The sequence below is a fragment of the Paraburkholderia sp. JHI2823 genome (genome assembly GCF_038900695.1).
Lineage (GTDB): Bacteria > Pseudomonadota > Gammaproteobacteria > Burkholderiales > Burkholderiaceae > Paraburkholderia > Paraburkholderia mimosarum.
The window spans coordinates 1-55112 of the sequence record NZ_JAYMRY010000023.1 but is presented as its reverse complement, the minus strand read 5'-3'; the positions used below and the strand labels follow the sequence as shown (position 1 = coordinate 55112).

The following is a 55112-nucleotide window of genomic DNA, read 5'->3' as shown; positions in this document are numbered from 1 at the left end:
TGCGCTTGGCGTGGATGTGCGCCGCGGCCTCGCCGCCGCCATCGAGCACGCCGAGGCGAACGACGCCGTGCAGGCGGTGCTGATCGTCGGCGCGGGGCGCAATTTCATCGCCGGCGCGGACATTCGCGAGTTCGGCAAGCCGCCTCAGCCGCCCGCGCTGCCCGACGTGTGCAACCGCATCGAGGCGTGCCACAAGCCGGTGATCGCCGCCATTCACGGCGCGGCGCTCGGCGGCGGCCTCGAAGTGGCCCTCGCGGCGCACTACCGGCTTGCCGTGGCGGGCGCGAAGCTCGGCCTGCCCGAAGTGCAGCTGGGCCTGCTGCCCGGCGCAGGCGGCACGCAGCGCACGCCGCGCCTGATCGGCGCCGAAGCCGCGCTCTCGCTCATGCTCAGCGGTCGCCACGCAAGCGCACAGGAAGCGCTCAAGCTCGGACTCGTCGATCGTGTGGGCGCGAGCGACGACATTCTCGCCGAAGGCCTCGCGTATGCGCAGGAACTGCTCGCGGGCCAGGCACCGGTGCGCCGCACGCGCGACGCGCAGGCACTCGCGGACCGCGCCGCCGCGCAAGCCGCCATCGACGCCGCGCGCGCCGACACCGCGAAGAAGTCGCGCGGCCTCTTCTCGCCGCTGAAGATCGTCGATTGCGTGCAGGCCGCGCTCGATCTTTCGTTCGACGAAGGTCTGCGCTTCGAGCGCAAGCAGTTCGTCGAATGTCTCGAAAGCCCGCAGCGCGCGGGCCTCGTGCACGCGTTCTTCGCCGAGCGCGAAGTCCAGAAGGCCCCCGAAACGAAGCGCGCGAAGCCGCGCGCGATCGAATCGGTGGGCGTGGTCGGTGGCGGCACGATGGGCGCGGGCATTGCCGTGGCCGTGCTCGACGCAGGCCTGCCCGTGACGATGATCGAGCGCGACGACGCCGCGCTCGCTCGCGGCCGCGCGCACGTGGAGAAGGTCTACGACGGCCTGATCGCCAAGGGCCGCATGAAGCCGGAAGCGAAAGACCAGATTCTCGCGCGCTTCAATGGCAGCACCTCGTATGGCGCCCTCGCGAACGTCGATCTCGTGATCGAAGCCGTGTTCGAGGACATGGCCGTGAAGCAGGCCGTATTCGCCGAACTCGATCGCGTCTGCAAGCCGGGCGCCGTGCTCGCGACCAACACCTCGTATCTCGACATCGACGCCATCGCGGGCAGCATCGAGCGTGCGCAGGACGTGGTGGGCCTGCACTTCTTCTCGCCCGCCAACATCATGAAGCTGCTCGAAATCGTGGTGCCGAAACAGGTGAGCGCCGACGTCGTGGCCACCGCGTTCGAGTTGGCGAAGAAGCTGCGCAAGGTGCCCGTGCGCGCGGGCGTGTGCGATGGCTTCATCGGCAACCGCATTCTCGCGGTGTTTCGCACGGCCGCCGATCATCTGATGGAAGACGGCGCCTCGCCGTACCAGATCGACAAGGCCGTGCGCGAATTCGGCTTTCCGATGGGCCCGTACCAGGTGGTCGATCTCGCGGGCGGCGACATCGGCTGGGCCGCGCGCAAGCGCCGCGCCGCCACGCGCGACCCGAAGGCGCGCTATGTGCAGATTGCCGACCGCATTTGCGAGCGCGGCTGGTTCGGCCAGAAGACGGGCCGCGGCTTCTATCTCTACCCCGAAGGCGCGCGCACCGGCACGCCCGATCCCGAAGTCGAGGCGATCATCCGCAGCGAGCGCGAGCGCGCCGGTGTCGAGCCGCGCAGCTTCACCGACGAAGAGATCATGCGCCGCTACATGGCCGCGATGATCAACGAAGGCGCGAACGTCGTGCACGAGAAGATCGCGCTGCGCCCGCTCGACGTGGACGTCGCGCTGCTCTACGGCTACGGCTTCCCGCGCTATCGCGGCGGCCCCATGAAATACGCCGACACCGTGGGCCTCGCCAACGTGCTCGCCGATATCCGCGAGTACGCTAAGGAAGACCCGATCTTCTGGCGCCCCTCGCCGCTGCTCGTCGAGCTCGTCGAGCACGGCGAGAATTTCGCGAGCCTCAATCAATCGGCCTGATACGCACGGAGCACCGGCACATGGACCTGAAATTCACCGCCGAGGAAGAAGCGTTCCGCAGCGAGGTGCTCGCGTTCCTCGCGACGCGTCTGCCGCAGCGCATCGCCGACAAGGTGCGTAACGGCAAACGCCTCACGCGCGACGACATGGCCCAATGGCATGCCATCCTCAACGAAAAGGGCTGGCTCGCGAATCATTGGCCGAGGGAGTACGGCGGCCCCGGCTGGAGCGCCGTGCAGAAGTTCATCTTCGAAAACGAATGCGCGATTGCGGGCGCGCCGCGCATCGTGCCGTTCGGCGTGAACATGCTCGGCCCGGTGCTCATCAAGTACGGCAGCGAGGCGCAAAAACGCTACTGGCTGCCGCGCATTCTCGACGGCGCCGACTGGTGGTGCCAGGGCTATTCGGAGCCGGGCGCGGGTTCCGACCTCGCTTCGGTGCGCACGACGGCGGTGCTGAAAAAAGATAGCGACGGCGACCACTACGTGGTGAACGGCCAGAAGACGTGGACCACGCTCGGCCATTACGCGAACATGATCTTCTGCCTCGTGCGCACCGCGACCAATGTGCGCAAGCAGGAGGGCATCAGCTTCCTGCTGATCGACATGAACTCGCCGGGCGTCGAAGTGCGGCCGATCATCACGCTCGATGGCGAACACGAAGTCAACGAGGTGTTCTTCACCGACGTGCGCGTGCCGGCGGCGAACCTGGTTGGCGAAGAGAACAAGGGCTGGACGTACGCGAAGTATCTGCTCACCTACGAGCGCACCAATATCGCGGGCGTGGGCTTCTCCGTGGCCGCGCTCGACCGTCTTAAGCGCGCGGCGCAACGCGTCACGCGCAACGGCAAGCCGCTCGCGGAAGATCCGCAATTCGCGGCGCGCGTCGCGAAGGTCGAGATCGATCTGGAGAACATGAAGACGACGAACCTGCGCGTGATCGCCGCCGTGGCGGGCGGCGGCGTGCCGGGCGCGGAGAGCTCCATGCTCAAGATTCGCGGCACCGAGATCCGCCAGGAGATTTCGTCGCTGCTGCGCCGCGCGATGGGCCCCTATGCGGCGCCGTTCGTCGAGGAAGCGCTCGAAGAAGGTTATGCGGGCGAGCCGATCGGCCCCGACGAAGCCGCCAGCGCCGCCGCGCAGTACTTCAACAACCGCAAGCTGTCGATCTTCGGCGGCTCCAACGAAATCCAGAAAAACATCATCTCGAAGATGATTCTCGGTCTTTGAGAGGCTCGCCATGGACTTCCAGCACACTGAAGACCGCCGCATGCTTGCGGATACGCTCAACCGCTTCCTCGCCGAACAGTACGGTTTCGATACACGCGATACAATCGCGCGCTCCACGGCAGGATTCAGTGCCGACATGTGGCGGCGGTTCGCCGAACTGGGCGTGATCGGCGCACTGTTCGACGAGGCCGACGGCGGCTTTGGCGGCGCGGGCTTCGATGTCGCCGTCGTGTTCGAAGCGCTCGGGCGCGCGCTCGTGATCGAGCCGTTCCTCGATACGCTGATCGTCGGCCGTGCGCTCGCGCATGCGGGCAGCGAGGCGCAGCGTGCGCGCATCGCGTCGTTCATCGACGGTACGCAGATCGCCGCGCTCGCGCACGACGAGCCGGGCTCGCATTACGAGGACGCACGCGTCACGACGCGCGCGGAGAAGGACGGCGCAGGATGGGTGCTGCGAGGCGCGAAAGGCGTCGTGCAGCACGCGGAGCACGCAGACGTCCTGCTCGTTTCGGCGCGCACCGCATTCGACAACCCCGGTGGCGAATTCGACGAAGCCGGCATCTCGCTCTTCCTCGTGCCGCGCGAGGCCGCGGGCGTGAGCGTGCGCGGCTATCGCAGGATCGACGGCGGACGCGCGGGCGAAGTGACGCTCGACAACGTCAAGCTCGGCGCCGATGCACTCGTCGGCGCGCAAGGCAGCGGCTTCGCGACGCTCGAGCACGCGCGCGGTTACGGCCTCCTCGCGCTGGCGGCGGAAGCCTTGGGCGCGATGGACGTCGCGCGCGACTTCACGCTCGAGTACCTGCGCACGCGCAAGCAGTTCGGCGTGGCCATCGGCAGCTTCCAGGCGTTGCAGCATCGCATGGCAGACCTGCTGCTCGAAATCGAGCAGGCGCGCTCGGCGGTCATCAACGCGGCAGCGGCCATCGGCGCGCCACGCGCGCAACGCGAGCGCGCGGTTTCGGCGGCGAAGTACACGATCGGGCGCATTGGCGCGCGCGTGGCCGAAGAGGCGATCCAGCTGCACGGCGGCATCGGCATGACGTGGGAGTTGCCGCTCTCGCACTATGCGAAGCGACTCGTGATGATCGATCATCAGCTCGGCGATGAGGATCATCATCTCGCACGCTATATCGCGTTCGCGCGCGTGGCGGCCTGAGCCAGTATGAGGAGGACGAGGCGAAGGCACACCCTTCCCTCCTCGACGAACCCGGAGACTTGCTCATGCAAGGCGACACCCAAGGCCTGCCGCTGTCAGGCGTGCGCGTTCTCGATCTGTCGCGCGTACTGGCGGGACCCTGGAGCGCGATGGTGCTCGGCGACCTCGGCGCGGAAGTCATCAAGATCGAGCACCCCGAGCGCGGCGACGACACGCGCGACTGGGGCGTGCGCGTCGGCCAGACCGAAACCGCGTACTTCAACAGCGTGAACCGCAACAAGCGTTCGATCACAGTCGATCTGCAAACGCCCGAAGGCCAGCAGATCGTGCGCGAGCTTGCGAAGACCATCGATATCCTCGTGCAGAATTTCAGGTTCGGCGGCGCGGAAAAACTCGGCATCGGCTATGAGCAGCTGAGCGCCGAAAATCCGCGGCTCATCTATTGCTCGATTTCCGGCTACGACCGCACCGGCCCCGAAGCCGAGCGCCCCGGCTACGACCTCGTCGTGCAGGGCGAAGCGGGCCAGGCGCCCTTGAAGTTCGGCGTCGCCGCCGTCGATCTGTTCACCGGCATGTATGCGGCGCAGGCAATCCTCGCGGCGCTCTACGAACGCCAGCGCACCGGCCGCGGGCGCCATATCGAAATGGCGCTGTTCGATTGCGGCCTCATGATCACGGCTTACTACGGGCTCGAAGCGCTGCTGATCGGCGAGGATCCGCCGCGCTACGGCAACGCGCATCCGTCGATCGTGCCATATGGCGTGTTCGATGCGGCAGATGGTCCGCTAGTCATCACGGTTGGCAACAACGCGCAGTTCGAGCGCTTTTGCCGCGAGGTGATCGAGCGCCCCGACCTCGCCGGCGATGGGCGCTACACGACCAACATCCTGCGCGGGCGGAACCGCGAAACGCTCTTGCCGGAGCTCACGCGCGAACTGGGCAGCCGGCCTCGCAGGCTGCTGCTCGAACGGCTCGCGCGCGCAGGCATTCCGTGCGGCGAAGTGGCGGGGCTGCGCGAGGCGCTGCTTTCGCCGCGCGCGACACAAGGCGGGCTCGTCACGCAGCAGCCGCATCCGCATACGGAAAGCGGCACGACGCCCGTGCTCGCGCCGCCCTGGCGCTTCGACGGCGAGCGCATGCCCGTGCGGTACGCGCCGCCGCAACTGGGCGAAGCCACGCAAGCGGTGTTGCAATCGGCACTCGGTTATTCGGCGGAGAAGCTGGCCGAGCTGAAGGACAAAGGCGTGATCTGATTCATCCCGGGCGCGGCGCGGCACTCTCATCGCCAAATGGCGGCCGGGCGCGCCGCCTGCGCTCTTTGCGCGCCGCCCCCGGCGCTGGGCCTCCTGCCGCACGGAGTTGCGCGCGCCCGGTAATATGGCGCCTGAAGGCGCGCGCGCCGCTTGCTGCCGTTGGCTACGAGCGGCGCGCCGGCATCCCTCCAACCTCGCGGCTCCTTGCGCGAGCGCCAAAAACGAACCCGCCCCGCCGATGGAGCACGCCTACGATCATTTGCTGCACCTGCTGGCCGCGCATGCCACGTGGACGCTCGCCTTTGTCTTCGTCGCCGCTTTCCTCGAATCGCTCGCGTTCATCGGCACCTTCATCCCCGGCAGCACGGCGATGTTCATCGCGGGCGCGTTCGCGGCCACCGGTACGATCAATCTCGGCTGGCTCTTCGCGTACGCGATCGCGGGCGCCGTGGCCGGCGACGGCGTGAGCTTCTGGATCGGCCATCGCTACCGCGGCTCGCTCACGCAGATGTGGCCGTTCAGCCGCCATCCCGCCATTCTCGAGCGCGCGCAGGCCTATTTCGTGAGCCACGGCGCGCGCAGCGTGATCCTCGCGCGCTTCATCGCGCCGCTGCGCGCCGTGGTCCCGATCGTCGCGGGCATGGCCGGCATGACGCCCATGCGCTTCTTCGTCATGAACGTGGTCTCCGCGCTCATCTGGGCGCCCGCGCACATCGTGCCGGGTGTCGTGTTCGGCGCGTCGCTCCAGCTCGCGGGCGCGGTGTCGTTCCGGCTCGTCGTCGTCATCGGCATCGTCGCGCTGGCGGTTTGGCTCATCTGGCGCGTCGTGCGCATGCTGCTCCTGCACATCGACAACTGGGCCAGCGAGTCGCGGCGCAGCGCGGCGCAGTGGGCAGCGCAACATCCCGGGCCCGCCGCGCGGCGGATCTCCCGCCTGCTCGACCCGGAGCAGCCCGCGCTCCTCCACGTCATCGTGATGACGGGCCTCGTCCCCGTCTTCGCGGCCGTGTTCTCGTATGTGCTCGGCAACGTGCTGCGCGGCGCGCCGCTCGTGCAGGTCGACCAGTCGGTGCGCCAGTTCCTCCAGTCGGTCCGCACCACCTGGGCCGATGCGGCGCTCGCGCGCGTCGAAACGCTCGGCAGCACGTGGACGCTCGCGGCGCTCATCGCGACCGCGGCTATCTGGATGCTGCTCGAGCGGCGCTGGCGCACGATCGCTTACTGGACGATCGCGGCCGCCGTTTCGCAACTGCTCATCGTCATCCTGCGGTTCGCGATCCACCACGCGGCGCCGGGCGGCGGCGTCAGTGTCGAAGCCTATGTGTTCCCGAGCGACCGCGTGGCGTCGATGGTGATCGTCTACGGCTTCGTGATGTTCCTGCTCGTGCGCCGCGCGAGCATGCTCGAAGCCGCGCTAGTCGCCGCGCTGGGCAATGCGATCATCGTGTCCGTGGCGTTTGCGGGGCTCTACTTCGACCGCTTTCTGTTCTCGGACGCCATTGGCGGCGCCGCCTTCGCCTCGATCTGGGTGGCGGTCGTGGTGCTCACCTCGCTGTGGCGCTATCCCAAGCGGCCGCCGCAGCGCGTGTTCGTGCCGCCCATCGTGCTCCTCGTCCTGGTCGCCGCGTTCTTGCTGCAGACGGTGGGGCCCGGGCGCCCAAGCGTGCCCCCCACGACGGCCTCCAGCGCGCCACCCGTCGTCGTCACGCAGCTCCAGTGGAGCGATTCGCTGTGGCGAACGCTGGCGTGCTATCGCTTCGATATGAAAGGCGTGCGCCGCGAGCCGATGACGATCCAGTGGGCAGCGAGCGCCGACGATCTGCGCGCGGCGCTGCGCGACGCGGGTTGGACCGAGGGCCCGCAGATCACGGTGAGAAGCGTGCTATCGCTCGTCGCACCGAACGTCGACGTGATGACGCTGCCCCTCCTGCCGAAGCTGAACAACGGCGTGCCCTCGCCGCTGGTGTTCGCCCGGGCGCACCTCTCCAGCGATACGGGCGATAAGGGCGATGCCGGCGAGCCGGGCAACAAGCGCGACGTGCTGCGCTTGTGGCCGTCGGGCTATGCGCTCGCGCCGCGTCACGCGGCAAACGGCGAAGGCGGCGAGCCCACGCCGGTCTGGGTCGGCTCGCTCGTGCACGAGCGGCTGCGCCGCGGATCCTGGCCGTTCAACGTGGTCGCGACCTACACCACGGACCTCGCCGCCGCCGCCGACCTCGCTGCGCCCGGCCAGCCTGCGGACTGGCGCACGCTCAGGTTGCCGGGCGCAGTGGGCTGCGACGGGCGGCCCGTCAAGCTGATCGTGCAAGGCGGCCGGTAAACCCGCAGGCTCAAGCCGGGCTCTCGCCCCAGCTTCCCGTGGCATGGAAGCGGTCGATGCGCTTGCGCGCGTCCGCGTAGGCGGCGTCGAGCGCGGCGTCGGGGCCCGTGTAGTTGCGCATCATGTCGTGAAAGCGCACGCTGCGCCCTTCGACGTGCGCGTCCGCGCCGTGGCGGCAAATGTAGCCGCTGTAGTGGAACAGCGGTTCGGGCGAACGCGGCCCGAACGCCGGAATCGGCAGCACCCAGATCTCGAAGCCTTCATGCTCGGTGTGGTCCCACATGGCGTGTCTCCTGTCGATCCCTGACGCCGATTATCGTCGCACGGCTGACCACTCGCCTGCAAACGGCCCGTTTGCGCGAGTTTGGCTAAACTACGCGGGCGCAGCGGAATGCAAACCCCGCTTCACGACCCGGCTTCACAGCCCGACTCTCCAGCGAAACCTACATCATCATGACGCCGGCCTCACTTACGCAGGAACCGCAGTCCGTCTCAAGCGCCGTCACGCGCAACGCGTTTTTCATCGTCGCGACCGTCAACGAAGACGCCGCGAGCCGCGCCACGGTGCGCGCCTGGTGCGCCGACGTCGCCAACCTCGTGCGCGCGGTCGGCAAGCGCGTGCCGGCCGGCAATCTCTCGTGCGTGGTGGGCTTTTCGTCCGACGCCTGGGACAAGCTGTTCGGCGAACCGCGGCCGGCCGAGCTGCATCCGTTCCGAGAATTCGGCTCGGGCGAGCGCAAAGCCATCGCCACGCCGGGCGACCTTTTGCTCCACATTCGCGCCGACGAAACCGACCTGTGCTTCGAGCTCGCCACGCAGCTCATGACGCGCCTGGAAGGCGCGGTCACGACCGTGGACGAAGTGCACGGCTTTCGCAACTTCGACATGCGCGCGATCATCGGCTTCGTCGACGGCACCGAGAATCCCACTGGCAACGAAGCGGCCCATTTCACCGTGATCGGCGAGAACGAGGATCCAGACTTCCGCGGCGGCAGCTACGTGCTCGTGCAGAAGTACCTGCACGACATGAAAGGCTGGAACGCGCTTTCGGTGGAGGCGCAGGAGCACATCATCGGGCGTACCAAGCTCGATGACATCGAACTCGACGAAGCGGTGAAGCCCAGCTGGTCGCACAGCGCGCTCACGACGCTCGAAGACGACGCGGGCAACGAAATCAAGATCCTGCGCGACAACATGCCGTTCGGCCGGCCCGGCTCGGGCGAATTCGGCACCTACTTCATCGGCTACGCGCGCTCGCCGAAGCCGATCGAGCAGATGCTCGAAAACATGTTCGTCGGGCTGCCGCCCGGCAACTACGACCGGCTGCTCGACTTCAGCCGCGCCGTGACCGGCGGCCTCTTCTTCGTGCCGTCGCAGCCGCTGCTCGAAGCGCTCGCCGCGGTCGACCCCGCAGTCGACCCGGCCGCCGCGCCAGGTGTCGAGACGAGCGCCGCCGATTCATCGGAAACACAAACCGAGCCTGCCGCCGCGGCCTGCGCGGACGGCTCGCTCGCCATCGGATCCCTCAAAGGAGCACCCCGGTATGAATAACCTCCATCGCGAGCTGGCGCCGATTTCCGCGGCCGCGTGGTCGCAAATCGAAGAAGAAGTCGCGCGCACCTTCAAGCGCTCGCTCGCGGGACGCCGCGTCGTGGACGTCAAAGGGCCTGGCGGCCCGGCGCTCGCCGCCGTCGGCACCGGCCACCAGAACGGCATCGCGCCGCCGGTCGAAGGCATCCGCGCGCGCCAGCGCGAAGTGAAGGCGCTCGTCGAACTGCGCGTGCCGTTCGAGCTCTCGCGCGACGCCATCGACGACGTGGAGCGCGGCGCCGAGGACTCCGACTGGCAGCCGGCCAAGGACGCCGCCACGCGCCTCGCGTTCGCGGAAGACCGCGCGATCTTCGACGGCTACGCGGCCGCGCAGATCACGGGCATTCGCGAAGGTACGTCGAACCCGGTTCTGCCGATGCCCGCCGACATCGCCAGTTACCCCACGGTCATCGCCAGGGCGCTCGAACAGTTGCGCCTGCAAGGCGTGGACGGCCCGTACGCGGTGCTGCTCGGCTCCGACGCGTACACGTCGGTGAGCGAAGCGAGCGACATGGGCTATCCGATTCTCGAGCACATTCGCCGGCTCGTGAACGGCGAGATCATCTGGGCGCCAGCGATTCAAGGCGGCGCGATCCTGAGCACGCGCGGCGGCGATTTCGCGTTCCACCTCGGGCAGGATGTCTCGATCGGCTATGCGTCGCACGACGCGGACAGCGTCAAGCTCTATCTGCAGGAGAGCTTCACGTTCATGATGCTGACTTCCGAGGCTTCGGTGGCGGTGCGCGCCGCGGAGTGATCTCGCATCGACGTACCGTCGATACGATACAAAAGGGGCGCTTCTTTGCGAGCGCCCCTTTTTCGTGACTCGCCGTTCGCGTGTCACTGATAGAAGTTCAAGGTCACCACCGCCGAACGGCCCGGCGCCCACGTCGCGTAGATCGGGTAGGCGCTCTGGTAGTAGGCCTTGTCGAAGATGTTGTTCACGTTGAGCTGCAGATCGATCTTCTTCGACACGCGCCACGTAGCCGCGGCATCGAAGCGCGCATAACCCGGTATCCACTTACGCGTAGTCGCCGAAACCGACGCATACGTCAAGCTCGAAACCGTTGCGCCCGCACCCACCGTGAGTTTCGGCAGCACGTCGTAGCTCGTCCACAGCGTGAAATTATGCTTTGGCACCATCACCATCGGCAGGCCGGAGAGCGTCGGGCTCGCCGGGCCCGCGTCGGTCGTGATCGCGTCGAGGTACGAGTAGCCGCCGAACACGGACCACTTGTTCGTCACGTTGCCCGCGAAGCCGAATTCGAAGCCGCGCACGCGCTGTGAACCCGCATTGATGGTGCCGCCCAGGCCGTTGCTCACGCGCGCATTGGTCTTTTCCGTCTGGAACAGGGCCGTGGTGAGCGAGAGGCGCTGATCGAGCACGTCCCATTTCGCGCCCACTTCGATATTGCGCGAACGCTCGGGCGCGAGATCCTTGTTGGTCGCCGTGATCTGGTCGGTGCCGCCGCCAAGACCCGAGTTCGAGCCCGGCGGATTCGCCGAGGTCCCATACGACGTATAGAGGCTCAAGTTCGGCACCGGCTTGAACACGAGGCCGAACTGGTAGCTGAAGAGATTCGACGTGTTCGAGAGATCGGCCACGCCCGCCTGCTGGGCGGTCACGTCGTAGCGGTCGAAGCGCAGGCCCGCGTTGAAGATCCAGCGCTCGGAAAGCTGCACGCTGTCGAACATATACGCCGAAGCGGTATTCGTCTGCGTATGCGTGGCGGGGCCCGGGAAGCTCTTGTCGCCGTTGAGGACTATGCTGCCCGTCCACGGATTGTCGGGATTCCAGTTGTTGATCGACGCGCAGTTGTACGCCACCGAGCACGGGCCGCCCGTGCGGATGTTGTTGCCCGCCGAATCTCGCACGAGATAGCCCTCGTACAGGTTCTGCTCGTGGCTGAACTCCGCGCCCGCGGTGAACGTATGGCGCATGCCGTAGAGGTCGAACTTCCCGTTTGCCTCGGTCTGGTTGGCGACGCTGTTGGTCGCGTACTTGCCGCTCTTGGCCTGCAGGCTGAGGATGTTCGAGGTCGCGCTCGTCAACTGCGGATTGGTCGCGACGTAGTCGAGCGTCGAGCGCCCGAACATCGTCGTGTTCCTGATCTTCCACGCGTCGTTGATGCGGTGCTCCACTTTGACTTCGCCCGTGTCGGTCTGGCCGTAGCGGTAGTCGCGCGTGTTCAGGCCGTAGAACTGGCCACGGTTGGACGACACCGGCGTGCCTCCCGTCGAGCGGAACGGCACGCTGAAGTCGGGCATGTCGTAGCTGTTCAGGTGGTAGTAACTCACCGTGACCGTGGTGGGCGTGTTCAGGCCGAATGCGACCGATGGAGCGACGCCCCAGCGCTTGCTGTACACGTCGGTGCGGCCCGGCTGGTCGGCGTCGTGGCCCATTGCGTTCAGGCGGATCGCCGTGGTGTCGTTGAGCTTCTGGTTCCAGTCGACGGTGGCGCGGCGGAAGCTATCGGTGCCGAGGCCCACGCTCCCGTTGATGAAGTTGTCGGCCTGCGGCGTTTTCGTCGTGATGTCCACGCTGCCGCCAACCGCACCGCGCCCGGCATACACGGAGTCCGGGCCCTTCACGACGCTGATGTTCTGCACAGCGAAGGTTTCGCGGTTTTGCACGCCCGTGTCGCGCATGCCATCCACGAAAATCGAATTGCGCGATTCGAAGCCGCGAATCACGGGACGGTCCGCCGACGGATTCGCCGCCGCGTCGCCGCCGAGGAAGGTGATGCCCGGCACCGTGCGCAGCGCGTCCTGAAACGTCGTGACGTTCTTCTCCTTGAGCACTTCCTCTGGAATCACGGTGATCGAGCGAGGCGTGTCGATGAGCGGCGCGGTGAACTTGTACGAATCGAGCGATTTCGTCTGCATGTCGGACGGCGCCGAGATAACCTTCACCGCGGGGAGCGTGCCCTCCGCGGCGGCGGTGGACGGTGCGGCAGCTGGCGTATCGGCGGCGGGCGCCGTCTGCGCGTGAACGATTGACGATGCGAAAAGACCGGAGCAGTAGAGCGCGGCGGCCGCGCGCCTGGGCGTCGGGAAATGGACGGGCATGAGTGTGCGAGCTGGTCGGTGACGGACCTCCTTTCGCTGCAGCGAGCGTCACACACCCCCTGCGCTATGGAAACCCGGCGGATTGTCTTTTTTTGCGAATGCGTATGATTCTCATTCGTGATTGCGATTGTAATGACAGGTTAGATTTGTGTAAACGCTTGGTGAGAAATTTGCCGCAAATGACTCGACGGCCTGCGAAGCGCCTCGCATCGGCTCGCAGCGGCCGCCAACGCCCGAGCGGCGTTGCCCAGACCGCCGCGACTGCCGGTATGATGGCGGCCTTGCCCCGGACGACGCGTCGTTCCGGCGCCCGATTCCATCCACGAAGACAGAGGAAGACCGCCATGACGGCAGCAGCGCAATTCGATCAGGTTTCCGTAATCAAACGTGCGAACGTCTACTTCGACGGCAAGTGCGTTTCGCACACCGTGCTGTTCGCCGACGGCTCGCGCAAGACGCTCGGCGTGATCCTGCCGGGCACGCTGAACTTCGGCACCGACGCCGCCGAGCTGATGGAAGTGCAGGCCGGCCAGTGCCGCATCCGCCTGGCAGGCACCGACGAGTGGAAGACCTACGGCGCCGGCGAGTCGTTCTCGGTGCCGGCCAGGAGCCGCTTCGACATCGACGTGATCGAGACGCTCGACTACGTTTGCAGCTACCTGTAAGCGCTGCGCTATCAACGACGCCCGCCGCGTGACTCGCGGCGGGCGTTTTCGCTCCCGGCGTTTGCGCTCCCGGCTTACGCGCCGAGATCCGCGAGCGGATGCGCCTCGCCGCGCCAGGGCGAAGCAAGAAAATGCCGCACGCGCTCGCTGCGGACTTCGACGAGCGTTGCGGGCGCCCAGCGCGGCTTGCGGTCCTTGTCGACGAGATGCGCGCGCACGCCTTCGCAGAAGTCGCCCTCTTCGATCGCGCGGCCAACGATGCCAAGCTCCATGCGGAAGCACTCGGCGAGCGTCATCTGCCGCCCGCGCAGCAGCGCCTCGCGCGTGACTTCGAGCATCGTGGGGGAATAATGCGTGAGCGCTTCGAGCGTGGCTTCGAGCCAGGCCCGCTCGGACTGCGAATGCACGCGTTCGAGATCGGCTCGCAGCGAGGCGACGATCTGCTCCACGCTCAGGCGGGGGTCGAAATGGCGCACGATGGCCGGCGTGAGTGCAGCGAGCGCGCCTTCGCCCGCCTCATGGCATGGCGCGACGAACACCTCGCGCAACACAGCGCGCACATCGCCTGTCCACTGCGCGGCCGCGAGGCGCGCCTCGTACCCATCGAGCCATTCGCCGGGCACGCAGGCGTCCGCCAGGCGGCAGTGCACGGCATCGGCACCGGCGAGCATCGCGCCGGTCAGGCCCACGTAAAGCTCCAGCTCGACAGGCATTTTCGCGAGGAAATGCGTCGCGCCCACGTCGGGCAAGAGGCCGATGCGTGTTTCCGGCATCGCGATCTTCGTGCGCGACGTTGCTATGCGCAGCACCGCCGCCTGGCCGAGGCCCATGCCGCCGCCCATCGTCACGCCGTCTAGCAGCGCGACGACCGGCTTGGGGAATGTGTGCAACCGATAGTCGAGCCGATACTCGTCGACGAAGAATTGCTGCCAGCCGTCAGCGCCGTCGCGCGCGCTTTCGCGTGCAAGCTGGTAGAGCGCGCGCACGTCGCCGCCCGCGCAGAAGCCCTTCGGGCCCGCGCCTTCCAGCACGAGCGCGACGATGGCGTCATCCGTGCGCACATGCTCCAGCAGTTGGGTCAGTTCGCGCACCATGGCGTGCGAAAGCGCGTTGAGCGCGGCCGGACGATCGAGCGTGACGATCGCCACGCGGTTGACCACGCGAAACAGCACCTCCTTTTTGGCTTCCGTAGTGGCCGGCTGAGGTGCGGCCGGCTGAGGCGTGGCCTCGACGGAAGCGGGTGTTGCATTCATTGCTTAGTTCTCCGTTTCAATATGCCAGCGCGGCTTGCGTTTCGCGAGGAACGCGTTGACGCCTTCGCGCTGGTTGGGCGAATCGAACAAATCGACGAAGCGCTCGCGCTCGACCGCGAGCGCCGCGCCGCGCGGCACGCCATTGCGCGCCTGATGGATCAGCGATTTGCTGGCGCTCACCGCTTCCGGGCTCAGCCCGGCAACGCGAGCCGCCATCGCGAGGGCCGCGTCACGTGCGCCGCCCGTCGCGACGACTTCCTCCACTAGACCGATGCGCAGCGCCGTTTGCGCATCCACGCGCTCGCCCGTGAGGATGATGCGCTTGGCCCAGCCCTCACCAACCAGCCACGGCAGGGTTTGCGTGCCGCAGCCGCAAGGCAGCAGCCCCACGGCGGGCTCGGGCAGCGCGAGCTGCGCGTGCTCCTCGGCGATGCGGATATCGCACGCGAGCGCGCACTCGAGGCCGCCGCCCATCGCATAGCCGTTGATCGCGGCGATCACCACGGGCCGCGCCTTCTGCAGCGCCTCGAACGCCGCGCCGAACGCGCTTGCCGCCGTACGGGCGACGTCGCGGTCGCCATCGGCGAAGGCATTGAGGTCTGCGCCCGCGCTGAAGAACTTCGGCCCGCTGCCGGTGACGACGACGGCCCGCACCTGCGGCTCGCGGTCGAACGCCTCGATCACCTGCTGAAGCTGACGCAAGCCGTCGATCGTGAAGGCGTTCGCCGGCGGGCGAGAAAGCGTGAGCAGCACCACCGCGCCATCATGCGCGTACTCGAATTCGATCATTTCGGACTCCGTTTTGATATCAGCGCAGCTCGGGGAAATCCTCTTCCCAGTACTCGTCCGGCTGGCGCGCAGGTTCGGCGCTGCGCTCCATTTCGCGGCGCCGCAACTCGACGCGGCGGATCTTGCCCGAGATGGTCTTGGGCAGGTCGCTGAACTGCAGCCGGCGAATGCGCTTGTAGGGCGCGAGCTTCTCGCGCGAGAAGCGGAACACTTCGCGCGCGAGATCGGGGCCGGCTTCATAGCCCTGGCGCACGATGACGAAGGCCTTCGGCACCGAGAGACGCAGTTCGTCCGGGCTCGGCACGACGGCCGCCTCGGCAATCGCTTCATGCTCGATGAGCACGCTTTCCAGCTCGAACGGACTCAGGCGATAGTCGGACGACTTGAACACGTCGTCGGCGCGGCCGACGTAGACGTAGTAGCCGTCGTCGCGGCGCATGGCGACATCGGAAGTATGGTAGTAGCCGTTGCGCATGGCGTACTCGCTCGCCTTCGCGTTGTTCGCGTAGCCCGTCATGAGACCGAGCGGCCGATGCAGCAGCGGCAGTGCTATTTCGCCCTCGCTCACGGGCTGATCGTCCGGATCGACAAGCTCCACGCGATAGCCGGGCAGCGGCCGGCCCATCGAGCCGGCCACCACGGGCTGGCCAGGCGGGTTGCCGATCTGGCAGGTCGTTTCCGTCTGACCGTAGCCGTCGCGAATCGCGATGTCCCATGCATGGCGCACGCGCTCGATGATCTCGGGGTTGAGCGGCTCGCCCGCGCCCACGATCTCGCGCAGCTTCACCGCGTAAGAAGCGAGCGGCTCCTGCACGAGCATGCGCCACACCGTGGGCGGCGCGCACAGCGTGGTCACGCCGCATTGAACGAGCGCGGCGAGCGTGTCTTTCGGCACGAAGCGCGCGTAGTTGTAGACGAACACGCAGGCCTGCGCGTTCCAGGGCGCGAAGAAGCAGCTCCATGCATGCTTGGCCCAGCCCGGCGAGCTGATGTTCCAGTGGATGTCGCCCGGCATGAGGCCGATCCAGTACATCGTCGAAAGATGGCCAACGGGATAGCTTTCGTGCGTGTGTTCGACGAGTTTGGGCTTCGAGGTCGTGCCCGAGGTGAAGTAGAGCAGGAGCGGGTCGCTGGCGCGCGTCGGGCCGTCGGGCTCGAAGGCGGGGCTGGCATCGTAGGCGCGCGAAAGGTCGATCCACTCGCTCGCGCCGTTCGTGCCGCCCACGGCGATGCGCTTCACGCTCTTGTCCAGCGCTTCGAACTTGCCGAGCTCGGCAGCGTCCACGACGACGTAGCGTGCGCCGCCCGTTTCCACGCGCTCGCGCACGTCGTCGGGCGAGAGCTGTGTCGTGGCGGGCAGCACGATTGCGCCGAGTTTCATCGCCGCCAGCATCACGTCCCAGAGTTCGACGCGGTTGGGCAGCATGAGCAGCAGACGGTCGCCGCGCGCGACACCCTGCGCGCGCAGGAAGTTCGCCATGCGCGAGGAGCGCTCGGACATCTGCGCGAACGAATAGCGCGTGCCGCCGTTCGCGAGGTCGTCGACGATCCAGAGCGCCGGGTTGTCGTTGCCGCGCGCCATCACGTCGAAGTAATCGAGCGCCCAGTTGAACGTGTCGAGCTTCGGCCACGCGAATTCGGCGTACGCGCGTGCGTAGTCGGTGCGGTGACGCAGCAGCAGATCGCGTGCGTCGATGAAGGCCTGCGCGGAAGGGGTGAACCCGGTCATCGTCGTCTCCATTTGCGCGTGTGCGCGCTCGATTTATTTTCGCTTCGTCATCCTCACTGCTTCTCAAAGCTGCCGCGCGATCACCATCCGCTGGACTTCGCTCGTGCCTTCGTAGATCTGCGTGATGCGCGCATCGCGATAGTGCCGCTCCACCGGATAATCGTTGAGGAAGCCATAGCCGCCGTGGATCTGGATGGCGTGCGAGCACACTTCCTCGGCCATTTCGGAAGCGTAGAGCTTGGCCTGCGAAGCCTCCGAAAGACACGGCTTGCCAAGCGTGCGCAGCCGCGCCGCGTGATGCACGAGAAGGCGCGCCGCGTTGATGCGCGTGTGCATGTCCGCGAGCATGTTCGCCACGCTCTGATGCTTGATGATCGGCTCGCCGAACTGCACGCGCTCGTGCGCATAGGTGCGCGCCGCGTCGAAGGCCGCGCGCGCGATGCCGAGCGCCTGCGCCGCAATGCCGATGCGCCCGCCTTCGAGGTTCGCGAGCGCGATCTTCAGGCCCTCGCCGCGCTGGCCAAGCAGATTCGCCTCGGGAATCGCGCAGTCGACGAGCGAGATCGGGCAGGTGTCCGAAGCGCGGATGCCCATCTTCTTCTCGTGCGGCCCGACGTTGAAGCCCGGCGTGTCCGTCGGCACGATGAACGCCGAGATGCCGCGCTTGCCCGCGTCGGGATCGGTCACGGCGAACACGATGGCGACGCTCGCGCGCGAGCCGTTGGTCACGAACTGCTTGTTGCCGTTCAACACCCACTTGCCGTCGCGCAGCTCCGCGCGCGTGCGCAGGTTGTTCGCCTCCGAGCCCGCCTGCGGCTCGGTCAGGCAAAACGCGCCGATCAGCTCGCCGCTGGCGAGCTTGCCTAGCCAGCGATCCTTTTGCGCGTCGGTGCCGAACTGCAGGATCGGCCCGCAGCCCACTGAGTTGTGCACGCTCACGAGCGTCGCGCACGAGGCGCAGCCCGCTGCGATTTCCTCCATCGCGAGCGCGTACGCCACGTAGTCGGTGTAGGAACCGCCCTGCTCCTGCGGCACGATCATGCCGAGAAAGCCCAGCTCGCCCAGCTGCTTGACCACCTCGTCGGGCAGCTTGCCCTCGCGGTCCCATTGCGCTGCGTTCGGCGCTAGCTGCTCGCTCGAGAAGTCGCGCGCGGCGTCGCGAATCATGCGCTGGTCGTCGGTATAGAACTCGTCCATGTGTGTCCCCTTCCTGTGTCTCTTGCGCTTGCCTTCCACTGTGGCGCGATGGCGCCCCGGCTGCAAGGCTTGCGAAAAGTGTAGGCATGCTCACGCGCGCATTCGATGCCCGCCACGCTCAAAGTCATTGATCGGATTTACCATATAGGCTACGACACCCCCAACGGAGGCGGCTCCCTTGCAACCGGCGAAACCCGATACGCTGAGCGAAAAAGGCACGATCTCGATGCGCCTCGTGAACGAGACGCTCGCGCTGGCGCGGGCGGGCGGCCTCGAAATCGCGCCGCTCGCCGAAGCGGCCGGCATCTCTGCGGCCGTGCTGTGCGCGCCGCAGGCCCGTGTGAGCGCGGCGCAATACGGCCTGCTGTGGTCGGGCATCGCGCGCGCGCTCGATGACGAATTCTTCGGCCAGGACTCGCACGCGATGAAAAGCGGCAGCTTCATCGCCATGACGCACTCGGCGCTCGGCGCCAGCACCGGGCGCCAGGCGCTGCAGCGAGCGGTTCACTTCATGCGGCTCGTGCTCGACGACCTGGCCGGCGAGATCGACATCGACGCCACGCGCGTGCGCGTGACGCTCAAGCATCGCGCGGGCAGGCCCACGCCCACGATGTTCGCGTACGCCACCTGGTTCATCCTCGTCTATGGGCTCGTGTGCTGGCTCGTGGGCCGGCGCATTCCGCTGCTCGCGGCGCGCTTTTGCTGTCCGCAGCCCGATGCCGCGCACGACTATCAACTGATGCTCTGCGACGACATGACGTTCGACCAGGCGGCCACGTGCTTCGACTTCGCGCCAGCCTTTCTCGAGCTGCCCGTGATCCAGACCGCCAGCTCGGCGCGCGCCTTTTTGCGCAACGCGCCTGGCAATTTCGTCGTGAAGTACCGCAACCCCGGCTCGTTCGCGACGCGCGTGCGAAGAACGCTGCGCGCGCTTCCCGCCGCCGCGTGGCCCGATGCCGACGCCATCGCGCGGCGTCTGCACGTGGCGCCCGCCACGCTGCGCCGGCGGCTGAGCCAGGAGGGCCACAGTTGCCAGTCGATCAAGGACGAATTGCGCCGCGACCTCGCGATCGCAGCGCTGCTGGACCCGCGCCGCTCGGTTGCCGACATTGCGGCGGCGGTTGGGTTCGCGGAGCCGAGCGCGTTTCATCGCGCGTTTCGCAAATGGACCGGACAGCGGCCGACCGACTATCGCGCGGCGCAGCTTCGCAAGCGCGCGCAGTGAGCGTTTCGCGGTTCGCCCCCACAGCTACAGCGAGTCTCGATCCACCTTTCAGTTATTGAGATAGCGCCTATAATTTTTAGGGATATCCCTAATACGAAAGGTCTTGCCATGAACTCTCTTCCGCGTGTAGCGCTCGGCGTGCTTGCCGGAGCATGCTGGTTCGCGTCGGCTGCGGCGCTGGCCCAACCGTACGATCAGTCAGGGCCGTTGACGCGAGCCCAGGTGCGCGCAGACCTGATCGAGTGGCGGCAAGCGGGCTACGATCCGATGGACTGGGTCAACTACCCGGAAAACGCGCAACGGGCAGGCGCCATCGTGGCGCAGCGGCGCGCGTCACGCGCGCCGGGTGGTGCCGCTGGGCAGATGTCGCAGTAGCGCCCACTAGCCAGCTACACGCAGCACGGCAGCCATCCGGCATCGGGCGATCCGCGCCCGGAAGTTCGCGCGCGCATCGTTGTATTGCGACTGCCACCCCAGGAGCGCTGCTGTGGCTCGAAGTGACCGGTTGCGACGTTCGGTCTGTGGCATACAGGCGACTTCAAAACGTTCCTGCCAACGCATCGGCAGGCCAACTCGGCAGAATCAAGAGCAGCGTCGATCAGGCGTTTCAGTGCGTCTAAGCGCGGGTCCGGGCGAATTCAAGCATGCGCCGGATTTGTATTGCAGTCCTAATTACATATCGGGTAATCGAATTCCCTCACGGACGTGAAATGCTGAGGGAATTCGGACGAAAAAGTCTCCGGGCCTGGCTCGATGCGCCAGACCCGGAGGGGCCGATCGCCCAGGTCTTACTCTGAGGTCTTACTCTGAGGTCTTACTCTGACGTCTTACTGATAGCTGACCGCGTACTGCACGGTGCCGAACACCGAACCAGCGGTCGCATTACCCGTTGCGCTGTAGTAGCGAACCGCGAAGTCGTGCGTCGACGCCGTCGCGCCGGCTGCGAGGTTCAGACCGGCGGCGGCGTAGCCCATGGCGCCGGAGAGGTCGAACGGCGTGGAGGGCGCAGCCGGGTCCAGCAGTTGCAGCGCGACGTTGGTTGCGGTCCCGGTATTGCCGAGGTTGCCGTTGCTATCCACCTGATTCCCGACGAACACCGTCTTGATCGGCAGCGCACTCGTCGGCGCGGTGCAGCCGGTCACGCCAATCGTGAAGTTCGTCATGCCGGCGTTGCTGCCCGCAGCCTGGAGGACCGAGACCGACACCGGGGGCAACGGGACCGTCGGGTTTGTCGCGTTGCCGTTGACCGTGACCTCGCAGGTCTGGGTCGCCACTTCGCCCTGGAAGTTGAGCGTATTCGCGCTCGCCGCCAATACGCTGGCCGGAACGGCGGCGGCGGCAGCCGCCACACAGACGGCGACAGCGGCGATCTTCTTGCTATGAAGCATAGATGATTCCTTTCTTGGCTGAAAAATCACGAAGTCTAAACGTAAGACTTGTCGAAAGGTATCAGCCATTTCTTAAACAATATGAGCGTCGTCAAACGAACGCGATCGGGCCATCGCACGAAGCGGCGCGCATCAACCGATTCGAATGTCGATTGACGTTTCATGCGGTGGCCCTGGCGTTCTGCCCATCCCACAATTGTTTACAATCGCGCCCGTAGCCATACGCCGCGGCATCCGCGCACATCGAAGCGTGCTCCTGCCGGCGGTGATTGCACACAACAACCAAGCAACGCAACCAAGCAGCGAATAACCCGCTCGACTCTCAAGGGCCCGATCTTCATGGACGCCATCAAACGCTATTTCGGTTTCGAAGAAGCAGGCACCAACCTGCGCACCGAACTGCTCGCCGGTATCACCACATTCCTCACGATGGCCTACATCATCTTCGTGAACCCTGCCATCCTTGGCGACGCCGGCATGCCGAAAGAAAGCGTGTTCGTCGCCACCTGCCTCGTCGCGGCGCTCGCCTCGCTCGTCATGGGCCTCTACGCGAACTACCCCATCGCGCTCGCGCCCGGCATGGGGCTGAACGCGTACTTCGCCTATACGGTCGTGAAGGGCATGGGCTTCACGTGGCAGGCCGCGCTCGGCGCGGTGTTCATCTCCGGGTGCCTGTTCTTCATCGTCACCCTGCTGCGCGTGCGCGAAGCCATCGTCAACGGCATTCCGCATTCGATCCGCGTGTCGATCACAGCGGGTATCGGCCTCTTTCTCGCGATCATCTCGCTCAAGACCTCGGGCGTGGTCGTCGGGAGCCCGGCCACGCTCGTCGAGCTCGGCAACCTGCACGATCCGCATACGATCCTCGCGATCATCGGCTTCTTTGCCATCGTCACGCTCGACGTGCTGAAAGTGCGCGGCGCGATCCTGATCGGCATCGTCGGGGTCACGATTCTCTCGTTCTTCTTCGGCGGCAACCAGTTCCACGGCATCTTCTCGCCGCCGCCGTCGATCGCGCCGACGTTCGCGCAGCTCGACATCAAGGCGGCGCTCTCCACGGGCGTGCTCAATGTCGTACTGGTGTTCTTTCTCGTCGAACTGTTCGACGCGACCGGCACGCTGATGGGCGTCGCGAACCGCGCGGGCCTGCTCGTCCACGGCAAGATGCACCGCCTGAACCGCGCGCTGCTCGCGGACAGCACCGCGATTCTCGCGGGCTCGGTGCTCGGCACCTCGTCCACCACGGCGTATATCGAAAGCGCCTCGGGCGTGCAGGCGGGCGGCCGCACCGGCATGACCGCGCTGACCGTGGCCGTGCTGTTCCTCGCGTGCCTGTTCGTCGCGCCGCTCGCGGGCGTGGTGCCGGGCTATGCCACGGCGCCGGCGCTGCTCTACGTCTCGTGCCTGATGCTGCGCGAACTCGCCGATCTGCCCTGGGAAGACGCCACCGAAGTCGTACCCGCCACCCTCACCGCGCTCGCCATGCCGTTCACCTATTCGATCGCCAATGGCGTGGCGTTCGGCTTCATCTCGTATGCGGGCCTGAAGCTGCTGACGGGCCGCGTGCGCGAGGTGAAGCTGATCGTCTGGATCATCGCGGCCGTGTTCCTGTTCCGTTATTTCTATCTCGGCAACGCGTAAGGGAAGACGGTTGTTCGCAAGGACGTCTACGCGGCCCGGGAGCATTCGGGCCTCCCATCGTCCCTTCATACCCCGCTACGTCAAGCTTCCCGGCTATATCGCTGCACGGCGCGGCACCTGCTCCTTATCATAGGAACGATTGCCAGCACCCCCGCACACAGGAGCCGCCACGTGGCAACTTTCCCCGCCGCATCCGAACGCTACACGAAGCCCGCGATCTTGTTTCACTGGGCCATTTTTCTGCTCGTCGCGCTTGCTTATCTCGCGATCGAAGTGCGCGGCCCCAAAGGCACGGACAGCCGCGTGTTCTGGAGCAATGTGCACTACTGGGCGGGCACGCTCGTGCTCGCGCTCGCCGTGCCGCGGCTGCTATGGCGCCTCTGGCGCGGCGCGCCCGCCGGCATCGACTCCAACCGGCTGCTCTCGTTTCTTTCGCGCGTCGTGCATCTCGCGCTTTATCTGTTTATTTTCGTGCAGCCCCTGCTAGGCATTCTGACGATCAACACGGCAGGCCATCCGGTCAGGCTCGCGGGGCTCGATCTGCAACTCACGCTCGCTGGCCCGGATCCCGCCGCACGCAAATTCATCAAAGACACGCACGAACTCTTCGGCAACCTCTTTTACTGGGTGATCGGTTTGCATGCGCTCGCGGCGATCGCGCACCACGTCGTGTTCCGCGACAACACGCTGCGCCGCATGGTCTGAGGGCGCAAAAAACGAAAGCCGCGCCCCGAAGGGCGCGGCGAGAAGCAAAAAGGCTGTAAAGAACGCCGTTGTCTACGACGCGTTCAGGACGCGCTGCCGTGCGCCTGGACGAAGCGCACGTAGCCGCTGCGCAGCACGAGACACTGCGCACGCGTTTCGGACAGCAAGCGACGCGCACAAGCCTCGATGCGGTCGCGGTGATGGTCGAAGGCATTGAGCATGTCTTCGGCGCGCGGCGAGGCCGCCCCGAAGTGGTCTTCCAGCGCCGCCGCCGTGATCAGACACTCCACCCTCTCTCCATCGACCATCGCCGGAAACGCCAAGGTAAGGTCGGGACCCGAGTATTCGGGCGCCTCGTTCGGAAACATGATCTGCATGGGGGTCGCCTTAGTTGAGGGTGAATGGGCCGCGCTCAGCCGCCTCGGACTGCCCCCGGACAGCGCGGGTGACACTCCGATCCGGAACGCGCGGATCAACGTCAGCCGCCGTGAAAGACACGTTTGCGGCGGTTGATTTGATTCACTTTAGACGACTTCCTGCGGCCCGCAAGCTCCGCGTTGTCACAGGCCGGAAATAGCCCGCAATGCGCGCTGGAAGACCTGACTTGAGCGCTTGCTTTTCGCAGGTGCAGCATCCGTATCGCTAGTTGCCCGCGCAAACACTGCCTCCCCGGCCTCTGTGCCAATGTGCCCGGCCGGTTGTCGCATCGCAACATGCGCGCCGCAAGGGCGCGTCACGATTCGCGATGCCGGTGGGGATCGAGGTGTTGGAGATCCTCGAGGTCTTTCGGGTGCAGCGTGAGCATCACCACGAACGCAGCGATCGCTAGGGCCACGGTCACCATTCCGGAAAGCACGGCGTCGTTCTCGTCGAAGATCAATCCGTCAATTGCGTACCCGAGGCCAAAGAGCGCAACGAACGTGGCGAGCGCCGCCACCACGATCCTCAATTCGCCGTGCACCATGACGTACTCCAGAACGGAGCGGGCGGTGAACCAGCACCGCCGGGGGCGCGACGCGAATGCGCCCTCACCTTCATCCTGGCACCCGCGCGAATAAACTCAAGGGCGATTGACGGCGGAGCGACTTCGGTCCCCGCTTTAATCCGGATTGGCAGGCGGCTCGTATCCTGTACCATGAACCGGCCCAAGAGCCCCCGCTAGCGCCAGGCCGTGTTGCGCTGCAACGGCGGACCCATAACGACTGGAGACAGGAGTGACTCGAAACCCCGTCACGCCGCACCATGCGGCCCGCGCGGACGCCATCGCACAAGCTCACGCGCGCTCGCGCGCACTGGGACTGCGCGCCGGCGAAGCGCCCGAATTCGATGCGCTCACCCCCGTGAACCTGCGTGATCTCATCGACACGAACCGCGCGCTCTACCATCAGGCCCGGCCCGTGATGGACGCGCTGCACGCGCAGATCGTCGACACGCAAAGCATGGTGCTGCTCACCGACCGCAACGGCGTGATCCTCCACAGCCTCGGCGACAGCGATTTCATCGAGAAGGCACAGCGCGTGGCACTGCGCCCGGGCGTTTCATGGGCCGAGCAGCATCGCGGCACGAATGCGATCGGCACGGCGCTCGTGGACGGGCAGCCCACCACCGTGCACGCGCGCGAGCATTTTCTGCGCGCCAATCACATCCTCACGTGCTCGTGCGCGCCGATCGCCGATCCGTACGGCCGCACGCTCGGCGCGCTCGACGTCAGCGGCGAATCGGGCGGCTTTCACAAGCACACGCTCGCGCTCGTGCGCATGTCGGCGCAGATGATCGAGAACCAGCTGTTCAGCACCGATTTCGCCGATGCCATCCGGCTCCAGTTTCATGTCCGCGCGGAATTCATCGGTACGTTGTACGAAGGATTGGCCGCCTTTTCCGCCGACGGCACGCTCCTCTGCGCGAACCGCAGCGCCCTGTTCCAGTTCGGCGCGCCGCTAGCGGACCTGCAGCGGCGCGAGTTCGCGGCGCTTTTCGGGCAGCCGTTCGCGGCCTTCATGCAGCAGCTCATGCGCGCGCCCGGTGAGCCGCTCACGCTTGCGCTCCCAAGTGGCGTGCGCGTGATCGCGCGCGCCACGCCCGGCGCGGCCACCCTGGCGCGCTCCGCACTGCCCGCATCGTCCCGCGCGCCAAACGCCGCACCCGCGTCGTACACACCGCCCGCCGCTGCAAAGACGGCCGCCGCCGACGCGACACCGCAGCCCACGCTAGCCGAACTCGACACCGGCGACGCGCGGCTCGCCGCCGCGCTGCAGCGCGTGGCGCGCGTGCGCGGCCGCGACATTCCCGTCCTCGTGCTCGGCCGCACCGGCACCGGCAAGGAATGGCTCGCGCGGGCGCTGCATCGCGATTCGCCGCGCCGCGACGGGCCGTTCGTCGCGCTCAACTGCGCCGCGCTGCCCGAGACGCTGATCGAAGCCGAACTGTTCGGCTACGAAGACGGCGCATTCACGGGTGCGAAGCGCCGCGGCAGCGCGGGCAAGATCGCGCAGGCGCATGGCGGCACGCTCTTTCTCGACGAGATCGGCGACATGCCGCTCGCGCAACAGGTGCGGCTCATGCGCGTGCTGCAGGAACGCGCCGTCGTGCCGCTCGGCGGCACGCGCGCGGTGCCCGTGGATCTGCGCATCGTCTGCGCGACGCACCGGGATCTGCGCGCGATGATCGCCGAAGGCACGTTCCGCGAGGATCTGTACTACCGCATCAACGGCCTCGTGGTCACGCTGCCCGCGCTGGCCGAGCGCACCGATCTCGACGCGCTCGTCGCCCGCATGCTCGACATCGTGCTGCGCGAGGTGCCGGCTGCGCCCGCTCGCCTCACGCCAGCAGTTGCGGCATGCTTCGCGCGCTGCCGCTGGCCGGGCAATCTGCGTCAGCTCGCGAGCGCGCTGCGCACGGCGGCGATCATGGCCGAAGGAGAAGACGCCATCGACATCGAGCATCTGCCCGAAGACCTCATGCACGATTGCGATCCCGCGGGCGAATGGGAGGCGCCGCTCGCTCCGACGGCGACGGACCGCACCGGGTCCGAGCCCGACTCCGGGTGTGAACCCGCGCGCCTCTCGGTCTGGCAGTCACGGCTCATCGAAGACACGCTCGCCCGCCACGGCGGCAACGTCTCGGCAGCGGCGCGCGAACTCGGGCTCGCACGCAACACCATCTACCGGCACCTGCGCCAGCGGCGCTGAGCACGCCGGACAGGCACATCGACGCGCGGCTTCTGACCCGGGCCGCGCCAGGGTAAGCTTGGCGGATCGTCTTTTTCACCCGCGCCCATGGCCACCGCCCAGGAAATCAAGCGCTTCCGGCGTAATCTCGCCGACGAACTCGATAGCGCCGCCGTCTACGACACGCTCTCCGCCGTCGAAAGAGACGACGAACGCCGCCGGATCTTCGCCGAACTCGCCGCCTCGGAGCGCGAGCATGCGAGCGTCTGGCGCGAGAAGCTGGCGGCCAACGGCGTCGCAGTGCGACCGCACCGGCGCAGCGCCAAAACGCACCTGCTGCAGACGCTCACACGCACGTTCGGCCCCTCGCTCGTGCTGCCCACCGTCGCCGCCGCCGAGTACGCCGACCGCGACCGCTACGCGCGCGAACCCGGCGCGGAACGGCTCTCCGCCCAGGAACAGCAGCACGCGGCCATCGTGCAGGCGATCGTCGCGAAGAAGCGCGAACCCGAGCACGGCCACGGCAACGGCAACGGCGAGGTAACGGGCGCCACCGAGTCGTGGCACAAGGGCGCGACCGCGGGCAACGACCTGCGCGCGGCCGTGCTGGGCGCGAACGACGGGCTCGTCTCGAACTTCTGCCTCATCATGGGCGTGGCGGGCGCGGGCAGCGTCAATCGAACGATTTTGCTCACGGGGCTGGCGGGCCTCGTGGCCGGGGCGTGCTCGATGGCGCTCGGCGAATGGCTCTCGGTCACCAACGCGCGCGAGCTTGCGCGCACGCAGATCGCGAAAGAAGCCGACGAACTCGAACATACTCCCGACGCCGAGCGCCACGAGCTGGCGCTCATTTATCAGGCGAAGGGCATCGACCCCGAGGAAGCCCATCGCGTCGCCGCGCAGATCATGCGCAACAAGGACGAAGCGCTCAATACGCTCGCGCGTGAAGAGCTGGGCATCGACCCAAAGGAGCTGGGCGGCAATCCCTGGACGGCGGCCGCCGTTTCGTTCGGCCTCTTCGCGATCGGCGCGGCGTTTCCGACGGCCCCGTTCCTGTGGGCGCACGGCGTCCCGGCGATCGCGCAGTCGGTCGCGCTGAGCGCGTGCGGGCTCGCGCTCGTCGGCGTGTTCACGTCGCTCTTCAACGGACGCAGCGCCACGTTCTCGGCGTTCAGGCAGATCGTGATCGGGCTCGCCGCGGCGGCATTCACGGCCGGGGCGGGGCGCCTGCTCGGGGTTTCGATTTCATGAGCGATGAGTTTTCGGCGGACCGCGCACCGCTCAATCCCCGCAGGGCCGAAGCGTCCACCGTACCCATCGTGCGCGTGGAGCCGCTCGGCCGCAGCTTCGAAGCGCCGCCCGAGCTGACCCTGCTCGAAGCGGCGGCGTTCGCGGGCATCCGCCTGCCGCGCATGTGCCGCAACGGTACGTGCCGCACCTGCCTGTGCCGTGTGGTGAGCGGCGAAACGCGCTTCACGATCGAGTGGCCCGGGTTGAGCCGCGAGGAAAAAGCCGAGGGCTATGTGCTGAGCTGCGTGGCCGTCGCGCGCACGGACCTCGTGCTCGACGTGCCGGACGCCGAGGCAATGTGAGACGGAAATGCGAAGCGGCCCGCGACGTCGCGTCGCGGGCCGCTTGTGCACTCCGGCACTTCGGGCGGGCTTACTGGCCGCCGAAGTACACCGATTGCGGACCCGTGCGAGCCGCTTCGGAAACGAAACGGCCGCCCGCAGCCGACGACGTGCCGCTCACGCCGCCAAACGAGCCGTCGGTCTGGGCGCCGGGCGCCGCCGCCTGGGCGCCGGCAGCAGCCTGATTGCGGCTCGATTGCTGGAATTCGACGAGTTGCTGGCGCACCTGCTCGCGGGTCAAGCCTTGATCGGCTTGCGCAAAAGCGGCGAGGGGAGCGGCAAGAGCAACGGTTAGGGCAACGGCCTTGACGAGCGACTTCATGGTGACAACCTCCGGAATTATTCGACGTCGATGCGCAACGACGGTGCGCATCCGCGTATTCGCTGGGCCGGCTCGCTGCGACTCGCTGCAACGGCTGGCTGCGACTGGATTCTAGGTAAGTTGCCGTTCCGGATACAGGCTGTTTCGGGCGAATTGGAATTACCGATTTCGCAACAATCACCCGCGCTTCCAAGGGCCGACGCCTGAACCCGGTCTCATGCGGTTATCGCAATACTTCAGACGATTTCGTGCCCGATTGTTGTTGCCAGGAGAACACTGAATTCGTGATCTAAGTATTTACCCTCATCCTCCGTAGGCTTACATTGAAGAAGCTGAGCCACGCAGACGCGATGGCTCCTCACAAAAGATATTGGAGGTTAGTCATGAAGTCGCTTATGAAGGCAGCAGTGCTCGCCGCCATCGTCGCCGTGCCGGCCGTTTCGTTCGCGCAGGTGCAAACCCAGCAACAACCGTTGACCCGCGCGCAGGTTCGCGCCGATCTCGCGCAAGTGCGCGCCGCCGGCTATGACCCCAGCGACTGGATGCACTACCCGGAGAACATCCAGGCGGCCGAAGCGAAGATCGCCGCGCAGCGGGCCGCGACGGCGTATGGACCGTCGACGAACGGCACGTCGCAATCGGGACAGTAAGTTTCGCCGTAACCCCGGCTTCGCAGCCGGGTTCCCGCGCAAAGCATCAGGCCCGCCTCTCTCACGAGGGCGGGCCTGATGTGTTTTGAAATGGTGGATTGGCGGCTCGTGGCGCGGCATGCCCGCGCCGCCGGGCTCATGCGCAATGCGCACGGGGCTCGACACCTGCATTAGCGGCCACCGGGGCCTCCCCCGCCATGACCGCCACCGCCGTGGCTTGCGCTACCACCGCCGACGTGGCCACCGCCGGGGCCGCGTTCTCCAGGCCCATGGTTGCCGCCCGGCGGCCCCCATGGTCCGCCATGACTGCCGTCGTGGCCGCCCGGACCACCAGCGTGCCAGCCACCTCCGCCGCCATGCCAGTCCCCGCCGTGATGGTCACCGCCGTGATGGTCACGTCCGCCGCCACCGCCCCACACGCCTATGTTGACGCTGCCGTAAGCCGGCGCGTAACCTGGCGCGTAGCCGCTGTAATAGCCGGTGGTATAAGGCTGGCCATACCCGCCGTAGCCGTAGTCGTAGCCGGGGCCCATCGCGCACCCGGCAAGGAGCGCCATCGCGCTCACGGTAAAAACGATCTTGAACATAGCAGACTCCCTTTCTATCTGTAAGAAAGGGAAGCCCGCATTAAGTTCTTGTTGAATTGTTAGCCCGGATTGCGCCTGTCATTGCGCAAACCGGCTCTGCGCGGCGCAGACGGCACGAGCGCAGCGCAGGATGCGCGCTTTAGCCGCGCCGGCCGAGCGCGTCTTCGATTTTCCGGTCGGTCTTGTACTGGCTGAGCGAATAGACGGCCCAGATCGCGGCGGGAATCCAGCCGATCAGCGTGATCTGCAGAATCAGGCAGACGATGCCCGCAATGGGCCTTCCGATCGTGAAGAACAGCAGCCAGGGCAGGATGAGCGCAATCAGTAGACGCATGTTCGGCGAAACCTCCAAAGCGTGGAAAAAATATTCGAAGAATCAGTTGACGGGCGCGAAGCGCGGCACGAGCGCACCTTCGTATTCGACCAGTTCGAAGAACACGGTGGAAGGCCGCGTCCAGATCGTGCCATTCGCCGCGCGATACACGACCATCGTGACCGAGGGATCCGCCTCGAGCGTCGCCTCGCACACCAGTTCGTAAATGCCACCCTTGTAGTGCCGATAGCGCACCATCGCGTTCCCCCTCTCCGAGTGCGCAAGCGTTCCCTGCGCGACTGCGCCAGTGTAACAAGGGATAAGCGCAACGGGACCGGCGTGCGCGTTCGTGATCCTTCGCGCTACTTCTCGCGCCGGCGAGGCGCGCGCCCTTCGGCGTGAGCCGGTGCATCGCCGCAGATCAGCGCAATGCCCGCCGCCGCCATGGCGCGCAGCGAAGCCCGCGAATCGCCGGCCCGTGCGCGCAGCGCCATGCTGTGCAATAGCGCGGAAGCAAGGCGCGCCAGCATCGGCGCGCTCGCATGCGGCGGCAACTCCCCTTGCGCAAGCGCCGCCCGCAAGCGCTTCTCGAACGCCTTGTCGAATGCGCGCAGGCCGGCGGCCAGGCGCTCGCGCACCTCGTCGTCATTGATGGCCTCCACGGCCGCCGTGCCGATCAGCAGGCAGCCGCGCGCTGCGTCGTGCGCCGGCAAATACCAGCCGAGCGCGCCGTCGAATACGCGCATCAACGCCTCGCGCAGCGGCAGTTCGCCTTGCAGCGCGTGGTCCATCGCCGCGCGGCCCGCTTGCACGTAGCGATCGATGGTTTGCAGATAGAGCGCATGCTTGTCGCCGAACGCGCCGTAGAGACTCGGCCGGTTCATGCCGGTCGCCGCGCTCAGATCGTCGAGCGACGTGCCTGTGTAGCCATTGCGCCAGAAAGTATCGCGCGCGCTGGCCAGCGCCTCTTCCGGATCGTAGGCGCGCGGGCGCCCGCGCCGGTGGCTATCCTTTTTTGTACTGTATTGCATATAAATATTGGATCGATGATTTTTGTTCACTATAGTACAAAAACCTGAAACGGAGGATGACGATGGATCTCTCGCTCGATCTCTATTTCGCCCCGCTCGCATGCTCGCTCGCCACGCGCATCGCGCTCTACGAGGCCGGCGCGCAGGCGCGCTACATCCAGGTCGACACGCTCACGAAACAGCTCACCGAAGGCGGCGACTTCTTCGCCGTCAACGCGCTCGGCCAGGTGCCGGTGCTGCGCGAGGGCGACGGCTGGACGCTCACCGAAAACCCGGCCGTGCTGCAATGGGTGGCGGACCGTTTTCCGCAGGCGCGGCTCGCGCCGCCAGCGGGCACCCGCGAGCGGGCGCGCCTGCAACAATGGCTGGGTTTCATCGGCACCGAGCTGCACAAGGCCGTGTTCGTGCCGCTGCTCGGCAAAGATGTGGACGAGGCGGTGAAGGCCTATGCACGAAACAAGATCCCGCGCCGCTTCGACCTGCTCGCCCATCACCTCGAATCGCGCAGCTTCCTGCTCGAAGCGTTCAGCGTGGCGGACGCGTATCTCGTGACCGTGCTGAACTGGGCGCCGTACGTGGGCATCGATGTTTCTCAGTGGCCGGCCATTGCGACGTACGCGCAGCGCGTGCGCGAACGGCCCGCGGTCGCAAAGGCTTTTGCGGACGAGTACGAAATCTTCAAGCGCGCGAGGCATTGAGTGCGCGTGGCGGCGATTTTTTCCCGCGTGGCACGGCCAATTTTGTCGTGCGATAACCGTGCGATCACCACTCGCCGGAGCCCCGTAATGGCCACGCTCGAAGCGTTGCGCATCGTCCTCGACGACCCGCATACGCCCGAAATCATCCGCAATCATGTTATCGATTCGTTGCAGTACGCGCTGCGCAATCATGGCCAGGTGTTCGCCGCAAAAGAGATCGAATGGCTCGCCACCTGGGACGATGCGCGCATTCCACTTGCGGCTTCGAAGGAACTGCGCCGGCGCGTCGGGGAGGGCTGACGCGCTGGGCGCGACCCCTGCCTGAACTGCCACCGGACTCATCCCCCAGCGCGGAAGCCAGCGCTTTAGCGGGCCCTGACTTCGCGCTCGCACTGCATCCCCGGGGCTCTCCAACGCCTCCAGGCGTATCCGTGCAACACATCGCCGACGCAGGTCGTGAAACGTTTGCATAAGCGCCTGTATGAATGTACAGTGCGTGCAGCCGGCCATTCGTGCCGCCCGGTCGCCGTACCGGGTCACGCCGCTCTGAGACTTGCCCGCCGGCCTCGTGCCCGCACCAGGGCGCGGCTGGGGCCTGTACATCGAAACGGAGAACACGACGTGCGATTCTTCATCACGGGGACTTTGCTGGGCGTCCTCGCGTCCACCGCGATCGCCGGGGAACACTACATCGAGATCTGGAATCCGCCCGAAGCGCGCACGCCCTCGGCACACGCGGGCAGCGCCGCGAAGAAGGCGCACCATGGGTCGAAGCACAAGCTCGCTTCCGCCGACCGCCTCACGACACGCAAGGTTGCCGAACCCGCCGTGCGCGCGCCCGCGCCCACGCTGCCGGTCACGCCGGGCGGCGCCGGCACATCGGGGGCCCCCGCCCAGAGCGCGCCGGGCAACGGACGCATGCCGGCCATCCCGCCGCAAATCGGCCCAGACGGCAACGTGCTCACGGTGAGCTACCGCGTACCCGCGCATCGCACTGCAACGCCGATGCGCGCGCAATAAGCGCAACGTCGTAAGCGCAACGTCGCTGCACGAAGCGCCGCATCGCGCAGCTTCCAGTTCGCGCCAGGCATCAAGCGGCACTCCCCGCCTCGAAGCCACATCCTCCGGTCTTGAGAAAAAAAAAGCGGCCCCGTCACCCAGGAGGTGCGGGGCCGAATCCCATGTCAAGGAGATGTCATGGAGGAGACGGGTCCATCTTAGCCATCGCCCGTCGAGCGACCAACCAATGGTTTCGCATATGCATATCGGGCCGCGTCGCACGGCGCAACGTAGCCACGGCGGCATATGGTTAGAACAAAAAGTCGTTTCGCGCCGCGCGGCGCGCTCTCTAAGATGACCCTTTCAGGTTCCACGCTTCGAGGCTTCGCTGGCAATCCGCGTGAGCCACGGCCCATCGCACATGAGGGAGCACCGCTTGAGCATCTCCGATTCGCAACGCCGCCCGCTCGTGGTCGGCATCGGCGGCACCACGCGCGCCGCCTCGTCGACTGAGCGCGCGCTCGCTTTCGCGCTGCGCGGCGCAGAAGAGGCCGGCGCGCGCACCCACCTGTTCGGCGGCACCTTCCTGCACACGCTGCCGCACTATGCGCCCGAAGACCCCGCTCGCACCGACGCGCAACTCGAACTGATCGAAGCCGTGCGCGCCGCCGACGCCATCATCATCGCGACGCCCGGCTATCACGGCGGCGTGTCCGGTCTCGTGAAAAATGCGCTCGACACGCTCGAAGAGCTTCGCGCCGACAGCCGTCCCTATCTCGACGGCCGCGCCGTGGGCTGCATCGTCACGGCCTACGGCTGGCAGGCCGCGGGGTCCGTGCTGACTTCCCTGCGCTCGATCGTCCATGCGCTGCGCGGATGGCCCACGCCGTTCGGCGCGGGCATCAACACGCTCGAGACGCGTTTCGAGAGCGCGCACCAATGCTCGGACGCGAAGGTCGCCGACCAGCTCGCCACGGTGGGTCGCCAGGCGGCGCAGTTCGCGCTCGCGTTCGGCAGCCAGCACGCGGCGCCGCCTGTGAGCGCCTCCAGCACCGTCACTACCGCGCACGCCACCCACGCGTCGCACAACGAAAAACGCCTGAGCCTCGCAGTCTGATCCGCGCGGCGCACGTGCATCCACGGGCGCCGCACCGCGAGTGCGGGCGGCGCCGCTCGCTACGCTCCCTGGCCCACATTGCCGACGCTGCGCGGCGCGCCACGCGTGCGCCATCCCACAGACGGCGCACCGCGCCTGATCCACATTGAAGCCGGATTCTCAGCTCGCCTCATCCGGATCATTCTGCTGACCGATCCCAGGCCACACGTGATTTGCTTGCGACGAATGATTGGTTCCATCGACACACGGCGGCCCGTAGGCTGAGTCGTGTCGGCGCGCGAAGCGAACGCCCAGCGGACCCCGCGCCACCCAGATCGAGAACCCAGGAACAAAGACAGCAGCAAGTCAGCAGACGCTCTGCAGGAAGCGCGGCCATGAATACACCATTACGCTACAAGGGCTACGTCGTCGCCCCGAGTGCACAGCAGCTCCCGAACGGCCTTTTCGCCGCCAATCTCACCATCGGCACGCAGCCCGGTGCGCAGCATTCGTTCGACGCCCTCGACTACTTCTTCGAGGAACGGCACGCGCTCGCCTACGCCTGCCGCTGGGCGCGCATGTGGATCGGCCAGCAGCGCCGCTGCGCGTGACGGCGCAGGCTTCCTTACGGTTGTGACAGAATAGGAGTCGTGCCCCCTTCACGTTTGATGCTCATGTCCGAGACCCTGACGCATCCGGACGAAGGCGATGCCTTCATCTCCGACCGGGACGCCGCGCTGCGGCGCTGGACTCATGACACGCCGGGGCCCATCACAATCGGATCGGACGAACATCGCAGGATGTTCTGCCGGATGCTGCTCGACACGCACGACCCCTACCGCCCCGCCGTTCTCGACTGGCCCAGGCTCGGGCCCGACGCACTCGGGCGCCTCACATCGCTGCCGATCTGGGACATCGCCGTCCAGACCGAAGGCCGCGCGTCGATCCGCGTGCTGACCTACGCGCGAACCGTGACGGACCCGCTGCTGCGCGAAGCGATCGAAATGAACGCCGCCGAGGAAGCACGCCACAAGCTCGTGCTCTCGAACCTCGTACAGGCTTACGGCATCGAACTTGCGCGCGAACCCGCATACCCGCCGCCCAGGCAGGCCGAATGGGCGTGGATGTTCACCGGCTATAGCGAGTGCATCGACAGCTTTTTCGCCTTCGGCCTGTTTCGCTCGGCACAGCGCTCGGGATTCTTTCCGGCGGACCTCGTCGCGACCTTCGAGCCGGTGATCCAGGAAGAGGCGCGCCACATTCTCTTCTTCGTCAACTGGGTGGCGTGGTATCGCAAGACCCTGCCATGGTGGCGCAGGCCGTGGCACGCCGTGCGCGTGGCCGCGATCTGGTTCATGCTGGTGTGGGAGCGGCTCGCGATCGCGCGCGGCATCGACGCACAGGGCCACGCCCACGACTCGAACTTCCTGCCCGCGAACCGCGAGGTGCTGGGCGACTCCCTCAAGCCGCGCGAGATGATCGAGCTGTGCCTCGCGGAGAACGCGGAGCGCATGAGCGGCTATGACGCCCGCTTGCTGCGGCCGGCGCTGGTGCCCGCGCTCGCTCGCTTCGCGTTGCGTTTCATCAAGCCGTAGCGCGACGACACCACCGCGCGGCAATACGGTGCCGCGTGGCAGGCGTCGCCGCTAGCGCAAGGAGAAGGCTGCATGACCTGGACTGTCGACCAGCAACTGGAACTGAGCGCAACGCAAGCCGTCGAGGCCATCCGCGCGGAGCAGCTCAAGGCCGTCGACTACGTGGCCACGCTGCTCGCGCGCGCGCAGGCGCTCTCCAACCTCAACGCGCTCACCGTGCTCGACGTGGAAGGCGCGCTCGCCGCCGCGCAGCGCATCGACGCCCTGAACGCCAACGAACGCGCGCGCCTGCCGCTCGCAGGGCTGCCCGTGGTCGTGAAGGACAACATCAACACGCGCAGCCTGCAAACCTCGGCGGCCACGCCCGCGCTCGAAGGCTTCCTGCCTGCGCGCCACGCACCTTCGGTGCAGCGTCTCGTCGACGCCGGCGCGATCTTGCTCGGCAAAGCCAATATGCATGAGCTTGCGTTCGGCATCACCAGCACGAATCTTGCGCCGCATGCGGGCCCCGTGCGCAATCCCTGGGATCCCGAACGAATTCCCGGCGGCTCGTCCGGTGGCACGGCGGCCGCCATCGCCGCGCGCATCGTCCCCGCCGGGCTCGGCACCGACACCGGGGGCTCCACGCGCATTCCCGCCGCGCTGTGCGGCATTGTCGGCTTGCGCCCGAGCGTCGGCGACGGCGGCACGCAGCGCCGCTATCACGACCCGCAGGCCGTCGTGCCGATCAGCCACACGCGCGACACGGTCGGGCCGATGGCGCGAACCGTAGCCGATGTGGCGCTGCTCGACGCGGTGATCACGGGGCACGGGCCGCTCGCGCAAGCCCCCGTGTCGAATCTGCGCATTGGATTGCCCGCGCCCTTGTGGGAAGGTCTCGAAGCCGCGCTCGAAGAGGTGGCGCGCGCCGCGCTCGCGAAACTCGCAGCCGCGGGCGTCACGCTCGTGCCGGTCGAGATGAGCGAACTGCTCGCGCTCAATGAGCGCGTAAGCTACGCGCTCGCGCTGCATGAGCCGATAGACGATCTCGAAGCGTGGCTCGCTGCCAACAATGCGCCCGCACGAACCGTGGCCGAGGTTGCCGCGCGCATTGCCAGCCCTGACGTGCGCGCCGCCTATGACGCCGTGCTCGCGGATGCGCGCGGCGGCGACTACCACGCCGCGATGACGGTATGGCGGCCGCGACTCCAGCAGTGCTATGCGCAGACGTTCGCGGCCAGCGGTCTCGACGCCCTGCTCTTTCCCACCACGCGGCTTGCCGCCGTGCCGATCGACGAGCTGAACGGCTCGTCGCGCGTATCGATCGACGGCGCGGCTCCCATCGACGAGATGCAAGCGTATCTGCGCAACACCGACCCCGCGAGCAACGCCGGCATTCCGGGCCTCGCGCTGCCGGCGGGTCTCGTCCATGGGCGGCTGCCGGTCGGGCTCGAACTCGACGGGCCGTCCGGCGGCGATCGCAGGCTGCTCGCGATCGGCCTCGCGTTCGAAGCGATACTGGGGTCGCTGCCTGCGCCGGAGATTTGAGCGAAATCGCGGCGCCATCGTCTCCTCGTCGGGTCGATACCCGATGCATAGCGCTCCTCACTAACGCCCATCGCAGGGGTCTCATCCTGCGACATATGCGCGCACCGCGCCACGCATTCCCGCGCCGGCTGCCTGTTCTTGTCCCGCATCAGTGGGCCGTTGGCGCATTTGCCGCCACCGGCGTCGTCCTGTCGGTACAATGAGAACGGTTCTCATTCGTTCGTAGCCACTCCAAATCAAGATGATGCGCCTGACCGATCTGTCCAAAGGAGCGACCGCCCTCGTGGAGCGAGTCGAGGATATCCATGCGCCCGACCCGATCGCGCAGCGGCTGCGCGATCTGGGCTTCGTTCCCGGTGAGCCTCTGCGCGTGGTTGCGCTCGCACCGTGGGGCGCGGATCCGTTGCTCGTGCAAATCGGCTCGACCCGCTTTGCGTTGCGCCGCGCGGAAGCGCAACGCGTGAGCGTGTCGATCCAGCCAGGCGCGGAGTCCGCGCAATGAGCCATTCCGTCGCTCCGCTTCGCGTGGCCCTCGTCGGCAATCCCAACTGCGGCAAGACCGCGCTCTTCAACCTGCTGACCGGCGCGCGCCAGAAGGTCGCGAACTATGCGGGTGTGACCGTCGAGCGCAAGGAAGGCCGCTTCGCCACGCCCTCGGGCCGCCGCGTGCGATTGCTCGATCTGCCCGGCGCCTACAGCCTCGAATCGACCAGTCCGGACGAGCGCGTCACGCGCGACGTGCTGCTCGGCCGCTATCCGGGCGAAGCCGCGCCGGACCTGATCGTCTGCGTGGCCGACGCGACGAATCTGCGCCTGCACCTGCGCTTTGTCCTGGAAGTGCGGCGCATGGGCCGCCCCATCGTCCTCGCGCTGAACATGATGGACGCCGCGAAACGCCGCGGCATCGAAGTGGATGTGGCCGAGCTTGCGCGCCAACTCGGCATGCCCGTTGTAGAAACGGTGGCCGTGCGGCGCGGCGGCGCACAGGCGCTCATCGAACTGATCGATCGCACGACCATGGATGTGCCGCGAACGCCTCCGCTGCGCGCGGTGCCGGGCGACGATCTGCATGGCACGGTGCGCGAAATTCTCGCGGGCGCGGTGACGATGCCGCGCGCCACCGACGCCCGCGACGACGCCATCGACCGCTTCGCGCTGCACCCCGTGCTCGGCCCGCTGATTCTCGCGTTCGTGATGTTTCTGGTGTTTCAGGCCGTGTACCTGGTCGGCAAGCCGCTCACCGACGCCATCGGCAACGGTTTCGCCTGGCTCGGCGCGTTGGCCGGCGCGGCGCTGCCCGATGGCCCGCTGCGCAGCCTCGTCACCGACGCGCTGTTCGGCGGCGTAGGCACCGTGCTCGGCTTTCTGCCCGAGATTCTCGTGCTGTTCTTCTTCATTCTCGTGCTGGAGGAATCGGGCTATCTGCCGCGCGCGGCCTTCCTGCTGGACCGCATGATGGTGGCCGTCGGCCTCACGGGGCGCTCGTTCATTCCGCTGCTCTCCAGCTTCGCGTGCGCGATTCCGGGCGTGATGGGCACGCGCAGCATCTCCGACCCGCGCGACCGGCTCGCCACGATCCTCGTCGCGCCGCTCATGACCTGTTCGGCGCGGCTGCCGGTTTATGCACTGCTGATCGGCGCGTTCATTCCGCACCGCGCGATCTTCGGCGTGTTCAACCTGCAAGGGCTCGTGCTTTTCGCGCTCTACGCCGCCGGCATTGCGGGCGCGATGGCCGTCGGCTGGGTCATGAAGAAACTGCGCCGCGACAGGCGCGAGCACGCGCTGCTCATGGAGCTGCCTTCGTACCGGCTGCCGCGCGCACGCGACGTCGCCATCGGCCTGTGGGAGCGCGGCGCGATCTTTCTCAAGCGCCTCACCGGCATCATCCTCGCGCTCACGGTGCTGATGTGGTTCATCTCCACGTTTCCATCGCCGCCCGAAGGCGCGACGCTGCCCGCCATCGATTACTCCATCGCCGGCTATCTGGGCCGCGCGCTGCAATGGCCGTTCGCGCCGCTCGGCTTCAACTGGCAGATGAGCCTTTCGCTGATCCCCGCTTTCGCCGCGCGCGAAACGGCCGTGGCCGCCCTCGCCACCGTCTACTCGGTGGCGGGCGGCGACGCCGACATTACCGCGCTCGGCCACACGCTCGCGCAGAACTTCTCGCTCGCGAGCGCGCTCTCGCTGATGGTGTGGTTCGCGTTCGCGCCGCAATGCATGTCCACTCTCGCTGTCATTCGCCGCGAAACGCGCTCGTGGCGCGCGGTCACCCTTTCGTTCGGCTATATGTTCGTCGTGGCTTACGCTGCGTCCTTCGTCACGTATCAGATCGCAAGGCACTTCGTATGAACGCCGGACTCGTTGCGCAATATGCGGTGATTGGGCTCCTCGTAGCAGCGAGCTTGGTCCATACGCTGCGCAAGATCGCCCCAGCAACGGCAACGCGCGCCCAGGCCGCGCTGTCCGCCGCGCTGCTGCGCCCGCAGCGCGGCGCGTTCGCGCAGTGGCTCGGCCGCTTCGTGCAGCCGAGGAGCGCGACCGGCGATTGCGGCGAGGGCTGCGGCACGTGCACGACATGCGGCCCGGCGCCAGCTGCCGCCGACGCATCGAACGCGCAGCCGGTCACGTTTCATCCGCGCCGAAAGTAAATCAGCAGCCGCATCGCTCGGGAAACCGTCACGGCCGGTGCGCTACACTGCGCTACTCCACCCAGCCGCGGCGCGTGCAGGCTTCGCACGTGGCGCGTTCGAAGAAACAAACCCCGACACCTTGCACCGATGCGATCGTTGCCCTTTGCCCCTTTCACGCGGATGTCCAGGCTCGCCGTAGCCACGGCGGCGATCGTTGCGCTCGCCACGACCGGTGCCTGCGTGCGCCTCTCTGCGGTCGATTCCAACGGCCTCTGGAAAGTCGTGGGCGGGCAGTGCGTGCCGAACATGCGCGACAAGGGAAAGCCCGGGCCCTGCACGACCGTCGATTTCCAGAAACGCTACGCAGTGCTCAAGGATATCGCCGGGCGCGCGCAGTACCTCGTGATTCCGACCGACCGCGTGGCCGGTATCGAGAGCCCCGACATTCTCTACGGCGGCGCGCCCGAGTACTGGGTCGGCGCGTGGGCGGCAGGACGCCACGTGGAAGCGAAGCTCGGCAGGCCGCTCGCAGGCAACCAGTTGGGCCTCGAGATCAATTCCTCGCTGCGGCGCACGCAAAATCAGTTGCACATCCACGTCGACTGCATGCGCCCCGACATCACCAAAGCGCTCGCGTCGTACAGCGACATCGCGCCGGGAACGTGGCGATGGACGACGCTCGACGGCTCGCGCTACCGCGTGACGCGCGTGACGGGCCTTGCGGACCGCGACAATCCGTTTCGCGTGGTCGCACGCGATCTCGGCGCGCAGCAGACCATGGGCCAGCAAACGATACTCGTGACAGGCGCTGGCCCCGATGCGCAGCGCGACGGCTGGCTCGTCGTCAATAGCGGGCTCGACGTGGACGATGGCACCGGCACCGCTGAAGGATTGCTCGACCATTCATGCAGCCTCGCGCAAACGCGGGGCGAATCGCAGTAGCCGTCAAGACGCCGGCCTGGCCCCCACTGTCCTCTTCGTTCGCGACGCTCACGAGCCAGCGGAGCGGATCACCTGCTCCTCTGCGGACGTGAAGCCAGCGGCCATGCGCGCCTCCAGTTTCTTCACGCGTGCACGGCACTGCTTGAGCAGCGCCCGACCCTCTTCAGTCACGTCGATCTGCTGAATGCGCCTGTGCACCGCGTGCGGGCGCCGCACGATCGCGCCGCTGCGCTCGAGATTCGCGACGATCACGCTCACGGTCTGCGGCGTCAGCACCGCGAGCCGCGCGAGATCCGCGCCCGAAATGCCGAGATCGGCGAGCACGCGCTCCATGCGCAAACGATGCGCCGCGCCCGCCTGGCGTAGCAGGTAGCCGAAATGGCCCCCTTCGCCGCGCTTGCCCTCGCCAACGTCCGGAACCATTGGGAGCGCGGAGGCCGCAAACTTGCACCATTTCTTACCGTTCCTTTCCCGCACCGGCTTTGTAAGGGCGCAATCGTGGCATCAATGCGTGAGCCCCAGTGAATGCGTCGCCGCGATTACATGTCATGTAATTGGCGGCGAGCGCCGCTGCTTCTACTCTTCGGCTGTCGCGCTGCCAAACCGGTAGCGTTAAACCCAGGAGCCAGCATGTCCGCCTACCCCCTGCACACCATCGAATCCGCACCCGTGCAATCGCAGCCCGTGCTTCAGGAACTGCAGCGATCGTTCGGCATGGTCCCGAACATCGCGGCGAAAATGTCGAACTCACCCGTGCTGATCAACGCCTTCATCGGCGTGTTCCAGCGAGTACACGCAAGCAGCCTCACCGAGCCGCAGATCCAGACAGTGCTTTTGACCAACGCGGTCACGAACGCATCGGAGTGGCCCGTCGCGTTTCATACAGCGCTCGCGTTGAAGGAAGGCGTGAGCCACGGCGATGTCGATGCGATCCGCCACGCTCGCCTGCCCGAAGACACCGCGCTGGCCGCCTTGTCCGCACTGGCGCGCACCTTGATCGAAAAGCGCGGCCGCCTTTCCGGCCCGGACCAGCAGCGTTTTCTCGAAGCGGGGTTCAGCGCCGAGCAGCTTCTCGAGGTCATCGCGGTGGTTGCCGCGTCGACCATCACGAACTACGCGGCAAGCGTGACACACCCTGCGCTCGAAGCGCAGTTCGAGAAATTCGTCTGGCGTGCGCACGCAGCCTGAATCGGCTACCGTTGTTCATTTCAAGCGGGGAAAACCGATGAACGTCACGCATCGCGAAGCCAAAGCGCCGCAGCATGAGCTTGGCACCTTGCTGCGCTATTGGCGGGACTTGCGTGGCGTGAGTCAGCTGCATCTGTCGCTCGAGGCGGGAGTCTCGCAGCGACAGATCAGCTTCATAGAGAGCGGGCGCAGCGTACCCGGCCGTGACACGCTGCTCACCCTGGCACAGACGCTCGACGTACCGCTGCGCGAGCGCAACGCCCTGCTCCTCGCGGCGGGATACGCTCCCGTGTATTCGGAGGCGCCGTGGAACGCGCAGGACATGCAGCACGTGGTCCGTGCGCTCGAGCGTGTCATCCGCCAGAACGAACCGTTTCCGGCTATCGTCATGGACCGCCACTGGAACGTGCTGATGACCAACGACGCAGCGCGACGCTTCTTCGGCCATTTCATCGACATGGGTGCGCGCGAAGGCCGGCGCAACCTGCTGCATTTGATGTTCGATCCAAAGGGCATGCGTCCATTCCTCGCCGATTGGGAGAATGTCTCGCGCAGCCTGCTGCAGCGCGTGCATCGCGAGGCGGTTGGCCGCGTGATCGACGACGAAACGAGAACGCTGCTCGACGAATTGCTCGCCTGGCCCGACGTGCCGTCCGACTGGAAGGCACATCACGGATCGGCCAGCACGCCGACGATGCCGGTCATTCCACTGAGCTTCGTCTACGAAAGCACCGTGCTTCGCTATTTTTCGATGGTGACGACAGTGGGTACGCCGCAATACATCGCCGCGCAGGAATTGCGCCTCGAATGCATGTTCCCCGCCGACGATGCTACGGAAGCGCGGCATGGGCAACTGCTCGCGGCGCAAACGAAAGCACGTTGAACGCCGCGACTTTCCCCGCAGGCCTGTCAAGCACGCAAAAAGAAGGCGCTCCATCAAAGCTGGAGCGCCCCAGGGCACAACTGTCACGTCGTTCTTCGGCCGCAGGGAGGCCAACGAGAACTCCCCAAGGCTGCGGTCAAGCCAGCTTCAGGCGGCTTCGAGCACCAGCAGTTGCGCGCCGTCGGTCACCTGGTCGCCCACGCCATACAATACTTCGGTAACCTTACCAGCCGTCGGCGCGCCAATGGTGTGCTCCATCTTCATCGCCTCCATGACGATGAGCGGCGCGCCTTTCTCGACCACGGCACCAGGCTCTACCAGCACCGCGATCACCTTGCCCGGCATGGGCGCGGTCAGGCGGCCTTCGCCGTGCTCCGCATCGGCGGCGTGCGCGAGCAGGTTCTGCCACTCGAACGCCATTGCCGTGCCGAGGCAAAACACGTGGAACACGTCGCCGTCGACGAACACGCGCCCGGTCACGCGACGCTCGCCGATCGTCACGCCGTATTCGTCCGGGCTTTCGCCGCGCCACCACGTATAACGCGCTTCGTGTCCCGCATAACCGAGTGACTGCTCTGCGCCGTCATGCGTATGCGCCACCGTGAACGCGGTGTCACCATCGAAATCGCGCCACGTGAGCGATTGTGCGAAGCCGCTGTTCAAGCGCCAATGCGAAAGCGACTGCCACGGCGACGCGCTACTTGCGGCCGCGCCTTCGCGGCCGAGCAACGCCGCGCACGCCAGCGCGAGCGCTTCACGCACCGGCTTCTGGCGCGGGGCGAACAGCGCGTCGTGGTTCCGCTCGATCATGCCCGTATCGAGATCGGCGTTCGCGAACGGCTCGCAGGCCACGAGCCGGTGCAGGAATTCGACGTTCGTATGCGGCCCCACTACTTCGCAGGCTTCGAGCGCGCGCTTCATGCGCGCGAGCGCGTCCTCGCGCGTCGCGCCGTGCACGATCAGCTTGGCGATCATTGGATCGTAAAACGGCGTGATCGTGTCGCCTTCGCGCACGCCGCTGTCGATGCGCACATGCGCGCGCTGGCCCGCCTCGCCGATCCGGAACTCGACGCCTTCAGGCATGCGCAGATGCTTGAGCGTGCCGGTGGAGGGCAGGAAGCCGCGCGCCGGGTTTTCCGCGTAGATACGCGCTTCCAGCGCATGGCCTGTGATGGCCAGCTGCGATTGTTCGAGCGGCAGCGGTTCGCCCGCGGCCACGCGCAACTGCCATTCGACGAGATCGAGGCCCGTGACCATTTCCGTCACGGGGTGCTCGACCTGCAAGCGCGTGTTCATCTCCATGAAGTAGAAGTCCGCGCCCGTCATGATGAACTCGACGGTGCCCGCGCCGACGTAGCGCACCGCGCGCGCCGCGGCCACGGCTGCTTCGCCCATCGCGCGGCGCACCTTGTCTTCGAGGCCCGGCGCGGGCGCCTCTTCGAGCACTTTCTGGTGACGGCGCTGGACCGAGCAATCGCGGTCGAACAGGTAGACCGCCCCGCCATGCTTGTCCGCAAACACCTGAACTTCCACGTGGCGCGGCCGCGTGAGGTACTTTTCGATCAGCACGCGGTCGTTGCCGAAGCTGCTCGCCGCCTCGCGCTTGCACGAGGCGAGCGCCGCCGCAAAGTCCTCGCTGCGCTCGACCACGCGCATGCCCTTGCCGCCACCGCCCGCGCTCGCCTTGAGCAGCACGGGGTAGCCCATCGCATCGGCCTCGCGCTGCAGGAGCGCCGCGTCCTGCTCGTCGCCGTGATAGCCCGGCACGAGCGGCACGGCCGCCGCGTGCATGAGCGCCTTCGCGGCCGCCTTCGAACCCATGGCCGCAATTGCCTCGACCGGCGGCCCGATGAACACGATGGCCGCCGCTTCGCACGCGTGGGCAAAGTCTTCGTTCTCCGAAAGAAAACCGTAGCCAGGGTGAATGGCCTGTGCACCCGTGGCGCGCGCAGCCTCGATGATGCGCTCGATGCGCAGGTAGCTTTGCGCGGCAGCCGCTTCGCCGATATGCACGGCTTCGTCACAGGCCGCGACGTGCTTCGCGTTCGCGTCGGCGTCAGAATACACGGCCACGCTCTTCACGCCGAGCCGCCGGCAGGTCGCCGCAACCCGGCATGCAATTTCGCCCCGGTTGGCGATCAGGATCTTGTTGAACATGTGCTGTCCTCGTATGTCGCTGGGTGGCGTTATTCGGCGCGCCAGCGCGGCGTGCGCTTTTCAAGGAACGACGACACGCCGTCGCGCCCTTCCTCGCTCGCGCGAATGCGCGCGATGCGAACGGCGGTGTCTTCGATCAGGGCGTTGTCGATCGTTTGGCCCGCGACGTCCTGCACGAGTTGCTTGCACTCGCGCACGGCATTCGGGCTGTTCGCGCAGAGCGTTTCGGTGATGCGCTGCACGGTTGCGTCGAGTTCCTCCGCGCCAACGGCTTCGCTGACGAGGCCGAGCCGAAGTGCGGTCGCACAGTCGAACGCTTCGGCAGTGACGAAGTAACGGCGCGACGCCTGCTCACCGAGCGCGCGGATCACGTACGGTGCGATCGTGGCGGGCATGAGCCCGAGGCGCGCCTCGGAAAGGCAGAAGTGCGCGTTTTCCACGGCCACCACGATGTCCGCGGCACACACGAGCCCCATGCCGCCCGCGTAGACGTCGCCATGCACGCGCGCGACGACAGGCTTCGGGCAGCGATAGACGGCCGAGAGCATCTGCGCGAGACGCAATGCGTCCGCGCGATTTTCCTCATCGGAGTAACCGGCCATTTTGCGCATCCAGTTCAGGTCTGCGCCCGCACAAAAGGCCTTGCCGTTGCCGGCGAGCACGATCGCACGCACGTCGTCGCGCGCGCCGAGCGCCGTGAACGCAGCCGTGATGTCCGCGATCATCGCTTCATTGAACGCGTTGCGCACTTCTGGCCGATTGAGCGTGACCGTCGCCACGTGGCCGACGAGGTCTACCGCAAGCGTTTCGTATTCCATACGTGTATCTCCTCGCGATCCGGCGTCACATGCGGAACACGCCGAAGCGCGTATCGTCGATCGGCGCGTTCATCGTCGCCGAAAGACCCAAGCCAAGCACGTCGCGCGTTTGCGCCGGGTCGATCACGCCGTCGTCCCACAGGCGCGCGCTAGCGTAGTACGGATGGCCCTGACGCTCGTATTGATCGCGAATCGGCTGCTTGAACGCGTCTTCTTCTTCGGCGCTCCAGCTGCCGCCCTTCGCCTCGATCCCATCGCGGCGCACCGTGGCGAGCACGGACGCGGCCTGCTCGCCGCCCATCACCGAAATGCGCGCGTTCGGCCACATCCAGAGAAAGCGCGGCGAATACGCGCGACCGCACATGCCGTAATTGCCGGCGCCAAACGAGCCGCCGATGATGACCGTGAACTTCGGCACCTTCGCCGTCGCCACCGCCGTGACCATCTTCGCTCCGTTGCGCGCAATGCCTTCGTTCTCGTACTTGCGGCCCACCATGAAGCCCGTGATGTTCTGCAGGAACACGAGCGGGATCTTGCGCTGGCAGCACAGCTCGATGAAGTGTGCGCCCTTCAACGCCGATTCGGAGAACAGAATACCGTTGTTCGCAACGATGCCGACCGGGTGGCCCCAGATGTGCGCGAAGCCCGTCACGAGCGTGGTGCCATAGCGTGCCTTGAATTCGTCGAAAGCCGAGTCGTCGACGATTCGGGCGATCACCTCGCGCACGTCGAAGGGCTTGCGCGTATCCACGGGAATCACGCCGTACAGGCTCTTCGCGTCGTAGCGCGGCGGCAGCGGTTCGCGCAGCGCAACCGGAGGCATCTTCGTGCGATTGAGGTTGCCGACGATCGAGCGCGCAATGGCCAGCGCGTGCGCATCGTTCTGCGCGAGATGGTCTGCCACGCCCGAAAGGCGCGTATGCACGTCGCCGCCGCCGAGATCTTCGGCGCTCACTTCTTCGCCCGTCGCGGCCTTCACGAGCGGGGGGCCGCCGAGAAAAATCGTGCCCTGGTTCTTCACGATGATCGACTCGTCGCTCATGGCCGGCACGTACGCGCCGCCGGCCGTGCAGGAGCCCATCACCACGGCGATTTGCGGAATACCTTGCGAAGAGAGATTCGCCTGGTTATAGAAGATGCGGCCGAAATGGTCGCGGTCCGGAAACACCTCGTCCTGGTTCGGCAGATTCGCGCCGCCCGAATCGACGAGATACACGCAAGGCAGGTTGTTTTCCTGCGCGATTTCCTGCGCGCGCACGTGCTTCTTCACGGTGACCGGGTAGTACGTGCCACCCTTCACCGTGGCGTCGTTGCAGACGATCACGCACTCCTGGCCCGCGATGCGGCCGATGCCCGTGATGATGCCCGCGCCCGGCGCGTCGTCGTTGTACATGCCATACGCCGCGAGCTGCGATAGCTCCAGAAACGGCGTACCCGGATCGAGCAGTTGCGCGATGCGATCGCGCGGCAGCAGCTTGCCGCGCGAGAGGTGCTTGTCGCGCGCGGCCTCGCCGCCGCCCAGCGACAGCTTCTGGATCTTTTCGCGCAGGTCCGCGACGAGCGCTTCGAGCGCCGCGGCATTGGCCTTGAAGTCTTCGGAGCGCGGATTGAGCTTCGATTCGATGACGGGCATCCCGTCCTCCTCTGGCTACACTGAGTTGCTTGGGATTACATCGTTTCGGCGAACAGCTCGCGGCCGATCAGCATACGGCGAATCTCGCTCGTGCCCGCGCCGATTTCGTAGAGCTTCGCGTCACGCCAGAGACGCCCAACCGGATACTCGTTGATATAGCCATTGCCGCCCAGGATCTGAATGGCCTCGCCGGCCATCCACGTGGCCTTTTCGGCGGTGTAGAGAATCACGCCCGCGCAGTCCTTGCGCACCTGGCGCACGTGGTCCTTGCCAAGCGTATCGAGCTGGCGGCCCACAGCGTAGAGATACGCGCGGCACGCCTGGAAGGTCGTGTAGAGGTCGGCCACCTTGCCCTGAATGAGCTGGAACTCGCCGATGGCCTGGCCGAACTGCTTGCGGTCGTGGATATACGGCACGACGGCGTCCATGACCGCGGCCATGATGCCGGTGGGCCCGCCCGCCAGCACGGCGCGCTCGTAGTCGAGCCCGCTCATCAGCACCTTCACGCCGCCGTTGAGCTGGCCGAGGATGTTCTCTTCGGGCACCTCGACATCCTGGAACACCAGCTCGCCCGTATGCGAGCCGCGCATGCCGAGCTTGTCGAGCTTCTGCGCAACCGAAAAGCCCTTCATGCCCTTCTCGACGATGAACGCCGTAATGCCGCGCGGGCCCGCTTCGGGATCGGTCTTCGCGTACACGACCAGCGTGTCGCAGTCAGGGCCGTTGGTGATCCACATCTTCGTGCCGTTGAGCACATAGCGCTCGCCCTTCTTCTCGGCGCGCAGCTTCATGCTCACGACATCGGAGCCTGCGTTCGGCTCGCTCATGGCGAGCGCGCCGATGTGCTCGCCGGAAACGAGCTTCGGCAGGTACTTGCGCTTCTGCGCCTCGGTGCCGTTGCGGTGGATCTGGTTCACGCACAGGTTCGAATGCGCGCCGTAGGAGAGCCCCACCGAGGCGGAAGCACGCGAAATCTCCTCCATCGCGACCATATGCGCCGTGTAGCCCATGTTCGCGCCGCCGTACTCCTCCGAGACCGTCATGCCGAGCACGCCCAGGTCGCCGAACTTGCGCCACAGGTCCATCGGGAACTGGTCGGTGCGGTCGATCTCGCCCGCGCGCGGCGCGATTTCCTTCGCCGCGAAGCTGGCGATGCTGTCGCGCAGCATTTCGACCTCTTCGCCGAGCGGGAACTGCAAACCAGGTACGTTGCTCATGTTTGTCTCCAGGATTTCGTCGAACCGGGCCGTGCTTCGCCCCATGGACGCCCATTTCACGCCAGATTTACGTTAACGTCAATAGGTATTTCTGAGTGACGCTCAACTTGTCACATGGATGAAATCTCCTTGTCCGGCGTTGGTTCTTTCGCAGATAATCGAGTTCAATCCGACGTAAACTGAATAACCCTCAACATGCAAGCCACCGCCCCGAAAAGTGCCCTGCCCGCGTCGCGCCGCCAGCCGGCGGGCCGCAAGTCGCAGCAGCGCGTGCGCGAGATCCTGCAGGCGGGGCGCGAAGTGTTCTCGGAAAAGGGATACGCGCGCGCCACCACGGCCGAGATCGCCCAGCGTCTTGGCGTGTCCGAGGCGACGGTGTTCAGCTACTTTCGCGGCAAGCGGGAGTTGTGCGCGCGGGTGATCGGCGACTGGTATGACGAATCCATCGCCGCAATCGAAGGCGGCTTGCCGCGCGACGGCACGGTACGCCAGCAGTTCGCCTTCATCGTGCGCATGCATCTGCAGTTGATGCTGGAGAGCGGCACCGGGATCTGCGAACTGGTGCTCTCGGAAGGCCGCACGCGCCACCACGATCTGAGCGAAGCGCTCATGGAAATGCAGCGCCGCTACACCGCGCCGCTCATGCGCGTGCTCGCGCGCGGCCAGGAAAGCGGGCAGATCCGCAACGACCTGCCGCTGCGCCTGCTGCGTTCGCTGGTGTTCGGGCCGATGGAGCACGTGCTGTGGGATGCGACGCTCGCCAACCGCCGCACCGACATCGACGCCACGGCGGAGCGCCTCGTGGACGCGCTGTGGTCGGCACTGCAGCCGCCCAACCTCGAACTCGCGGCGCTCGCGCAGTTCAGCCAGGACGTGGGCGAAGCGATGCGCCGGCTCGAGCGCGAACGCTCGGCGCGCTAGCGGCCGGAGCGGGCGATCGGTCCGCCGCTTGCTCCGCCGCGCGTGAAGACCTGCGGCAATTCGAGCGGAACCGCGTCATCGATCATTACGGTCATAACGACCAGGTCAACCATCGACGATGGGCAAGGAACCGGTGTTTTTCGCGCGCTGCCGCCTAATAATTAGACATCCGAATCTAACTGCCGCCCTGTGGTTCGAACGGCGCAACCTCCAGTCTTGCCGCCGATGTCCAATTATTACGGCGCGCACCGCCGGCGCAGGCAGGCAATGAAGCGGGGTTTTTCGTCGTTTGCGCCCCAGTTCGATCCCAAAGCAAGCCGTTGCCGCAGGTACGCACGCCGGCCGGCTTTTCGCGTCCGCGCAGCTCCGCGCGGTCCTGTAACAACTGGAAAAATCAGCGCGATCTGCGTAATTGCATTGGCGGCAACGATGTCTTAGCGTTCAATAACAGGCTGGCGTGCGCCGTTGCCCCAGCACGCTCATTTCTGGAGATCGTGTGTGAGCAGGTCTAAAGTGTTACTCGGGGTCGCCGTGGTCGCGCTCCTCGGCGTGGGTGGCGTCGCGCATGCAGGGCACGTCGGCGTGTTCATCGGCGGCAGCGTGCCGTATTACTACCCAGTTGCGCCCGCGCCCTACTATTACGGCCCGGCGCCCGTCGTCGTCGCACCGGGTCCGTTCGAAGGGCCCGATTACATCGAGCAGGCTCAGCCGCAAGCCGGCGCGCCAACAACGAATCCGCAGGGGCCCGGCAACGAGATGGAGGCCCAGCAGCCAAACAGCGACACCTGGTATTACTGCGACGACTCGAAAACCTACTATCCGTATGTAAAGGAATGCTCGTCGGGCTGGCGCGCGGTTCCGGCCCAGCCGGCGCCTTCGAACTGACACCTTGATCAAATCGAGCCGCACATGAAATACACCTATTTCTCGCTACTCGCGACCGCGGGGCTGCTGAGTGCATGCGCCGTGACCCCCACGGGGCCGAGCGTCATGGCGCTGCCGGGCACCGGCAAGACCTTCGACCAGTTCCGCGCCGACGACGCCAACTGCCGCCAGTTCGCCTTCCAGCAGGTGGGCGGCGTCACATCGAACCAGGCGGCGACCGGCGCCGGCGTGGGCAGCGCCGTGCTCGGCACGGCCCTCGGCGCAGCCGCGGGCGCCGCGTTCGGCGGCAGCCATGGCGCGGCCATTGGCGCAGGCGCGGGCCTGCTCACGGGTAGCGCGGTAGGCATGGGCAGCTCACAGGGCTCCGCGTGGGAAGTGCAGCGCCGTTACGACTACGCCTATCTGCAGTGCATGTACGCAATGGGCAACCGCATTCCGGCACCGGGCAACATGACAATGTCGCAACCCCAGCAGTTCCAGGCGCCGCAGCAGCAGTTCCAGACAGCGCCGCAGCAGCACTACCTGCCGCCGCCGCCCCCTGGATCGCCGCCTCCGCCCAACGCATACTGAAGGGCAGAAAAAGCTAACGCGCGCTTCGCCTTTTGGCGAGCGCGCGTTTTTCTTTGCATTCCCGATTATTTTGCTCAGCGAGCCTCGTTCAATTCGAGCGTACTACCGTTCCACACCACGCGGCGAGTTTCACCCGTTTGCGGATCGATGAGCGTCATCTGCTGCGCCGCGTGCACGGGATCAGGCTTCGCATCGCCGTCCGCTCCGGACCTGGCTTCGAGCAGCGGCTGCAACACCGGCGCGAGCGACTTGAGCAGTTGCACGGACAACGCGCTCGTGAACGTATAGCGCGCCGCATACGGCTCATGCACCCATGCGGTGAGCGTGCCGTAGAAGCGATTGCCGATCACGAACACGAAGGTCGCGCTCCGGTTCACCTTGCGCGATTCGATCAAACGCGCACCCCGGGCATAGACGTTGAAGCGCTGATCGCCGGTGCCGGTCTTGCCGTAGACGGGCAGCGTCTTGCCATCCGGGAGCGTCATGCCCTCGGCGAGGCGCTTGGCCGTGCCGCCCTCCACCACCGAAGTCAGCAGCTCGCGCACCACTGTCGAGATCTCCGGCGAGACCAATGGCTGCGGCGCCGTGGACGCGTGGACGAAGTGCGTCTCGTAGGGCGTGCCGCGCGCGAAGTCGAGCGATTCGAAGCTGTGCGTCGGCAGCTTTTGGCCGTTGCTGGCGATGAGCCCGATGAGCTGCGCGAGCGCGGCGGGCCGGTCGCCCGATGCGCCGATCGCCGCGCCAAACGAAGGCGTGATGCTTTCGAACGGATAGCCGAGCGAGCGCCATGACCTGCCGATCGCGTCATACGCGCGCAGCTCGATCATGCGGCGGATGCGCCGGTTCTGCGTGCCGTAATACTTCGTCTTGAAGAGCCACTTGTAGGTGTAGAGGCGCGTGTCGCGGCTCTCTTGCTGAACCTGGGCAAGCGTCGCATCAGGGTGCGTGCGCAAGTAATTCAGCAGCCAAAGCTCCAACGGATGAATGCCCGCGATATAGCCGCGATCGTTGAGGTTGAATTTGTCGATCGCGTACTTCTCGTAGTAGCGCGCGAGGTCTTCGTCGTCGAGCCACTCGAACTTCGTATGCTTGAGTTGCGCGCGCATCTGTGCGTTGAACCAGGCCTGCGAGCCAGTGGGGTTCACGCTGCGCAGCACGGTGGCAATGCGCGCCGGGCCCTTGCGCGTACGCTGGACCAGGAGCGCGAGCGCTTCGTCGTTGCTCTGGCCCGCGTAGCGCGTGTAGAAGCGCTTCATGTAGACCTGGCTTTCGCCGTCCGCGAACTGCGTGAGAAAGCGGTTGCGCACTGCCGGATCGTCGAGCCATTGCGCGGGCGCCCCCGATGTCTGGATCATCTCGTAGTGGACGATATCGCGCATGAGCCGCACGAACACGAGATTGACCGAATGCTGGAACGCGCGGTGCACCGTGAGAATCTGCGAATTGTCGCTCGACTCGAAATTATTGAAGCTTTGCGCGCCGCCGCCCGTGTAGAACGTCTCGCCCGGGCTGGCCGAATATTTGCGCTCCACGGCCGCCTCGAGCATCGAATGGAGCGAGCGGTCGGAGGTCTTCGAAAGATAGTCGATCGCCCAGCGCGTGAGCGCGTCGCTCGGATCGACCTGCGGCAGCATCGCGCGCAGCGACTTCGCATCGTCGGCCGCGTACCGGTCGTGCAGCGCGCTCACGATCTGCAGATAGGTCACGAGCGTACGCAGCTTGGCAGTCGACCCCAGGTTCAGGCGGGCCCCCGAATTGATGTCGAACGGCTGGTTCACGCTGTCGGTTTGCACGCGAACGAGGTTCTCGCCGTGGCTGCGCTCGAACAGCGTGAAGCTATACGCGATCTTCGAAGGATCGTCGGACGGACGCAGCATCTCGAAGCCGACGAGTCCCGCCTGGCGCGCACCGTCTTTCGTCGCGGCATCGGCGAGACGTTCGCTGACGGCCTGCTGCACGCTGTCGACCAGCGTGGCCGTGGCGGTGAGATCGAGGCGGTCGAGGTCGTAGAGCGTCTTCAGCCCCAGTGCCTGCATCAACTGGGTGCGCAGCGTCAGCACGGCCTTGCGCTCGACGAAGGAAACCGGCGCGCGCTGCGACGGCTTGGAGCGGTCGAGCGTGAGCTGCGTGGCGAGCGCGGCGTCGCGCAGTGCCGGCGTGATCACGCCGCCAGCGCCGAGCAGGCGCAGATAGCTGTCGGTGAGCTTCGAGAGTGCGTCATTGTTCTTTTGCAGGAAATACGTAGGGGCCCGCTGCGCGATGAGGAGCGAGAGCACCTGGCGGAACGCCAGCCCCTGTTCGTCCAGCGCTTCGGGCGAAAGCGGCGCGCGCAGGATGCGATTGACCTCGCGGAAGTCGCGGCCGTACCAGGCGGCGAGCCCATCGCCGAGACCGTTGACTTCGCCCACGCCCGGCTTGGCGGCGAGCGGCACCGAGTTCAGGTAGTGCACGAGAATCTGCTGGCGCGCGGGCATGGTCTGCGGGCCATCGAGATAGGCGCGCAGCGAAGCCGAGGCGATCTGGCGCAGCTTCTCCGGCGGCGTGGCGGTGCGGCCGCCGGACGAGTGCCGGAACTTCTCGATTTGCGTGGCGAGCGTGCTGCCGCCGGGCGTCTGCTGATGTCGGTTCACGAGCCGCGCGCCCTGATCGACGAGCGCGCGGCTAAACCGTCCCCAGTCGATGGCCGGGTTTCGGTTGGGCTGGTCCTGGGCCAGCAGGTATTTGTCTTCGATGAAGAGCAGCGAATCGCGCACGACAGGCGGCACGGCGTCGAAATTCTCGTAGACGCGCTGCGGATAACGCGTATGGAAAAGCGTCGCGCCGGATGCGTCGTGCAGCACGATTCCGGCCTGATCCTTTTCCCCGAAGGGCAGGAAAAGTCCCTGGTCGGCGACCGCGATCATGCGATCGGAATCGCGCGCCTGCGCGGCGATCGCAAAGCCGCGTTGCGCGAGCCGATTTTCGAAAGTAGGCAATTGCGCATAGCCGAGCCGCACGTCGTACGGCCCGTTCGTGGTCGGAAAGCGGATGCTGTGGCTCGGTCCGTTTTCCACGGTAAAGCCAATGTCACGCGTGAGTTCGGATAAATAGCGTGCTTGCAGGCGCGAAGTCTCGATTTCGATCTGGACTACGCGCGCGATGATGACGAGGGCGGCCAGCAACGCGACGACGAATCCCCACTTGACCCACCGGAAAAATGAGCCGGCGCCTGCGGCGCGAACGGGAAAGCGTACCGATGGGCGATTCATACGTATTCTCCTGACGTCAACGTCAGATTTGCAGACGGCACCCTTCAGATAGTCTATCTCGCTCCGTACGTTCTTGCGTGCCACTATTTAGCGCTACGCCCGCGCGTCGCACTGCCGCAACAGGCATGCCCAGTGCGTGACAGTTTTGCGGCATTTTTCATCCTCGCGGTTTGATGGCCGATGCGGCCGATATAATGATTGGCTGTTTCGTCGATAGTGAGAAATATGAAGAAGCTCGCCGTGCCCCTTGCCCTCTCGCTCACGCTCGGCGCGTGCGCATGGTTTCAGAGCAATCCCGATGCTGGCCAGCCCGTCATCGATTCCACAACTAACCGGTCAGTCCAGGACGTGATCGCGTGCCTGACGGTTGAAGCGTCTCGTCACGGCGCAAGCTTCACCACGTCGCCGCTGCCGCAAGGCCAGATGCTCGAGTTCGGCGACTCGAACGTCATCAAGATCCGCAGCGACAATGGCGCCACGACCTACCGCTATTACGCCGGCAAGCGCCACGTCTCCAACCTGTGGATCGAGGGCGCGAGCAAGACTTGCGCGCCTTGATGCCCTGACGGTTCGCTTTCGCCGCCGTCGCGGGCGTCAGTTTCCAATTTCTACTCCGCGGCGCCCCGTTTTTTCCGCCTTTCGCCCCCGCTTTTCCGCCGCTTTCCGCGTTCGATTACATCCTCTTACGCGGCGTTACGCGCTGTAGCGCGGTGACACATTTTCGCCGGCCGCTTTAAGAATCGCTTAAGTCTTCGTCCGCATCATCGCTCCACCCAGCAGAAAACGAACGCCGCAGGAGGTCCCGTGAACCAGCAAGACCCGCAGAACCCGCCGGCCAGCGCCGCCACGAGCACCGCGACGAGCACCGCTGCGGCCGCCGCGAAACCCGCGCGCCGCACCCTGCTGCGCCGCCTGTTGAGCCACCATGAGCTGGCGACGCTCCTGTTGCTGCTGCACGCGCCGATCGATGCGCGCGCCAAACCCGAGATTCCCATCCTTCAGGAAGCGGGACTCGTCGAGCAGGTGCGGGACGACGCCGGCGCGACGCGCATCCGTCTAACGAGCGAAGGCAGCGCGGTACTCCAGGGGCTCGGCCTCGCGCGTTGAGGTGCGCCAAACCCGCGCCGCACGGCAAGGAAGATTCAAGCAGGAAAGGC

Annotated in this window: 54 protein-coding genes (1 of these 54 running past the window's edge); 34 read left to right on the top strand and 20 right to left on the bottom strand. The window is 66.3% G+C overall.

Annotated elements, in window-relative coordinates; translation table 11 throughout:
• From VSR34_RS23190 to VSR34_RS23170, 5 genes are all read left to right on the top strand, one after another.
• Positions 1-2035, top strand: the 3' portion of a protein-coding gene (locus tag VSR34_RS23190; protein ID WP_342963665.1) for a 3-hydroxyacyl-CoA dehydrogenase NAD-binding domain-containing protein. Its footprint begins 89 nt before the window's first position; 2035 of the gene's 2124 nt are visible here — the last part of the coding sequence; the start codon falls outside the window, past its left edge; it ends in the stop codon at positions 2033-2035.
• Between the two features lie 20 nt (positions 2036-2055).
• Positions 2056-3264: an acyl-CoA dehydrogenase family protein gene (locus tag VSR34_RS23185; RefSeq protein WP_342963664.1), complete on the top strand. Its 1209-nt coding sequence runs from the start codon at positions 2056-2058 to the stop codon at positions 3262-3264.
• Between the two features lie 10 nt (positions 3265-3274).
• Entirely contained in the window at positions 3275-4423 is a 1149-nt protein-coding gene (locus VSR34_RS23180) for an acyl-CoA dehydrogenase (RefSeq protein ID WP_342963663.1), read from the top strand.
• Positions 4424-4488: 65 nt separating this feature from the next.
• On the top strand, positions 4489-5676 hold the full coding sequence (locus VSR34_RS23175) for a CaiB/BaiF CoA-transferase family protein (protein WP_342963662.1): 1188 nt from the start codon (positions 4489-4491) through the stop codon (positions 5674-5676).
• A 238-nt stretch (positions 5677-5914) separates the two neighbouring features.
• Positions 5915-7996: a VTT domain-containing protein gene (locus VSR34_RS23170; protein WP_342963661.1), complete on the top strand. Its 2082-nt coding sequence runs from the start codon at positions 5915-5917 to the stop codon at positions 7994-7996.
• 10 nt (positions 7997-8006) lie between these two features.
• Here the strand turns inward: VSR34_RS23170 and VSR34_RS23165 are convergent, their stop codons facing one another.
• On the bottom strand, positions 8007-8279 hold the full coding sequence (locus tag VSR34_RS23165; protein WP_042288363.1) for a hypothetical protein: 273 nt from the start codon (positions 8277-8279) through the stop codon (positions 8007-8009).
• A gap of 170 nt (positions 8280-8449) precedes the next feature.
• Between VSR34_RS23165 and VSR34_RS23160 the strand changes: the two genes are divergently transcribed.
• Both VSR34_RS23160 and VSR34_RS23155 read left to right on the top strand, forming a co-directional pair.
• Positions 8450-9547, top strand: a complete 1098-nt coding sequence (locus VSR34_RS23160) for a Dyp-type peroxidase (RefSeq protein ID WP_028209645.1) — start codon at positions 8450-8452, stop codon at positions 9545-9547.
• Entirely contained in the window at positions 9540-10343 is an 804-nt protein-coding gene (locus VSR34_RS23155) for a family 1 encapsulin nanocompartment shell protein (protein ID WP_028230664.1), read from the top strand. Before VSR34_RS23160 ends, VSR34_RS23155 begins: the two co-directional genes overlap by 8 nt.
• Before the next feature lie 83 nt (positions 10344-10426).
• Here the strand turns inward: VSR34_RS23155 and VSR34_RS23150 are convergent, their stop codons facing one another.
• On the bottom strand, positions 10427-12655 hold the full coding sequence (locus VSR34_RS23150; RefSeq protein ID WP_028209647.1) for a TonB-dependent siderophore receptor: 2229 nt from the start codon (positions 12653-12655) through the stop codon (positions 10427-10429).
• 344 nt (positions 12656-12999) lie between these two features.
• Here VSR34_RS23150 and VSR34_RS23145 point away from each other — a divergent pair, with 344 nt between their 5' ends.
• Entirely contained in the window at positions 13000-13320 is a 321-nt protein-coding gene (locus tag VSR34_RS23145) for a pyrimidine/purine nucleoside phosphorylase (RefSeq protein WP_028209648.1), read from the top strand.
• A gap of 74 nt (positions 13321-13394) precedes the next feature.
• Here the strand turns inward: VSR34_RS23145 and VSR34_RS23140 are convergent, their stop codons facing one another.
• The 4 genes from VSR34_RS23140 to VSR34_RS23125 all read right to left on the bottom strand — a co-directional run bounded on the left by VSR34_RS23140 (position 13395) and on the right by VSR34_RS23125 (position 18288).
• Positions 13395-14573, bottom strand: coding sequence for an enoyl-CoA hydratase/isomerase family protein (locus VSR34_RS23140; RefSeq protein WP_342963660.1), 1179 nt, complete (start codon positions 14571-14573; stop codon positions 13395-13397).
• 3 nt (positions 14574-14576) lie between these two features.
• Positions 14577-15362: an enoyl-CoA hydratase gene (locus VSR34_RS23135; protein WP_342963659.1), complete on the bottom strand. Its 786-nt coding sequence runs from the start codon at positions 15360-15362 to the stop codon at positions 14577-14579.
• Between the two features lie 19 nt (positions 15363-15381).
• Entirely contained in the window at positions 15382-17091 is a 1710-nt protein-coding gene (locus VSR34_RS23130) for an AMP-binding protein (protein WP_028209651.1), read from the bottom strand.
• Positions 17092-17154: 63 nt separating this feature from the next.
• Positions 17155-18288, bottom strand: coding sequence for an acyl-CoA dehydrogenase (locus VSR34_RS23125; RefSeq protein ID WP_028209652.1), 1134 nt, complete (start codon positions 18286-18288; stop codon positions 17155-17157).
• 226 nt (positions 18289-18514) lie between these two features.
• Here VSR34_RS23125 and VSR34_RS23120 point away from each other — a divergent pair, with 226 nt between their 5' ends.
• Both VSR34_RS23120 and VSR34_RS23115 read left to right on the top strand, forming a co-directional pair.
• Positions 18515-19513, top strand: a complete 999-nt coding sequence (locus VSR34_RS23120) for an AraC family transcriptional regulator ligand-binding domain-containing protein (protein ID WP_342963686.1) — start codon at positions 18515-18517, stop codon at positions 19511-19513.
• A 108-nt stretch (positions 19514-19621) separates the two neighbouring features.
• Positions 19622-19888: a DUF4148 domain-containing protein gene (locus VSR34_RS23115; protein WP_342963658.1), complete on the top strand. Its 267-nt coding sequence runs from the start codon at positions 19622-19624 to the stop codon at positions 19886-19888.
• 452 nt (positions 19889-20340) lie between these two features.
• Here the strand turns inward: VSR34_RS23115 and VSR34_RS23110 are convergent, their stop codons facing one another.
• Positions 20341-20901 carry a fimbrial protein gene (locus VSR34_RS23110; RefSeq protein WP_051390714.1) on the bottom strand — a complete coding sequence of 187 codons (561 nt, stop codon included), beginning with the start codon at positions 20899-20901 and terminating at the stop codon, positions 20341-20343.
• A 339-nt stretch (positions 20902-21240) separates the two neighbouring features.
• Between VSR34_RS23110 and VSR34_RS23105 the strand changes: the two genes are divergently transcribed.
• A complete protein-coding gene (locus VSR34_RS23105; RefSeq protein WP_028209656.1) occupies positions 21241-22542 on the top strand; it encodes an NCS2 family permease in 1302 nt (433 codons plus the stop codon).
• Between the two features lie 171 nt (positions 22543-22713).
• Positions 22714-23247 (top strand): cytochrome b, encoded by a 534-nt coding sequence (locus tag VSR34_RS23100; RefSeq protein WP_028209657.1) that lies wholly within the window; start codon positions 22714-22716, stop codon positions 23245-23247.
• 83 nt (positions 23248-23330) lie between these two features.
• Here the strand turns inward: VSR34_RS23100 and VSR34_RS23095 are convergent, their stop codons facing one another.
• Together VSR34_RS23095 and VSR34_RS23090 are read right to left on the bottom strand one after the other, a co-directional pair.
• Positions 23331-23624 (bottom strand): DUF1488 domain-containing protein, encoded by a 294-nt coding sequence (locus VSR34_RS23095; RefSeq protein ID WP_028209658.1) that lies wholly within the window; start codon positions 23622-23624, stop codon positions 23331-23333.
• Positions 23625-23980: 356 nt separating this feature from the next.
• Positions 23981-24211, bottom strand: a complete 231-nt coding sequence (locus VSR34_RS23090) for a DUF2964 family protein (protein ID WP_342963657.1) — start codon at positions 24209-24211, stop codon at positions 23981-23983.
• 250 nt (positions 24212-24461) lie between these two features.
• Here VSR34_RS23090 and VSR34_RS23085 point away from each other — a divergent pair, with 250 nt between their 5' ends.
• From VSR34_RS23085 to VSR34_RS23075, 3 genes are all read left to right on the top strand, one after another.
• Complete coding sequence (locus tag VSR34_RS23085; RefSeq protein WP_342963656.1) at positions 24462-26435, top strand: sigma-54-dependent Fis family transcriptional regulator; 1974 nt, start codon at positions 24462-24464, stop codon at positions 26433-26435.
• 87 nt (positions 26436-26522) lie between these two features.
• The gene (locus VSR34_RS23080) at positions 26523-27665 is read left to right on the top strand and encodes a VIT1/CCC1 transporter family protein (protein WP_028230669.1); all 1143 of its coding nucleotides are present in this window, start codon (positions 26523-26525) and stop codon (positions 27663-27665) included.
• Entirely contained in the window at positions 27662-28006 is a 345-nt protein-coding gene (locus VSR34_RS23075) for a 2Fe-2S iron-sulfur cluster-binding protein (protein WP_042288367.1), read from the top strand. Before VSR34_RS23080 ends, VSR34_RS23075 begins: the two co-directional genes overlap by 4 nt.
• 70 nt (positions 28007-28076) lie before the next feature.
• On the opposite strand, the gene VSR34_RS23070 is transcribed toward VSR34_RS23075, so the two are convergent.
• A complete protein-coding gene (locus tag VSR34_RS23070) occupies positions 28077-28367 on the bottom strand; it encodes a DUF4148 domain-containing protein (protein ID WP_028209662.1) in 291 nt (96 codons plus the stop codon).
• 383 nt (positions 28368-28750) lie between these two features.
• On the opposite strand from VSR34_RS23070, the gene VSR34_RS23065 reads away from it, so the two are divergent.
• On the top strand, positions 28751-29017 hold the full coding sequence (locus tag VSR34_RS23065) for a DUF4148 domain-containing protein (protein ID WP_036017745.1): 267 nt from the start codon (positions 28751-28753) through the stop codon (positions 29015-29017).
• A gap of 170 nt (positions 29018-29187) precedes the next feature.
• Here VSR34_RS23065 and VSR34_RS23060 read toward each other — a convergent pair whose 3' ends face one another.
• The 4 genes from VSR34_RS23060 to VSR34_RS23045 form a co-directional block, all read right to left on the bottom strand.
• Positions 29188-29604 (bottom strand): hypothetical protein, encoded by a 417-nt coding sequence (locus tag VSR34_RS23060; RefSeq protein WP_342963655.1) that lies wholly within the window; start codon positions 29602-29604, stop codon positions 29188-29190.
• Positions 29605-29743: 139 nt separating this feature from the next.
• Positions 29744-29938 carry a YqaE/Pmp3 family membrane protein gene (locus tag VSR34_RS23055; RefSeq protein ID WP_028209664.1) on the bottom strand — a complete coding sequence of 65 codons (195 nt, stop codon included), beginning with the start codon at positions 29936-29938 and terminating at the stop codon, positions 29744-29746.
• A 42-nt stretch (positions 29939-29980) separates the two neighbouring features.
• Positions 29981-30175, bottom strand: a complete 195-nt coding sequence (locus VSR34_RS23050) for a DUF1653 domain-containing protein (RefSeq protein WP_028209665.1) — start codon at positions 30173-30175, stop codon at positions 29981-29983.
• Positions 30176-30279: 104 nt separating this feature from the next.
• A complete protein-coding gene (locus VSR34_RS23045; protein WP_342963654.1) occupies positions 30280-30948 on the bottom strand; it encodes a TetR/AcrR family transcriptional regulator in 669 nt (222 codons plus the stop codon).
• A 62-nt stretch (positions 30949-31010) separates the two neighbouring features.
• Here VSR34_RS23045 and VSR34_RS23040 point away from each other — a divergent pair, with 62 nt between their 5' ends.
• From VSR34_RS23040 to VSR34_RS22990, 11 genes are all read left to right on the top strand, one after another.
• A complete protein-coding gene (locus VSR34_RS23040) occupies positions 31011-31646 on the top strand; it encodes a glutathione binding-like protein (protein ID WP_036017670.1) in 636 nt (211 codons plus the stop codon).
• A gap of 87 nt (positions 31647-31733) precedes the next feature.
• Entirely contained in the window at positions 31734-31946 is a 213-nt protein-coding gene (locus VSR34_RS23035) for a hypothetical protein (RefSeq protein ID WP_028209668.1), read from the top strand.
• 321 nt (positions 31947-32267) lie between these two features.
• Positions 32268-32666, top strand: coding sequence for a hypothetical protein (locus VSR34_RS23030; protein WP_042288371.1), 399 nt, complete (start codon positions 32268-32270; stop codon positions 32664-32666).
• Between the two features lie 415 nt (positions 32667-33081).
• On the top strand, positions 33082-33762 hold the full coding sequence (locus VSR34_RS23025) for an NAD(P)H-dependent oxidoreductase (protein WP_028209669.1): 681 nt from the start codon (positions 33082-33084) through the stop codon (positions 33760-33762).
• Between the two features lie 374 nt (positions 33763-34136).
• Positions 34137-34352 carry a hypothetical protein gene (locus tag VSR34_RS23020; protein ID WP_028209670.1) on the top strand — a complete coding sequence of 72 codons (216 nt, stop codon included), beginning with the start codon at positions 34137-34139 and terminating at the stop codon, positions 34350-34352.
• Between the two features lie 63 nt (positions 34353-34415).
• A complete protein-coding gene (locus VSR34_RS23015; RefSeq protein WP_342963653.1) occupies positions 34416-35336 on the top strand; it encodes a ferritin-like domain-containing protein in 921 nt (306 codons plus the stop codon).
• A 72-nt stretch (positions 35337-35408) separates the two neighbouring features.
• Positions 35409-36863 (top strand): indoleacetamide hydrolase, encoded by a 1455-nt coding sequence (gene iaaH, locus VSR34_RS23010; protein ID WP_342963652.1) that lies wholly within the window; start codon positions 35409-35411, stop codon positions 36861-36863.
• Positions 36864-37104: 241 nt separating this feature from the next.
• Positions 37105-37365 (top strand): FeoA family protein, encoded by a 261-nt coding sequence (locus VSR34_RS23005; RefSeq protein WP_238327592.1) that lies wholly within the window; start codon positions 37105-37107, stop codon positions 37363-37365.
• Complete coding sequence (locus tag VSR34_RS23000) at positions 37362-39212, top strand: ferrous iron transporter B (RefSeq protein ID WP_028209674.1); 1851 nt, start codon at positions 37362-37364, stop codon at positions 39210-39212. The genes VSR34_RS23005 and VSR34_RS23000 overlap by 4 nt, the downstream gene beginning before the upstream one ends.
• Positions 39209-39511, top strand: a complete 303-nt coding sequence (locus VSR34_RS22995) for a DUF6587 family protein (RefSeq protein ID WP_342963651.1) — start codon at positions 39209-39211, stop codon at positions 39509-39511. Before VSR34_RS23000 ends, VSR34_RS22995 begins: the two co-directional genes overlap by 4 nt.
• Positions 39512-39640: 129 nt before the next feature.
• Positions 39641-40435 (top strand): CDP-diacylglycerol diphosphatase, encoded by a 795-nt coding sequence (locus tag VSR34_RS22990; RefSeq protein ID WP_028209676.1) that lies wholly within the window; start codon positions 39641-39643, stop codon positions 40433-40435.
• A 48-nt stretch (positions 40436-40483) separates the two neighbouring features.
• Here VSR34_RS22990 and VSR34_RS22985 read toward each other — a convergent pair whose 3' ends face one another.
• A complete protein-coding gene (locus VSR34_RS22985) occupies positions 40484-40858 on the bottom strand; it encodes a MarR family transcriptional regulator (RefSeq protein ID WP_342963650.1) in 375 nt (124 codons plus the stop codon).
• Between the two features lie 207 nt (positions 40859-41065).
• Here VSR34_RS22985 and VSR34_RS22980 point away from each other — a divergent pair, with 207 nt between their 5' ends.
• Positions 41066-41623, top strand: coding sequence for a carboxymuconolactone decarboxylase family protein (locus tag VSR34_RS22980; RefSeq protein ID WP_342963649.1), 558 nt, complete (start codon positions 41066-41068; stop codon positions 41621-41623).
• Positions 41624-41660: 37 nt separating this feature from the next.
• Positions 41661-42506, top strand: a complete 846-nt coding sequence (locus tag VSR34_RS22975) for a helix-turn-helix transcriptional regulator (RefSeq protein WP_342963648.1) — start codon at positions 41661-41663, stop codon at positions 42504-42506.
• Between the two features lie 147 nt (positions 42507-42653).
• On the opposite strand, the gene VSR34_RS22970 is transcribed toward VSR34_RS22975, so the two are convergent.
• Genes VSR34_RS22970 through VSR34_RS22955 form a run of 4 tightly spaced genes read right to left on the bottom strand, consistent with a single transcriptional unit; the run spans position 42654 to position 48331 of the window.
• Positions 42654-44663, bottom strand: a complete 2010-nt coding sequence (locus VSR34_RS22970; protein ID WP_342963647.1) for an acetyl/propionyl/methylcrotonyl-CoA carboxylase subunit alpha — start codon at positions 44661-44663, stop codon at positions 42654-42656.
• Between the two features lie 29 nt (positions 44664-44692).
• On the bottom strand, positions 44693-45481 hold the full coding sequence (locus VSR34_RS22965; RefSeq protein WP_342963646.1) for an enoyl-CoA hydratase/isomerase family protein: 789 nt from the start codon (positions 45479-45481) through the stop codon (positions 44693-44695).
• A 25-nt stretch (positions 45482-45506) separates the two neighbouring features.
• Entirely contained in the window at positions 45507-47114 is a 1608-nt protein-coding gene (locus VSR34_RS22960) for a carboxyl transferase domain-containing protein (protein WP_342963645.1), read from the bottom strand.
• A gap of 35 nt (positions 47115-47149) precedes the next feature.
• Entirely contained in the window at positions 47150-48331 is a 1182-nt protein-coding gene (locus VSR34_RS22955; protein ID WP_028209682.1) for an isovaleryl-CoA dehydrogenase, read from the bottom strand.
• A 195-nt stretch (positions 48332-48526) separates the two neighbouring features.
• On the opposite strand from VSR34_RS22955, the gene VSR34_RS22950 reads away from it, so the two are divergent.
• From VSR34_RS22950 to VSR34_RS22940, 3 genes are all read left to right on the top strand, one after another.
• On the top strand, positions 48527-49252 hold the full coding sequence (locus VSR34_RS22950; RefSeq protein ID WP_028209683.1) for a TetR/AcrR family transcriptional regulator: 726 nt from the start codon (positions 48527-48529) through the stop codon (positions 49250-49252).
• A gap of 498 nt (positions 49253-49750) precedes the next feature.
• Positions 49751-50137 (top strand): hypothetical protein, encoded by a 387-nt coding sequence (locus tag VSR34_RS22945; protein WP_342963644.1) that lies wholly within the window; start codon positions 49751-49753, stop codon positions 50135-50137.
• Between the two features lie 24 nt (positions 50138-50161).
• Positions 50162-50707 (top strand): glycine zipper family protein, encoded by a 546-nt coding sequence (locus VSR34_RS22940; RefSeq protein ID WP_028209685.1) that lies wholly within the window; start codon positions 50162-50164, stop codon positions 50705-50707.
• A gap of 74 nt (positions 50708-50781) precedes the next feature.
• Here the strand turns inward: VSR34_RS22940 and VSR34_RS22935 are convergent, their stop codons facing one another.
• Positions 50782-53955: a transglycosylase domain-containing protein gene (locus VSR34_RS22935; RefSeq protein WP_081715797.1), complete on the bottom strand. Its 3174-nt coding sequence runs from the start codon at positions 53953-53955 to the stop codon at positions 50782-50784.
• 225 nt (positions 53956-54180) lie between these two features.
• On the opposite strand from VSR34_RS22935, the gene VSR34_RS22930 reads away from it, so the two are divergent.
• Together VSR34_RS22930 and VSR34_RS22925 are read left to right on the top strand one after the other, a co-directional pair.
• On the top strand, positions 54181-54513 hold the full coding sequence (locus VSR34_RS22930) for a hypothetical protein (protein ID WP_028209686.1): 333 nt from the start codon (positions 54181-54183) through the stop codon (positions 54511-54513).
• Positions 54514-54855: 342 nt separating this feature from the next.
• Positions 54856-55062, top strand: coding sequence for a hypothetical protein (locus tag VSR34_RS22925; protein ID WP_042288491.1), 207 nt, complete (start codon positions 54856-54858; stop codon positions 55060-55062).
• Positions 55063-55112: the final 50 nt, after the last annotated feature.

What these genes read in the sequence shown, in the direction of transcription:
- VSR34_RS23185 (WP_342963664.1), top strand. Translation starts at nt 2,056, where the DNA reads ATGGACCTGAAATTCACCGCCGAGGAAGAAGCGTTCCGCAGCGAGGTG.
- VSR34_RS23180 (WP_342963663.1), top strand. Translation starts at nt 3,275, where the DNA reads ATGGACTTCCAGCACACTGAAGACCGCCGCATGCTTGCGGATACGCTC.
- VSR34_RS23175 (WP_342963662.1), top strand. Translation starts at nt 4,489, where the DNA reads ATGCAAGGCGACACCCAAGGCCTGCCGCTGTCAGGCGTGCGCGTTCTC.
- VSR34_RS23170 (WP_342963661.1), top strand. Translation starts at nt 5,915, where the DNA reads ATGGAGCACGCCTACGATCATTTGCTGCACCTGCTGGCCGCGCATGCC.
- VSR34_RS23165 (WP_042288363.1), bottom strand. Translation starts at nt 8,279, where the DNA reads ATGTGGGACCACACCGAGCATGAAGGCTTCGAGATCTGGGTGCTGCCG.
- VSR34_RS23160 (WP_028209645.1), top strand. Translation starts at nt 8,450, where the DNA reads ATGACGCCGGCCTCACTTACGCAGGAACCGCAGTCCGTCTCAAGCGCC.
- VSR34_RS23155 (WP_028230664.1), top strand. Translation starts at nt 9,540, where the DNA reads ATGAATAACCTCCATCGCGAGCTGGCGCCGATTTCCGCGGCCGCGTGG.
- VSR34_RS23150 (WP_028209647.1), bottom strand. Translation starts at nt 12,655, where the DNA reads ATGCCCGTCCATTTCCCGACGCCCAGGCGCGCGGCCGCCGCGCTCTAC.
- VSR34_RS23145 (WP_028209648.1), top strand. Translation starts at nt 13,000, where the DNA reads ATGACGGCAGCAGCGCAATTCGATCAGGTTTCCGTAATCAAACGTGCG.
- VSR34_RS23140 (WP_342963660.1), bottom strand. Translation starts at nt 14,573, where the DNA reads ATGAATGCAACACCCGCTTCCGTCGAGGCCACGCCTCAGCCGGCCGCA.
- VSR34_RS23135 (WP_342963659.1), bottom strand. Translation starts at nt 15,362, where the DNA reads ATGATCGAATTCGAGTACGCGCATGATGGCGCGGTGGTGCTGCTCACG.
- VSR34_RS23130 (WP_028209651.1), bottom strand. Translation starts at nt 17,091, where the DNA reads ATGACCGGGTTCACCCCTTCCGCGCAGGCCTTCATCGACGCACGCGAT.
- VSR34_RS23125 (WP_028209652.1), bottom strand. Translation starts at nt 18,288, where the DNA reads ATGGACGAGTTCTATACCGACGACCAGCGCATGATTCGCGACGCCGCG.
- VSR34_RS23120 (WP_342963686.1), top strand. Translation starts at nt 18,515, where the DNA reads ATGCGCCTCGTGAACGAGACGCTCGCGCTGGCGCGGGCGGGCGGCCTC.
- VSR34_RS23115 (WP_342963658.1), top strand. Translation starts at nt 19,622, where the DNA reads ATGAACTCTCTTCCGCGTGTAGCGCTCGGCGTGCTTGCCGGAGCATGC.
- VSR34_RS23110 (WP_051390714.1), bottom strand. Translation starts at nt 20,901, where the DNA reads ATGCTTCATAGCAAGAAGATCGCCGCTGTCGCCGTCTGTGTGGCGGCT.
- VSR34_RS23105 (WP_028209656.1), top strand. Translation starts at nt 21,241, where the DNA reads ATGGACGCCATCAAACGCTATTTCGGTTTCGAAGAAGCAGGCACCAAC.
- VSR34_RS23095 (WP_028209658.1), bottom strand. Translation starts at nt 23,624, where the DNA reads ATGCAGATCATGTTTCCGAACGAGGCGCCCGAATACTCGGGTCCCGAC.
- VSR34_RS23090 (WP_342963657.1), bottom strand. Translation starts at nt 24,211, where the DNA reads ATGGTGCACGGCGAATTGAGGATCGTGGTGGCGGCGCTCGCCACGTTC.
- VSR34_RS23080 (WP_028230669.1), top strand. Translation starts at nt 26,523, where the DNA reads ATGGCCACCGCCCAGGAAATCAAGCGCTTCCGGCGTAATCTCGCCGAC.
- VSR34_RS23075 (WP_042288367.1), top strand. Translation starts at nt 27,662, where the DNA reads ATGAGCGATGAGTTTTCGGCGGACCGCGCACCGCTCAATCCCCGCAGG.
- VSR34_RS23070 (WP_028209662.1), bottom strand. Translation starts at nt 28,367, where the DNA reads ATGAAGTCGCTCGTCAAGGCCGTTGCCCTAACCGTTGCTCTTGCCGCT.
- VSR34_RS23065 (WP_036017745.1), top strand. Translation starts at nt 28,751, where the DNA reads ATGAAGTCGCTTATGAAGGCAGCAGTGCTCGCCGCCATCGTCGCCGTG.
- VSR34_RS23060 (WP_342963655.1), bottom strand. Translation starts at nt 29,604, where the DNA reads ATGTTCAAGATCGTTTTTACCGTGAGCGCGATGGCGCTCCTTGCCGGG.
- VSR34_RS23055 (WP_028209664.1), bottom strand. Translation starts at nt 29,938, where the DNA reads ATGCGTCTACTGATTGCGCTCATCCTGCCCTGGCTGCTGTTCTTCACG.
- VSR34_RS23050 (WP_028209665.1), bottom strand. Translation starts at nt 30,175, where the DNA reads ATGGTGCGCTATCGGCACTACAAGGGTGGCATTTACGAACTGGTGTGC.
- VSR34_RS23045 (WP_342963654.1), bottom strand. Translation starts at nt 30,948, where the DNA reads ATGCAATACAGTACAAAAAAGGATAGCCACCGGCGCGGGCGCCCGCGC.
- VSR34_RS23040 (WP_036017670.1), top strand. Translation starts at nt 31,011, where the DNA reads ATGGATCTCTCGCTCGATCTCTATTTCGCCCCGCTCGCATGCTCGCTC.
- VSR34_RS23035 (WP_028209668.1), top strand. Translation starts at nt 31,734, where the DNA reads ATGGCCACGCTCGAAGCGTTGCGCATCGTCCTCGACGACCCGCATACG.
- VSR34_RS23020 (WP_028209670.1), top strand. Translation starts at nt 34,137, where the DNA reads ATGAATACACCATTACGCTACAAGGGCTACGTCGTCGCCCCGAGTGCA.
- VSR34_RS23015 (WP_342963653.1), top strand. Translation starts at nt 34,416, where the DNA reads ATGTCCGAGACCCTGACGCATCCGGACGAAGGCGATGCCTTCATCTCC.
- iaaH (WP_342963652.1), top strand. Translation starts at nt 35,409, where the DNA reads ATGACCTGGACTGTCGACCAGCAACTGGAACTGAGCGCAACGCAAGCC.
- VSR34_RS23005 (WP_238327592.1), top strand. Translation starts at nt 37,105, where the DNA reads ATGATGCGCCTGACCGATCTGTCCAAAGGAGCGACCGCCCTCGTGGAG.
- VSR34_RS23000 (WP_028209674.1), top strand. Translation starts at nt 37,362, where the DNA reads ATGAGCCATTCCGTCGCTCCGCTTCGCGTGGCCCTCGTCGGCAATCCC.
- VSR34_RS22995 (WP_342963651.1), top strand. Translation starts at nt 39,209, where the DNA reads ATGAACGCCGGACTCGTTGCGCAATATGCGGTGATTGGGCTCCTCGTA.
- VSR34_RS22990 (WP_028209676.1), top strand. Translation starts at nt 39,641, where the DNA reads ATGCGATCGTTGCCCTTTGCCCCTTTCACGCGGATGTCCAGGCTCGCC.
- VSR34_RS22985 (WP_342963650.1), bottom strand. Translation starts at nt 40,858, where the DNA reads ATGGTTCCGGACGTTGGCGAGGGCAAGCGCGGCGAAGGGGGCCATTTC.
- VSR34_RS22980 (WP_342963649.1), top strand. Translation starts at nt 41,066, where the DNA reads ATGTCCGCCTACCCCCTGCACACCATCGAATCCGCACCCGTGCAATCG.
- VSR34_RS22975 (WP_342963648.1), top strand. Translation starts at nt 41,661, where the DNA reads ATGAACGTCACGCATCGCGAAGCCAAAGCGCCGCAGCATGAGCTTGGC.
- VSR34_RS22970 (WP_342963647.1), bottom strand. Translation starts at nt 44,663, where the DNA reads ATGTTCAACAAGATCCTGATCGCCAACCGGGGCGAAATTGCATGCCGG.
- VSR34_RS22965 (WP_342963646.1), bottom strand. Translation starts at nt 45,481, where the DNA reads ATGGAATACGAAACGCTTGCGGTAGACCTCGTCGGCCACGTGGCGACG.
- VSR34_RS22960 (WP_342963645.1), bottom strand. Translation starts at nt 47,114, where the DNA reads ATGCCCGTCATCGAATCGAAGCTCAATCCGCGCTCCGAAGACTTCAAG.
- VSR34_RS22955 (WP_028209682.1), bottom strand. Translation starts at nt 48,331, where the DNA reads ATGAGCAACGTACCTGGTTTGCAGTTCCCGCTCGGCGAAGAGGTCGAA.
- VSR34_RS22950 (WP_028209683.1), top strand. Translation starts at nt 48,527, where the DNA reads ATGCAAGCCACCGCCCCGAAAAGTGCCCTGCCCGCGTCGCGCCGCCAG.
- VSR34_RS22940 (WP_028209685.1), top strand. Translation starts at nt 50,162, where the DNA reads ATGAAATACACCTATTTCTCGCTACTCGCGACCGCGGGGCTGCTGAGT.
- VSR34_RS22935 (WP_081715797.1), bottom strand. Translation starts at nt 53,955, where the DNA reads ATGAATCGCCCATCGGTACGCTTTCCCGTTCGCGCCGCAGGCGCCGGC.
- VSR34_RS22930 (WP_028209686.1), top strand. Translation starts at nt 54,181, where the DNA reads ATGAAGAAGCTCGCCGTGCCCCTTGCCCTCTCGCTCACGCTCGGCGCG.